Origin of the sequence: Pelovirga terrestris, from assembly GCF_014773365.1 — a bacterium.
GTDB lineage: Bacteria > Desulfobacterota > Desulfuromonadia > Desulfuromonadales > Geopsychrobacteraceae > Pelovirga > Pelovirga terrestris.
The window spans coordinates 57,048-102,726 of record NZ_JACWUN010000013.1 but is presented as its reverse complement, the minus strand read 5'-3'; the positions used below and the strand labels follow the sequence as shown (position 1 = coordinate 102,726).

42 protein-coding genes and 2 tRNA genes are annotated in these 45,679 nt (G+C 51.6%); 8 read left to right on the top strand and 36 right to left on the bottom strand.

Translation table 11 applies throughout. From position 1 onward, the window contains the following. From ICT70_RS11655 to ICT70_RS11550, 22 genes are all read right to left on the bottom strand, one after another. Window positions 1-223: hypothetical protein (locus ICT70_RS11655; protein WP_224747005.1), on the bottom strand; the 223-nt coding region annotated here is incomplete at its 3' end. A 1-nt stretch (window position 224) separates the two neighbouring features. Continuing rightward, window positions 225-476 (bottom strand): DUF2442 domain-containing protein, encoded by a 252-nt coding sequence (locus tag ICT70_RS11650; RefSeq protein ID WP_337906855.1) that lies wholly within the window; start codon window positions 474-476, stop codon window positions 225-227. A gap of 32 nt (window positions 477-508) precedes the next feature. Continuing rightward, the gene (locus ICT70_RS11645) at window positions 509-769 is read right to left on the bottom strand and encodes a DUF4160 domain-containing protein (protein ID WP_191156820.1); all 261 of its coding nucleotides are present in this window, start codon (window positions 767-769) and stop codon (window positions 509-511) included. A gap of 148 nt (window positions 770-917) precedes the next feature. After that, complete coding sequence (locus tag ICT70_RS11640; RefSeq protein WP_191156818.1) at window positions 918-1,199, bottom strand: hypothetical protein; 282 nt, start codon at window positions 1,197-1,199, stop codon at window positions 918-920. A 200-nt stretch (window positions 1,200-1,399) separates the two neighbouring features. Beyond that, the gene (locus tag ICT70_RS11635; RefSeq protein WP_191156815.1) at window positions 1,400-1,678 is read right to left on the bottom strand and encodes a hypothetical protein; all 279 of its coding nucleotides are present in this window, start codon (window positions 1,676-1,678) and stop codon (window positions 1,400-1,402) included. 122 nt (window positions 1,679-1,800) lie between these two features. Next, entirely contained in the window at window positions 1,801-4,461 is a 2,661-nt protein-coding gene (locus ICT70_RS11630; RefSeq protein WP_191156813.1) for a beta strand repeat-containing protein, read from the bottom strand. 249 nt (window positions 4,462-4,710) lie between these two features. Then, complete coding sequence (locus ICT70_RS11625; RefSeq protein ID WP_191156811.1) at window positions 4,711-5,784, bottom strand: acyltransferase family protein; 1,074 nt, start codon at window positions 5,782-5,784, stop codon at window positions 4,711-4,713. A gap of 12 nt (window positions 5,785-5,796) precedes the next feature. Then, window positions 5,797-7,023, bottom strand: coding sequence for a glycosyltransferase family 4 protein (locus ICT70_RS11620; protein WP_191156809.1), 1,227 nt, complete (start codon window positions 7,021-7,023; stop codon window positions 5,797-5,799). A 38-nt stretch (window positions 7,024-7,061) separates the two neighbouring features. Then, on the bottom strand, window positions 7,062-8,051 hold the full coding sequence (locus tag ICT70_RS11615; protein WP_191156807.1) for a glycosyltransferase family protein: 990 nt from the start codon (window positions 8,049-8,051) through the stop codon (window positions 7,062-7,064). Between the two features lie 14 nt (window positions 8,052-8,065). Further along, on the bottom strand, window positions 8,066-9,151 hold the full coding sequence (locus ICT70_RS11610; RefSeq protein WP_191156805.1) for a class I SAM-dependent methyltransferase: 1,086 nt from the start codon (window positions 9,149-9,151) through the stop codon (window positions 8,066-8,068). Beyond that, entirely contained in the window at window positions 9,148-10,584 is a 1,437-nt protein-coding gene (locus tag ICT70_RS11605; protein ID WP_191156803.1) for an ABC transporter ATP-binding protein, read from the bottom strand. Before ICT70_RS11605 ends, ICT70_RS11610 begins: the two co-directional genes overlap by 4 nt. Then, window positions 10,574-11,395, bottom strand: coding sequence for an ABC transporter permease (locus tag ICT70_RS11600; protein WP_191156801.1), 822 nt, complete (start codon window positions 11,393-11,395; stop codon window positions 10,574-10,576). The genes ICT70_RS11605 and ICT70_RS11600 overlap by 11 nt, the downstream gene beginning before the upstream one ends. A gap of 22 nt (window positions 11,396-11,417) precedes the next feature. Further along, window positions 11,418-12,731 (bottom strand): TolC family protein, encoded by a 1,314-nt coding sequence (locus ICT70_RS11595; RefSeq protein WP_191156799.1) that lies wholly within the window; start codon window positions 12,729-12,731, stop codon window positions 11,418-11,420. 9 nt (window positions 12,732-12,740) lie between these two features. Further along, window positions 12,741-14,135 carry an HlyD family type I secretion periplasmic adaptor subunit gene (locus tag ICT70_RS11590; RefSeq protein WP_191156797.1) on the bottom strand — a complete coding sequence of 465 codons (1,395 nt, stop codon included), beginning with the start codon at window positions 14,133-14,135 and terminating at the stop codon, window positions 12,741-12,743. A gap of 58 nt (window positions 14,136-14,193) precedes the next feature. Next, window positions 14,194-15,855: a type I secretion system permease/ATPase gene (locus ICT70_RS11585; protein ID WP_337906854.1), complete on the bottom strand. Its 1,662-nt coding sequence runs from the start codon at window positions 15,853-15,855 to the stop codon at window positions 14,194-14,196. A gap of 153 nt (window positions 15,856-16,008) precedes the next feature. Continuing rightward, complete coding sequence (locus ICT70_RS11580; RefSeq protein WP_224747004.1) at window positions 16,009-16,995, bottom strand: glycosyltransferase; 987 nt, start codon at window positions 16,993-16,995, stop codon at window positions 16,009-16,011. Beyond that, entirely contained in the window at window positions 16,964-17,944 is a 981-nt protein-coding gene (locus ICT70_RS11575) for a glycosyltransferase family 2 protein (RefSeq protein ID WP_191156795.1), read from the bottom strand. Before ICT70_RS11575 ends, ICT70_RS11580 begins: the two co-directional genes overlap by 32 nt. Before the next feature lie 40 nt (window positions 17,945-17,984). After that, window positions 17,985-18,530 carry a dTDP-4-dehydrorhamnose 3,5-epimerase gene (gene rfbC / locus ICT70_RS11570; protein WP_191156793.1) on the bottom strand — a complete coding sequence of 182 codons (546 nt, stop codon included), beginning with the start codon at window positions 18,528-18,530 and terminating at the stop codon, window positions 17,985-17,987. A gap of 19 nt (window positions 18,531-18,549) precedes the next feature. Continuing rightward, complete coding sequence (rfbA, locus tag ICT70_RS11565) at window positions 18,550-19,434, bottom strand: glucose-1-phosphate thymidylyltransferase RfbA (protein ID WP_191156790.1); 885 nt, start codon at window positions 19,432-19,434, stop codon at window positions 18,550-18,552. A gap of 109 nt (window positions 19,435-19,543) precedes the next feature. Then, complete coding sequence (gene rfbD, locus ICT70_RS11560; RefSeq protein WP_191156788.1) at window positions 19,544-20,434, bottom strand: dTDP-4-dehydrorhamnose reductase; 891 nt, start codon at window positions 20,432-20,434, stop codon at window positions 19,544-19,546. Further along, a complete protein-coding gene (gene rfbB, locus ICT70_RS11555; protein ID WP_191156786.1) occupies window positions 20,431-21,504 on the bottom strand; it encodes a dTDP-glucose 4,6-dehydratase in 1,074 nt (357 codons plus the stop codon). The genes rfbD and rfbB overlap by 4 nt, the downstream gene beginning before the upstream one ends. Window positions 21,505-21,627: 123 nt before the next feature. Then, on the bottom strand, window positions 21,628-22,551 hold the full coding sequence (locus ICT70_RS11550; RefSeq protein WP_191156784.1) for a pirin family protein: 924 nt from the start codon (window positions 22,549-22,551) through the stop codon (window positions 21,628-21,630). 434 nt (window positions 22,552-22,985) lie between these two features. Between ICT70_RS11550 and ICT70_RS11545 the strand changes: the two genes are divergently transcribed. Further along, window positions 22,986-23,237: a helix-turn-helix domain-containing protein gene (locus tag ICT70_RS11545; RefSeq protein ID WP_191156782.1), complete on the top strand. Its 252-nt coding sequence runs from the start codon at window positions 22,986-22,988 to the stop codon at window positions 23,235-23,237. Then, window positions 23,238-23,888: a HipA N-terminal domain-containing protein gene (locus tag ICT70_RS11540; RefSeq protein WP_191156779.1), complete on the top strand. Its 651-nt coding sequence runs from the start codon at window positions 23,238-23,240 to the stop codon at window positions 23,886-23,888. Between the two features lie 147 nt (window positions 23,889-24,035). On the opposite strand, the gene ICT70_RS11535 is transcribed toward ICT70_RS11540, so the two are convergent. The 3 genes from ICT70_RS11535 to ICT70_RS11525 form a co-directional block, all read right to left on the bottom strand. Beyond that, window positions 24,036-24,111: transfer RNA gene (locus ICT70_RS11535), tRNA-Asn, on the bottom strand. Between the two features lie 66 nt (window positions 24,112-24,177). Next, window positions 24,178-24,765: a GTP-binding protein gene (locus tag ICT70_RS11530; RefSeq protein ID WP_191156777.1), complete on the bottom strand. Its 588-nt coding sequence runs from the start codon at window positions 24,763-24,765 to the stop codon at window positions 24,178-24,180. Between the two features lie 14 nt (window positions 24,766-24,779). Next, entirely contained in the window at window positions 24,780-25,274 is a 495-nt protein-coding gene (locus ICT70_RS11525; RefSeq protein WP_191156775.1) for a roadblock/LC7 domain-containing protein, read from the bottom strand. Window positions 25,275-25,619: 345 nt separating this feature from the next. On the opposite strand from ICT70_RS11525, the gene ICT70_RS11520 reads away from it, so the two are divergent. From ICT70_RS11520 to ICT70_RS11510, 3 genes are read left to right on the top strand one after another with little or no spacing between them, the layout of a single operon-like run. Next, the gene (locus ICT70_RS11520; RefSeq protein ID WP_191156773.1) at window positions 25,620-26,708 is read left to right on the top strand and encodes a hypothetical protein; all 1,089 of its coding nucleotides are present in this window, start codon (window positions 25,620-25,622) and stop codon (window positions 26,706-26,708) included. Between the two features lie 2 nt (window positions 26,709-26,710). Then, window positions 26,711-27,424: a futalosine hydrolase gene (mqnB, locus tag ICT70_RS11515; RefSeq protein ID WP_191156771.1), complete on the top strand. Its 714-nt coding sequence runs from the start codon at window positions 26,711-26,713 to the stop codon at window positions 27,422-27,424. Between the two features lie 12 nt (window positions 27,425-27,436). After that, the gene (locus tag ICT70_RS11510; RefSeq protein WP_191156769.1) at window positions 27,437-28,267 is read left to right on the top strand and encodes a 1,4-dihydroxy-6-naphtoate synthase; all 831 of its coding nucleotides are present in this window, start codon (window positions 27,437-27,439) and stop codon (window positions 28,265-28,267) included. A 7-nt stretch (window positions 28,268-28,274) separates the two neighbouring features. Here ICT70_RS11510 and serA read toward each other — a convergent pair whose 3' ends face one another. Both serA and ICT70_RS11500 read right to left on the bottom strand, forming a co-directional pair. Then, window positions 28,275-29,870 (bottom strand): phosphoglycerate dehydrogenase, encoded by a 1,596-nt coding sequence (serA, locus tag ICT70_RS11505; protein WP_191156767.1) that lies wholly within the window; start codon window positions 29,868-29,870, stop codon window positions 28,275-28,277. Between the two features lie 85 nt (window positions 29,871-29,955). Next, window positions 29,956-30,915 (bottom strand): VanZ family protein, encoded by a 960-nt coding sequence (locus ICT70_RS11500; protein ID WP_191156765.1) that lies wholly within the window; start codon window positions 30,913-30,915, stop codon window positions 29,956-29,958. Window positions 30,916-31,257: 342 nt separating this feature from the next. On the opposite strand from ICT70_RS11500, the gene ICT70_RS11495 reads away from it, so the two are divergent. Beyond that, a complete protein-coding gene (locus tag ICT70_RS11495) occupies window positions 31,258-31,668 on the top strand; it encodes a PilZ domain-containing protein (protein WP_191156762.1) in 411 nt (136 codons plus the stop codon). Window positions 31,669-31,880: 212 nt separating this feature from the next. Here the strand turns inward: ICT70_RS11495 and serC are convergent, their stop codons facing one another. From serC to aroF, 3 genes are read right to left on the bottom strand one after another with little or no spacing between them, the layout of a single operon-like run. Beyond that, complete coding sequence (serC, locus tag ICT70_RS11490; RefSeq protein ID WP_191156760.1) at window positions 31,881-32,972, bottom strand: 3-phosphoserine/phosphohydroxythreonine transaminase; 1,092 nt, start codon at window positions 32,970-32,972, stop codon at window positions 31,881-31,883. 30 nt (window positions 32,973-33,002) lie between these two features. Then, window positions 33,003-33,269 (bottom strand): hypothetical protein, encoded by a 267-nt coding sequence (locus ICT70_RS11485; RefSeq protein WP_191156758.1) that lies wholly within the window; start codon window positions 33,267-33,269, stop codon window positions 33,003-33,005. A 15-nt stretch (window positions 33,270-33,284) separates the two neighbouring features. Then, on the bottom strand, window positions 33,285-34,310 hold the full coding sequence (aroF, locus tag ICT70_RS11480; RefSeq protein ID WP_191156756.1) for a 3-deoxy-7-phosphoheptulonate synthase: 1,026 nt from the start codon (window positions 34,308-34,310) through the stop codon (window positions 33,285-33,287). Between the two features lie 371 nt (window positions 34,311-34,681). On the opposite strand from aroF, the gene ICT70_RS11475 reads away from it, so the two are divergent. Then, window positions 34,682-34,757 (top strand) — tRNA-Phe (locus ICT70_RS11475). Window positions 34,758-34,771: 14 nt separating this feature from the next. On the opposite strand, the gene ICT70_RS11470 is transcribed toward ICT70_RS11475, so the two are convergent. The 3 genes from ICT70_RS11470 to arfB all read right to left on the bottom strand — a co-directional run bounded on the left by ICT70_RS11470 (window position 34,772) and on the right by arfB (window position 38,329). Continuing rightward, complete coding sequence (locus ICT70_RS11470; protein ID WP_191156753.1) at window positions 34,772-36,796, bottom strand: sensor histidine kinase; 2,025 nt, start codon at window positions 36,794-36,796, stop codon at window positions 34,772-34,774. After that, on the bottom strand, window positions 36,793-37,848 hold the full coding sequence (locus ICT70_RS11465) for a transporter substrate-binding domain-containing protein (RefSeq protein WP_191156751.1): 1,056 nt from the start codon (window positions 37,846-37,848) through the stop codon (window positions 36,793-36,795). The genes ICT70_RS11470 and ICT70_RS11465 overlap by 4 nt, the downstream gene beginning before the upstream one ends. A 61-nt stretch (window positions 37,849-37,909) precedes the next feature. Next, the gene (gene arfB, locus ICT70_RS11460; protein ID WP_191156749.1) at window positions 37,910-38,329 is read right to left on the bottom strand and encodes an alternative ribosome rescue aminoacyl-tRNA hydrolase ArfB; all 420 of its coding nucleotides are present in this window, start codon (window positions 38,327-38,329) and stop codon (window positions 37,910-37,912) included. 262 nt (window positions 38,330-38,591) lie between these two features. On the opposite strand from arfB, the gene ICT70_RS11455 reads away from it, so the two are divergent. Beyond that, window positions 38,592-39,677 (top strand): SLAC1 family transporter, encoded by a 1,086-nt coding sequence (locus ICT70_RS11455; RefSeq protein ID WP_191156747.1) that lies wholly within the window; start codon window positions 38,592-38,594, stop codon window positions 39,675-39,677. 327 nt (window positions 39,678-40,004) lie between these two features. Here the strand turns inward: ICT70_RS11455 and tkt are convergent, their stop codons facing one another. From tkt to ICT70_RS11440, 3 genes are all read right to left on the bottom strand, one after another. Continuing rightward, window positions 40,005-41,996, bottom strand: a complete 1,992-nt coding sequence (gene tkt / locus ICT70_RS11450; protein WP_191156745.1) for a transketolase — start codon at window positions 41,994-41,996, stop codon at window positions 40,005-40,007. Window positions 41,997-42,701: 705 nt separating this feature from the next. Then, on the bottom strand, window positions 42,702-44,078 hold the full coding sequence (locus ICT70_RS11445) for a glutamate--cysteine ligase (protein WP_191156743.1): 1,377 nt from the start codon (window positions 44,076-44,078) through the stop codon (window positions 42,702-42,704). A gap of 27 nt (window positions 44,079-44,105) precedes the next feature. Then, window positions 44,106-45,410, bottom strand: a complete 1,305-nt coding sequence (locus ICT70_RS11440; RefSeq protein ID WP_191156741.1) for a pyridoxal phosphate-dependent aminotransferase — start codon at window positions 45,408-45,410, stop codon at window positions 44,106-44,108. Between the last annotated feature and the right edge of the window lie 269 nt (window positions 45,411-45,679).

The window sequence follows — 45,679 nt, the reverse complement described above, 5'->3', positions numbered from 1 at the left end:
CGATATGATAATGGTTGTGCATCACCGCATAGGCGGCGACATCGATGGTAAAGACTCCAGCCAGCTGCAGAATGCGCTGTTCGATCCAGTCGCGACGGTGTTCAAAGCTCTGGCCGGTGATATGATCCACACCGCACAAAAAGGCGCGGCGCACACAGCGGGAAACAACGTGATACCAGGGGGTTTCACTTAAGGAGACTTGGGCGTAGCGCGGAAGGGCCATACTAATCAAGATTCCATTCACCGACAGCCTTTATCTGATCATACATGGCATCAGGGGCAAGATCCAGGTCACCTGGCCATGTCACTGCACCATAGACGAGGGCGGCTTGAGTAAATCGATCAGGATCACGCAAATCGACAAAAACACCGACTTGATCTGAAAACAAAAATGATTTCATATTGACGTAACCTTCAAGGCCATCCAGAAAGCGCACAAAAAGCCGATAATCCGGCAAGACATCAACCTGCTGCACCCGCCAAGGCATCGCTGGTGTGATGGGTGGCTCTACGAGAGAGGTTCGATTTTCTGCGGTGGTTGCATATGCACACATTGATTCCACGCCTCCATGAGTTCAGCTCGATGCTCATTAGCCCATTCCAGAACCATAACCATTGCCCGCCTTGGCAAATATCCTTTCACAACTTCCAGCGTTTGGATATTAATCAACACTTCGTACTCTGCGTATAATGCATGAAAATGTGGTGGGGGATGTTCCTTCCAAAACATCTGGATGACAATTCCATAAAACATACTGATGGTCGGCATGAACACTCCCTCGGACAAAGCTTAAACTAAATGCAGTATAGCACCCATTCAGAAACACAACAATTTCACTGTCGCATAAATGGCATTACGTCGACCAGGCTCACCACCGGTCAGTACACCGCCACCCTACCCCAAGGCAAAACACAGGTCAAGAATAAAGTGCCTGTTCTATAAATATTAGGAAGATGACTTCGGTGACAAAGATGATGCGTTGGATGGTGCGGTTTTGTAAGATGATGGTGGCGGTTTCTTCGGGGGTTCCCAAGGCTTGAATCTCGGGCAGGTCGTCTTCGGTGGCCACGCGGAACAGCAGGTCGGCTTCTTCATCCTCATACAGGCACACCTGCATATAGCCGTAAATTTCCCGCCAGAGGACGGGGTCTTCTGAGGACAGGTCGAGCAGGTCGTTGATACAGTGATACTCACGCATAGGGGCTCCTTTCTTGTGTTTGTTGGGTTATCCCTGAATGGATTTTGATGAATGATGTTCGGGAAGGTGACATTCAGGAAGGTGTTTTGAGGCGGGGAATAAAAAAACCCAACCAAGATTGGCTGGGCGTGGGGGTTGGGGTCATTCTGGCCCACGGTGGGTTGTGGGGGTTGGGTCTGCGGGGAAACGTCCTTGTCTGTTTAATAAGTACTGCTCAGGTAGCCAAGAAAACGCTGAATGAACAACGTCACTAACGAACCTCCCATCACGCTGGGAATGGCTATCCAGATTTGCTGCATCAGTCGCCGTTCTGATTGGAGAAAGCGCATTACTGCGAGCTCTGCCTCAAGAATTTTAAGCCGTTCGCGACGTTGTGCTTCTTGGTGTTGGTCGTTGCTTCCTCCCAACCAATTTGCTTCCAGTTCCTGCAGTCCACTAAGCACTCTCTTGGCATGCTTAATGCGCTCCCGTCGTTGCATTTACGACACCCTCCTGTTTAAGTAAAAACCCCCGCCCCTCAAGGTTGAAGGACGGGGGATTTTGTTGGTCATACTAGCCCACGGTGAGTTGTGGGGTTAGGGTACACTTTTAGATTATTAGATTAGACGAGAAATGCAGCTGCGTCGATGGTGGTTACACCAGTCAGCATCAGCACACTGTCAGCGACACCATCGTCTAAACCATCGATATACAGTGTACCAGTTGATGAGTCAAGAGCTACGTTGACAGCAACACCTGCTGCAGCACCAGCCGAGTTAGCAAGGAACGTTGTCGCGTCGGATGCATTAGTTAATACTGCAACATTAACTAAAGTTGGATTAAATTCAGTCAAGTCAATCACATCACCGTTGCGAGCCGCAACTGCAGCAGCACCTGCAGTGGTCGCGGCACCGTTAGTACCCTGGCCCACGGTGTTAGCGTTGAAGTCGGTGATGACGTCGCGGGCATTAACCACTGAGTCTGTAGCGGCACCCAATTTATAAATGTCATTACCGCCACCCAAGGTAATAGTATCTGCACCCTCAGAGCTTATAATAGTGTCAGAAGCTGCACCACCAATAATAACATCATCAGTAGCTCCACCTGTGATGACATTCTTGCCAGTTGCAGAACCGATAATCGTCAACGCTGTAGATGTTGAAACGTGAGCAGAAGCATCAATAGTAACTGCAACTCCCTCCGTTGTTGCCTGCAATGCGACAGAAGAGGCATCAATGGTCGCCAGCTCAGTCATGGCAGCATTGCTCGTGAAACTGAAGGCTTGGTTGCCAGTCACATTGAGGGTCACCAGATCGTCGTTGGTGAGACTCAACGTATTGTTGACACCGTCAGCCTTATTTCCGGCAGCTCCCGCAAAAGTTGCACTTGCTTTACCGGTACTTTCAACGTTCAGCGTTTCTACGTTTGAAGCAGTAACATGAGTCGAAACTGGTGTAATGGTAGAAGTACCGTCGTTGTCTTCTGTGTAGTCTTTGTTCAGTTTCAGGTTCAGCACATCATTTTCACCGGTCGCTGCGTCTTTGACTGCAACAACCAAAGTACCGTTGTTGCTTGCATTTCCAGCCAGAGTCACGCTGGAACCAGGGGTTACGCCAGTGATGGTAGCGGAACTGCCCGTAGTAACGCCTGCACCTGCAACAAAGGAGGTGATGCCGGCAACTTTGCCAATGTCGAAGCTGTCGCCTCCTGCAAGAGCGTCGGTGAACTCCAGCACTTCGAAGCCGGTGATCTTGGCGAGGTTCGCTGGGCTAAAGCCTGAAACAGTGGTGTAAGTTGCCTTTGCCACTGCCAACGTATCAGTACCTTCGCCACCAGACAGGGTCACGCCAGCAGTTGGAGCGAAGTTCAGCACCAAGCGGTCATTGCCTGCACCCAAGTCAATTGTTGATGTCGCCGACAAAGCGTTGGTGTTGATGGTCACTGTGTCGTTGCCCGCACCGGTACTGATACTTTTTACCGTTGCACCAGCAGCGGCGATAGTGTCGTTACCGGTTCCTGTTGTGATATTTTGCAGCGAAGTTGTCTCGGCGATCGTAATAGCACCAGTCGAATCGCCAGCGTTCAGAGTGACTGCTGCATCAGTGTTTTTGGCAATCGTTGTTGCAACTGCCGTATCAACGGTCAGCGCAGTTGCTGTACCAGTGCCATTCACATTCAGAGTGAAGGCTGCCGCTGCTTTTTCCCCAACGACGCTAACAGTGGTTGCACCGCTAGTGGTCAGAGTACCCGTCGAGTCATCCAAAGCGATGGTTGCCGCGGTATTGCCCGTAGCTGTCGTGACGGTCTGTGACAGAGCAGCAACATCACGGAAGCCTGCAGCAGTAGAAGCGCCGAGGTTGGTAACGTCTGTAGCAGCACCAATCTGCCACAACTGCTGAACGCCTTGGAACTTGGCGGCATCACCAAAGGCTGCGGCAGTGTTATCGTTGTATACATTGACAATTTCAACGTTTTTCACTGTAGCGAATGCTGGGAAGACTTTGTTTACAGAACCAACGTTATCAGTGAAGATATTCAGCGTGTCAGTGCCTGCGCCGCCGTCGATAGTGTCCTGAGCCGTGAAGGTGCTGCGATCGGATGTACCAGTTGTGTCGATAAACGCGTTAATCGTGTCATTGCCAGCGGTACCGGCAACCGTGTCCACACCTGCAGTGAGCGTGAAGGTCTCGCCAACCATCGGTGTCATCTCACCAGCGTCCACCTGCTCATCAGCAGGAACCGGGGTGATGGTGAGCCCTTCATCTTCACCATAGAGCATGAAATGCTCAATAGCCGTCAGGCCGGCAGCCAGGAAGGCATCCTGAACTTCAGTAGCCGTTTTGTCAGCCCACTCAGCGGCGGTAGCAGGGTCAGCCTGCAGGGCCGCCAGCTTGTCAGCAAAATATTGGGTGGCATCGAAAGCGTTGGACGGGTTGATCGCCTCACCGGCGCCCCACTGGAGGTAATGCTGATAGGGGTCCTGGCCATCCCAAGCCTGCTCGAATGCAGCCAGGGCGCTATTCAATGTCAGATAACTACCGGAATCAAACAGTTGCTGCGCCTTGGCGAGCTTGTATTCTGCAGCACTGAAGTATTGGTTCGGGGCGAGCCCTTCCTGCCAACCATACTGAGCATAGTGTTCTTCGGCGGTCAAGCCGTAGACATTGCTAAGAACGGTTTCAAGAAAATCTGCGTCCTTACCAACCCACTCGGGTTGCGTAGCCTGCAATTCGGCCAGCTTTGCTCCCAGATAATACGCCTTGTCAAATCCTTGTAACGCCATAATATTCTCTCCTAACACGTGTTAATAATTGCGACACCATGTCGCCTCGAGGACTAGCCTTGTTCGTTACGCTTTAAGCCCTACTTTGAATTTATCTTTTTTGGATTCTAGCTTCTATCACTTTTATGCGACTGACAAGCCCCTCCCTTAAGACCGCGGCAGGGCAAAACATTGTGCTCCAATATAGCGACTTGGCACTTTGTGTCAATAGTTTTTGTTCTTTTATTTAAATTTTTAAACCTTTTATGGCTATTTTTGAGCTGAGGCAATACGCTGCTTCATTTGCAACGCTGGTCGTTCGACACCGTACCACGAAATGATCGACACGCCCACAGTCAGAATAGCCGTCCAGATCACCAGGGCTGAACCGCCAAATCCATGACGTGACATGAGGTGCAGCAAGGGGTAGTGCCAAAGGTACAGGGCATAGGAGATGGTACCGAGGCCTACCAACGGCGGCCAACTTAACAGTTGGGTAAGGATTCCGGGCCGCTCGAGCAATCCGAACAGGATGAGTAGCGTTGCCAGCGCAACCAAAAGATACTGCCACTGATACAGGATTGACGTTTGCCAGCGAGCGGTCACCGCCAGGACGCCCAGCGAAGCAGCGGCACTCCAGGTAACGACGGGTGCTGACAGGAGGCGTCGCCAGCATTCGAGGGCACCGGCATTCCAGAGCAGGGCAAGCAGGCAGCCGGCCAGCAACATATCGGCCCGGGTGTCAAAGCCGTTGTAAAGCCGTGCCCACTCAGCACCCTGGGCGAGCAACCAGACGCGCCACCCCCAGGATGCCAGAAACATGGCGCTAACACAAACAATCTGCCCGGCTTTATTCAAGCGCAGCAGGAGCAACAAGATAAGGGGCCAGACAGCATAAAATTGCTCTTCGATGGACAACGACCAGCAATGCCCCAGGTGGTATGGTCGGTCAAGACCAAAGGCGCGGGTCCAGTTGGCAACATAAAAGAGGGACATGGCGGCATCCTGCAGGTGATAAAGGCGGGTGGCGCTATCGGGGGCGACAAGGAACCAGTAGGTCAGATAACAAGCCAACAACACCAGCAGTGCTGGCAATAACCGCAGGACCCGACGCAGATAAAACTTTTTGAGGCTGATCGATCCATTGCGCTGGTGCTCCTGCAACAACAGCACGGTGATCAGGAAGCCGCTAAGGACAAAGAAGATATCTACACCGATGAAGGCACCGGTAAAACCGGGAACCCCAGCGTGAAAGAGAAATACCAAAATGACGGCAATGCCGCGCACACCGTTGAGGGCGGACAAGGTACCAGAGAGGTGTGGGGTTTGTGGGCATATTGTCATAAAAACCAAGCCTTACGCATGATATCCAAGGCGGGCGCGTAGTGCTTTACCGACACGATAAAGCCTGGCCACCAGATCGGCCACGGCAGAAAACCAGCGCTGTTGCTGAAGTTTGCGGCAGAGGAGATCGGCATTGGTAAAGGTCGGCGGTGATTGAAGCACCTCACACTGAATATCTTGTTCCCCGGTACTCATGGCATACAGCGCAGCAATGCTGTTGTTGAGGTTGGCGCTGTAAGGCTGGATTGCCGGGGATGGCACATTGCGGGTGGCGGAATATAGCTCTTCCAAGGTATCAATGGTCTGCTCCCAGCCCCACCGGGCGGCGGTTTCTTGACCTTCAGCCTGCAATTGACGGTACAGCCCGGGATCATCAATCAGTCGCCGCACAGCAGCAGTCGCGGCCGGAATATCAAGAGGATCGACCACCAGGGCATTGCCCCCGTCGACGATGTATTCGTCATAGCCGGTCACACGCCCCACTACGGGCACCCCGCCACAGGCCATCATCTCCATGGGAGGGCCAAAAAACCCCTCCACACGGCTGAGCTTGAGTAATATATCACAGCTGGAGTAAATTTCCCGCATTTGTACCATGGGAACCTGCTCAAAGAAGCGGTGGCATTTCCACTCGGGGCGGGGGCGGCCATAGGAACTGACACACCAGACTTCGACATCAAGAGGCTCAATAGCGGCAAAAGCTTCGGCCATGCCCTTATAAGGCAGGCCGATGGCTCCTTCGAGCAGAACTCGGGGTTTACTTCCCTTTTTTTGCAGAGGTGAACAGGGGAAGAAAAGTTGCGGGTCGATGCCGTTGGGCACCAGAGCAGAGGTTTGCCGAAAATTGGCTTGCAGCCACTGCTGAATCCAGCGTGCTTCGGTGATATAGTGAAAATCAAAACAGTAGGAAACAGCGGTCAGATGACGCCAGATGCTTTCCGCTGGGTGAAAGCGCGTTTCATCGGACTGGACAAAATAAAATTTGCTCTGGGCTTCGAGACGGGCAACCTGAAATGATGTTGACCAACCGGTTGCTACCAGAATATCGACATCTGCGGGGTACTCGGCAAGGGTCAGCACCGGCACCTTCTGGTCAGGGAACCAACTGGTTTCCTTATCGTTCTGCTGGTTTACGAGGAAAACCTCATGCCCCCTGGCTTGCAGACGATTGGCATGCTGCATGACAACAGCAACCCCGCCGGAAACAGTACAGCAAGGAAGGAGATACACTATCTTCATGGATTCAATTTTATCCTTTACCTGGTTAATCGCATTTTTCAAGGGCGCAACAGGGCCTTCAGCAACTGCATTGCCCGCCTCACGGTATGCAACCATTCGCGGAGTGCCGTCACCGGATCGGCGGCAAACCGCGGCAGCTGGCCCTGGGAAAGCTGCTCGACCAGACGGGGGTACACCGCTCGGGCGTCAAGGTGCTCGCAGACCCGGGCACGACCACTGGCGGCAATCCTCTGCCGCTCCTCAGGATGCGCTAAATAGTATTCAACCGCCTCGGACAATTGTTGAGGGGTTGAGATTTCGACATAATCGATGTTGGGGCGTAATACCGAATTGGGGGTAATCTGCTCGCTGATGACAAAAACGCCGACGGCTAAAAGCATCTGCATACGGGGCTCCCAGGAGACTTCGTCTTCGGCGTGAATATTGAGGCAAATTTTGGTCTGACACAGGTACTCAACCAAGGGCGGGCCCCAGATACCATGGGCAATATGGAGGAAGTGATAGCGGTGTTTGAGTGGCCCAAAAAACTGTTCGCGGTGGGTACTGCTGCGCCCGATAAAGAAAAGATCCCAGTTTTTTTCTGCTGTACGGGGGGCATAGGTGCGGGTCGCTACAGGGAAAGGAAAGGCCCCAGACAGCTTGATACCATCTTGCGCCATAAAGGCCAGGGAGCTCTCGTCATAGTGGAAAACATAATCAAAAGGCTTGTGGCGGATATGACGAAAATGATTATAGCGCGACAACGAATCGCGAGTATACACGAGACGCCCGTCGATACAACGGGGAAAGGGTTCGCTGGAGAAATTAACCTTGTTACCGCGCAGCCGGCAGAGTACCTTGTCGGGAAAAAATTCACCGCGAAAAAAGAAATTGTAATCGGCATCAAATTCTTCAAGTGCTGTGAATTCGCTGGCACTCATGTCGAAATGAAAAGGAAATTCTTTGACACAGGCAAAGCTATCAAGGTCGTTTTCATAAGAGAAACGAAAATATTCGGGCTGGCAAATAAACGCAATTTTGAGTTTCATCGGGTTGGCCTGCGTCAGCGGCTGAGCCGTGCAGAAAGAGCGCGCAACGGCTTTGTCAGGCGCCAGGAGCGGGACAGTTCATAGCTTTCACGGAGGCTATTCATCTCAAGCTGGTGCTGTTGCTGCAGATTTTCAGCTTTAGCACTTAGTTCCTCAATCTTCCTGGTTAGCTCGGTTGCATATCGGTGCTGGTCTTCCAGATTTACCTTCTGGGCTTCAATGTATTGTTGCTGGTCTTCCAGATTTACCTTCTGGGCTTCAATGTATTGTTGCTGGTCTTCCAGATTTACCTTCTGGGCTTCAATGTATTGTTGCTGGTCTTCAATTATCGCACGCTGGGCCTGGATATGGCTGCGCTGATCTTCTACATCCTTACGACAATTGGCCAATGACTGGTCCTGGGTAAACCGTCGCCCCAGAGAGGAATAAAACTGGCGGATATTCTGCTGTGTCTGCGTGGGAGTGGCGAGGAGCATTTCAATAGCTACAGGCATCTTGCTGCCAACAAACAGAACCCCCAGACCGTGCCCATGGATAAAGTCAAAACCCGGATACTGGTTGCGCAGTTCCTGCCAGCACTTCCAAACACCAAAATCAGCGATACGTTCACTGGTATCGTGAAAAAGCACGACACCCGCGGAGGACATTTTGGGCAGCCAGGTCTGGAAATCGTGAAGAACAGCATCATAGGTATGAAGGCCGTCTATATGCAGCAGATCAATGGTGGCATTGTCAAATTTCTCGACTGCCTGATCGAAAGTCTGACGCATGAGCTGGGAAAAGGCTCCGTAGCGCGGATCATGATAGGCCCTGAGCTGCTGATAGACCTCCTCTTGATAATAACCGGCGTGTTCATCACCACACCAGGTGTCGACAGCAAAACAGCGGGTTTCCAATGACAGCTGACGAACCGCCTCACAGAAGGCGCAGTAGGAGGCACCGGCATAGGTACCCAGCTCGACAAAAGTTCGGGGACGTAACATTTGAGTCAAGGCGAAGGCAAATGGGACATGTTCGATCCATGCGCTGCTGAAAAACCGTGGGTCATAAGGAGCGAAGCACAGCGAAAAATTCAGCGGGTTGAACTCTTTCTGATTCATGTTTGCCTCAACGTAATATCGAGCATCGGAATCCCGACAAGTCCTGTGGTTATACTGGTCGCATGAGACTTAATCATCAGGGCGTCATGCATCCAATGGTGTTGAATGTGATCATGCTGGCTGCCTTCGGCGACAGCGACACAGAAGGAATAATCGCCGAGGGGAAGAATGGGCATACGGAAAGTAAAGGCTGCGATAAAACCACTACCAGCGGCAATATGAAGAGGCTGATTCAGGTAGGTCAAAAAGGTATTATCGCCAAACAAGACCTGACCAAGGCGATCTTTAAGAAAAAACCCTACGATGGGCCGATAAATTTCGTCGCTGCAAAGAACAACGACTCGCAAGGTCACTAGTTCGCCGCCGACCACCCACAGAAGTCGCCGCCCTTGGTCGTCCACCAGGAGGACATCCTTAATCCGAGCTGAACGGATACCGAAAGCAGCAGAATCCTCATTAAAAGTAAATATTTCCAGATCGTTGCGCAAGTTGCTTGCATTGAGAAAATCAAGGCGCTGATCGCGGGTTAGAGTGGTGGCGACATCATCGTCGCTAGTCGACGACGATTGAACAGCTTCCACAGCGGGCAGAGTTGGGGCCTCGTAATGGTCTGAAGGAGGAAGAACTTCGAGCTGGCCTGGTTGATCGTCATAAAAAGATGCCAAGTAAGCTTCGCTGATCTCTTTGGCGGTCCCGACACAACGGGCATAACCTTCACTAAGCCACAGGGCATGATCGCAGAGATTAATTACAGCGCTGGTATCATGGCTAACAAAAAGAATTGTTCCTTTCTCTCGAAAACGCCTTAAAAATCGCATACATTTTTGGGTAAAAAAAGCATCTCCAACAGCCAGAGCCTCATCAATAACAAGGATGTCCGCATCGACATTTGCCACAACCGCGAAGGCAAGACGAACATACATGCCACTGGAATAGGTTTTTACCGGTTGTTCGATAAATTCACCGATATCGGCAAAGGCGACGATATCATCATATCGCCGATCAATTTCTTCGCGATCAAGACCCAGAACAGAGGCGTTCATATAGATATTTTCACGACCGGTAAATTCAGGATTAAACCCGGAACCGAGTTCAAGCAGGGCAGCGATGCGCCCATTAGTTGTGACGTCTCCAGTAGTCGGAGTGAGAGTACCGCAAATCATTTGTAGCAGGGTTGACTTACCTGAACCATTACGTCCAACAATTCCGACTGTTTCACCGCGCTTTACTTCAAAGGATATTTCACGCAAGGCCCAGAACTCTTTGTAGTAAGCGGTGACGGGTGACGAGTGACGAGTGACGAGTTGCCTAAGAGGGGCAACGGCACGTTTGAACCTGGGCATCACAAACTGCTTCAGCCGATCACGGGGAGTGTCGTAGATATGATAGCATTTGCCTAAGTTCTCTACCTTGATAGCAACGTCAGAGGACATCGGCGAATCCTTTGCGTGTTTTCTGAAACCAAAGCAACCCTAAGCAAAAAACACCGGTACTGAAAGCCAGATATACCAGTAAAGCAGACCAATGCGGAAGGTGTCCCCAGAGCAACACACCCCTGGCTTGCTCAATAATTAATGCCAATGGGTTGAGAAACAAATAGGGACGAAATGACTCCGGCAGGGCAGACAAGGGAAAGAAAATCGGGCTTAGAAACAGCAAAGCTGTAGTAAGAATGGTTATTGTCTGGCTGACATCACGCAGAAAAACACCAACAGATGCCAGAAACCATGAGCAGCCAAGAATAAATACCAAAAGGGGAAAAACGACAATTGGCAGCAGGAAAATCGTCCAAGCAAACGACTGATTGACAAGCACATTAAACAAAAGCAAAACCAAAAGGCTCACCAATGCATGAAACAGGGCGGAACCAAGTACGACAACCGGCAAGATCTCTAATGGAAAAACAACCTTTTTAACATAGTTGACGTGGCTCAATATCAGCCCAGGTGAACGGTTGATCACTTCTGAGAAAAGATTAAAGACAATCAGCCCGGCAAAAAGAATTACCGCAAATTCAACCTTGCTGCCACTATCACTTTCTCCCCATTTGGCCTGAAATACTACACTGAAAACAAAGGTGTAGATCATCAGCATGAAGACCGGATTGAAGAAAGACCAGAAAAGCCCCAACATGGAGCCACGATAACGTCCTACAACCTCACGTTTGGTCATCTGCCAGAGCAACTGCCGATGAAGACGAAGATTCTTAAATAAAATAAAGGGGCTTGGCGAATGCAATTGCATTGAAAATAAAAACCTTTCCTGCTCAATAAGTGACTAGACCCAGCGCATGCTCAAAACGGATCAAGGCCAGTTGCTGCTGATAGCGCGCATCGAGAAGATCAAGCTCAGCGCGAGTCAGACGCAGCTCCGCATTGAGAAGGGTATCCAGGGACGCGGCGCCCAGGCGCGAGGCTTCTTCGGCAAAGGCATAGGCTTCTTGCGCGGCAGCAATCCCCTGGGCAGCAGCATCCAGACGACTGCGCCCTTCCTGTAAACGCTCATAGAGTGCAGTCACCTCAGCAACAATGGCACTATGGTAATAACGCTGAACCTCACCGAGACGGCGGATCTGCAGGTCCTGACGGCGATCGGCATAATAGACGGCGCCTCCCTGAAAGGGGCGCAGAGTGATGTTGACGCCAACCGTGTAGTAATTACGGTCGTCGCTGGGCACCCCTCCGGTACGATAGTCACGCTCAAAATCGACCCAGCTGCCCTCAAGGTTGACTTCAGGCAGTTTGCGGGCACGAATAATCCGGCGTTCCTGCTGTGCCAGGGAAATATCAGTTGCTGTTAACTTGAGTTCAGGACGGTATTGTAAGGCCTGTTCAATGTAATCAATCAGCTTGCCTGGTATGGGGTCAACGCCACTGGTTAACTCCCCAATCAGAAACAGCTCAATGTCAGCAGGGATCATGAGCCAGGCACGTAGATCTGCAGCTGCAGTGGCAAGATCAGCTTGAGCACCAACCTGCTGCTGCAAAGCATGGGCCAGCTCGGTTTCAAGCTCAAGCAAACGCAAACGCGGGGCAAAGTCTTCAGCTACCCAGGCAGATACCAGTTCTATCTGACGTTTGAGACGGCCAACGGATTCTTCCCATCGCACCAGGCGCTGCTGCGCCCACAAATAATCGGCAAAATTTTGTTTTACTTCGAGAACCAAACGACGCTGCAGATCGTTAAGCTGATAATGTCGATAATCTCGCGTCAGCTCAGCCTTGCGATAGCCGGCAACCGAGGAAAAACCCTTGAAAAGGGGCTGGGTCAAGCGGGACTGGAACGTTTGGCTGCGCTGACTTAAGAAATCGGTATCGCGTTCGCCATTGGTATTATTATAGAGGCGACGATAACTGTAATCAACGCTTAAGGTCGGCAAAAAAGCACTGCGGGACTGATTTATCCCCTCTTCTGCTTCAGCAACAGCTAGGTGGCTCCCTTTGACCTGGGGATTTTGCTCCAGCCCTCGCAGGATCGCTTCATCCACGGTTAAATGCAGTGAAGTTGCAGCGACCGGCGATGCCATTGCCAATAGACAAAGAAAAATGCCAGGAATTCTCAGATAATTGCTTAATGCCATAGGGTTCTCTTAATTTTCCCTCAAGGCCCGATCAAAGTTGTCGAGCAGAGGCTCCAAAGCGTAATCAAGTACGGTACGCGGATTGGTGCGAATGAATACAGAAGCCGGCATACCGGCGGTAAGATAAAGATTGTTACTCTCCAATTGCTTTTTATCCAGCGCAACGTGAACAATATAGGTTGGCTGTTCCCCGTAGGGGGTACGCTGCAGCAGGCGGTCGGCAGAAATATAGACAACCTCGGCAGAAATTTTGGGCGTAGTTCGCACCGGAAAGGCCAGTAGTTGCACGTCGGCCTGCTGACCTCGGTAGATGTGGGTAATATCCTGCACGCGGATGTGACTTTCGACAATCAGGGGCGTGTCTTCGGGGACAATATCGAGGATCGGCTCACCGGGACGAACCACGCCCCCCTCTGACTGCACCTGCATGGCCACGACTTCGCCGGCTACCGACGCGACGACCTCAAGTCGGCGACGGGCATCCTGCAGGGGAAGCAGCTGTTGACGCAGATCGAAAATGCGCTGCTGCAATTCAACCAGGCGAGTAATGGCGTTTTGGCGGTATTCGGATTCGAGTGAGTCGATGCGCAATTCAAATTCAGCTAAGCGCTCAAACAGTTCGGCGCGTGAACCCCGCAAGCGAGCAATATTGCTGCGCCGATCGGAGATAGCCCGACGCAGTTCAAGGATCTGGGTGCGATCGATAAACTGACGCGCAAACAAGACTTCTTTGGCCGCGAGTTCCTCTTCCAATGACGCTACAACCTGATCTTCTGCTACAAGTTGCTCGTCGATACTCTCAGCCTGGGCATGGAGCTGCCGCAACTGGCGCTGAAGCAGATCAGTTTGATTGCGCAGGGCACCGCGGTTGGCAACAAAAGCTTTGGCTGAAGACAATTGCAGGTCCTCCCAGGTTGCGGTCACGACAGCAGCATCCGGCACTGGCCAGCGGGGCTCAGGTGAAAGATCACGCTCAGCCTGCAAGCGTGCTTCTTCGATGGCTGCGGCGGCCAGCTGGATCTGCAGTTGATCGACGGCAGCTCCCACCCGGGCGCTCTCGAGAATTAACAGGATTTGCCCTTTTTCAACCTTGTCGCCATTACGAACAAGAACACGGTGGACGATCCCCCCTTCAAGATGTTCGACGGTCTTACGCTCGGTGTCGACGCGTACTTCCCCTTGCGCAATGACCGCACCGGAGATCTGGGCGAAGGAGATCCAGATACCACCAATACCGAAGAACAGGGCGATAACAATGAGTCCGGCGACAATAATGTGGCGACTTTCAGCAAAACGGATATTCAGTTCAGGAGGCGTAGTATGTTCATCCTGAATAGCTAAAATGGCATCCTGCCGCCCGTTCTTGCTTCCTTGGTCGGGCGTTGCAGGTGTAGTGGTTGTCATATTTTTTCCATCGTGTCAGTAGGGCAGGAGGTCAGGCAACAAATCGGGCGCTGAGTACTCATGCCTGTTTATTCTGCATTTCGAGAAGTTTTTTGAAAACGGCATCACGCGGCCCGAACAGGGCAACTTGCCCATTTTTCAACATCAGGATCTTGTCGACTCCGGCCAGTAGCGAGGGTTTGTGAGTAACGATAATCAGGGTGCTACCGGCCGCTCGCAAGTGGCTGAACGATTCAAGCAGGGCCTTTTCGCCTTCTTCATCCAGGTTGGAGTTGGGTTCATCGAGGATCACCAGCCGCGGCAGACAATAGATGGCCCGGGCCAAACCGATTCGCTGGCGCTGACCACCGGAAAGCACCACTCCTCCCTCACCGATATTGGTGTCGTAGCCTTTGGGCAGGGCCAGAATCAGTTCATGGACACCGGCACGTTTGGCGGCTGCGACCACTTCTTCGGAGTTGACTTCACCAAGACGGGCAATATTATCAGCAACGCTACCGGCAAAGAGTTCGACATCCTGAGGCAGATAGCCAATGAAGGACCCCAGACGGGATTGATCCCAATCATAAACATTGGCGCCGTCAAGGCGCACAACACCACCGCTGGCCGGCCAGATGCCCAAGAGCAGGCGACAGAGGGTTGACTTGCCGGCGCCGGACGGACCGATAAGGCCGACGGACTCCCCCGACTGCAAAGAAAAATTGATATCGCGCAGGATAAAGCTGTTATTCAGGGCAAAGGTGACATGTTCTGCCGCCAGTTCGCCTTTGGGGTCGGGCAATTCCATGGAATCTTTCTGTTCCAATCCGCCCAGAGTTGCTTTCAGTCGCTGCCAGGCACCACGAGCTTCGATCATACTTTTCCAGGAGCCGATCCCCATCTGGACCGGGGCCAGGGCACGTCCCATAATGATGGATGAGGCGATCATAATCCCGGGGGTTGCCTGGCCATCGAGGGTTAACCAGGCACCAACACCAAAAATGGCAACCTGCATGACCTGGCGAATCCAGCCGGAAAGGGCCTGAACCCCCCCGGAACGGCGACTGGCCTGGGTCTGCAGTTTCATGACATTATCGTTAAAGCCCTGCCAGCGACGGGTCACACCGCCTAGCATGCCCATACTGTTGACCGCCTGGGCATTGCGGCGCGAGGCCTCGACAAATTTCATTGAGTAGTTATTGAGGGTATTGGCATCATCTAACGGCTTGCGACTAAGCTTTTCGTTGACCAGGGCGAGAATAATGAGCAGCACCGCACCGCCGGTGGCAACCGTGCCCATCAGCGGGTGCAGAAAAAAGATCACGGCCAGAAACATGGGGGTCCAGGGGATATCAAACAGGGTAAAAATGGCGTTACCACCAAAGAAATTGCGCACCAGATTAACGTCACGCAAACCTGCCTGATTGGCTTGAACGGCGCCGGGCAATGCCGCTTTTTTGATGAGTTGGTCGAGGACATCGCGGCTAAGCGCCTGATCAATGGCAACCCCGCACCGCACCAGCAAGCGCGAGCGGATAAACTCCAGGGTTGACATGACAATCAGGGCGACAACCGCTGCGACAGTAATAACATACAGGGTCGGTAAGCTGTAACTGGAGAGGACCCGATCATAGATCTGCAGCATATAAATGGGGAAGGTCAACTGCAGGATATTAATGAACATACTGAAAAAAGCGCCATAGGCAATATAGGGGCGCCAATTTTTAAATATACTTTTCACTCGCTATAAACCCTTTTCCATAAAGGAATACTGACTCTTTGAACCACAGACGAAATCCAATCGAGAAGAATCACAGGTTTATTGTGTGGGGTCAAGAGAAAAACAGAGAAAAAATCAGGGTTGATCGAAACACAACTGGTCATTTTTAACCAACTAATGGCCCTGACCAAAGGTTTTTTTCATACGGAAAACGATGGACAACCAAAAACACAGGAGAGCCATGATGGCCTGGTCACTAAATTTTCTGCGGCAGTGGGGCGCAGCGACTGCCAACTTAAGCAAAGCGCGGGAATCAAATACAATCCATCTGGAGACAAATGGATGATCAATGGACAACAACTGGCATAGAGACCGAATTTTATTGAAAAAGGCACCGTTTGCTATCAGCTTATAGCGAAGTCGGTAGGCACTGACTCCCTGATTGATACCCAATTGGTTTTTCTCGTGTTGGCGGTACAACATTGTTGCATTCCCATCAATATACCACTTGTAGCCTTTTGACCTGGTAAAAGCGTATATCAGCCAGTCATGGAAACCAACTTCGTTAGCTTGAAGCCAGTTGACTGTCAAGAAATCTTTAAAGGCCTGGGCAAGGGACTGAGTTAACACATAAGTACAGCCTGGGCCAGCCGCTTCAAACAAAAAATCCCATTGCTTTTGCGGATGGTTTTTAACGATAAGTTTTTTTTTTCTATCCGGCCAGAGAGCAATAACATTACTCGAATAAGCTGCTACCCCCTGTTCTAGGATAGTTGAGCAACTACGAGATAATTTGTCGGAAAACCAGAGGTCGTCCTGATCTGCCAGGGCAATATAATCATATGGAGACAGATCAACATTGCGGATCAGCCAAAGAAAATTACCGGCGGCGCCATTTGGTTCTGCCCGCATAGGTAATAGTTTGATGGCCTGATATTGGGATGCCATTTTTTGACAAAGGGCCAACGTATCATCGGTTGAAGGATCTACGCTGATGAATATTTCGACCTGGACGTTTCGCTGATGAAGAATTGATAAAAGTTGCTCTTCAATCCACTCAGCACCATTGCAAGCAGCAAAGAGGACGACTATCCGGGACATATCTGATGATTCACTCTGGGAAGAAACATCAGTTGCTATTTTGCCTGGTGGCTTTTCCAATCTCAACTCCAATCAAAAGAATCAACAACAATCCACAGTTGCGCATCAGACCGGTTTTGAAAAACCTATTATTCAACCAAAGCGCCAAACGCTTTAATCGATGCCCCTTCAGCAAAGAACCATAGCTATCAATAGTGTTTAAGTCTTCAGGTGATAGTACAGATGCGTTCATTTTCCGCAAGGTTTCAGCCTGAGCGATTGTTGCAGCCAGCCTGCTACGAACTGAATCCAGATCTGCCAACTTCACAAACAAACCTGTCATCCCTGCACCATGAGCACCAATGGTATTGGCACCATGTTGGCGATAACTGACCAACGGTCGCTCTATAGTCACTACCTTCCCAAATAAACAGGCATTTAAGGCCAGCCACCAGTCATGCATTATTGCTTCAGGCGGAAATGGTAGCGATTTTTCAACAAGAGCCTTATTGACCATGATGGTCGCACCGGTAACTACATTTTGTAGCAATAGACGATTCAAGCGTGCAGCATTGTGTCCGTTTAATTTTTGAAATCTCCAGAAAGATGATGAAATAATTTTTAGCGATTCATTGACAACTTCCAAGTCACTATGAATCAAAATAGGCGCATTTCTCCCATGTGTTTTTTCCGCATCCAACATGTGAGACCAGCTGATACTAACTTTTTCGGGATGCCAAAAATCATCCTGATCACATAAAAAAATATAATCGTGTTGAACCGTTGCCAAAGAAAGAAGCTCATTAAAGCTGGCAATTACACCTATATTTTTGCCAAATATGAGTCTTATGTTCGGATTTGCTTTTTGAATCTTACTAAGCAGGTCAACTGTTTTATCTGCTGAGCCATCGTCACGGACAATGATAGAGATGTTAGGATAGTCCTGTTGAAGAAGGCTTAAAATCTGCTCTTCAATATATTTCTGTCCATTGAATGTTGAGACAACTATAGCTATTGGTGGGTATCTCATTTATTCAGCTGCAAAATTATGCATTACCATCGATACCAAATTAATCAAAAATCTCTACATCAACAAGGCGGCTCCCCGCACTATCCTTTTGTGACAACTGTGGATTTGATACCAGCCAATCAATTTTCAAATCAGGATCGTTCCAAACAATGCCCCGATCATAGTCAGGAGCATAGTAATTGGTTGTTTTATAGAGAAACTCCGCCACGTCGGACAATACCAGAAAGCCATGAGCAAAGCCTTCGGGAATCCAGAGTTGGCGCTTATTTTCCGCCGACAAATGGACACCTACCCATTCACCAAAGGTCGCTGAGCTTTTACGAATATCGACTGCCACATCGAACACCTCTCCTACTACGCAGCGTACCAACTTGCCCTGGGCCATGGGTGGCAACTGATAATGCAGACCGCGCAGCACACCTTTGACCGAACGAGAGTGGTTGTCCTGGACGAATTGAATATCCCGACCAATTACTTCAAGAAAAACGCGTTCGTTGTAGCTTTCGTAGAAAAAGCCCCGATCGTCGCCGAAGACTTTAGGTTCGAGGATGAGGACGTCGGGGATTGCCGTTGCAACAACATTCATTGGTTACTTAACTTCCCGTTCATTGTGGTTGATGACCAGCCAAGACCAGCTCAAGATAGTCACGGTAACTTGATGGTGGCGTTTGAGAAATAACATTGTGAAACTTGGCTGAATCTATAAAGCCTTTTTTCAACGCAACCTCTTCAAGACAGGCAATTTTTAGCCCCTGACGGGCTTCGAGGGTGCCGATAAAATGACTCGCTTCAAGCAGGCTCATATGGGTGCCGGTATCAAGCCAGGCGATGCCGCGCTCCAGTCTTTCGACATTCAATTCGCCACGCTTTAAATACTCAACATTAACAGCCGTAATTTCCAGCTCACCACGGGCAGAAGGTTGAAGCCCCTTGGTGATGTCAATCACCTGATTATCATAGAGGTAAAGACCGGGAACAGCATAGTTCGATTTAGGCTTAGCCGGCTTCTCTTCAATGCCGACGGCCTTGCCGTTTTGATCAAACTCAACGACACCATAGCGCTCAGGATCGGTGACAGGGTAACCAAACACCTTGGCACCGCTGGTAAACTCGGAAAATATCTTAGTCAGCCCCATTTTTCCATAAAAAATATTATCTCCGAGAATCAGACTGACCGCGTCGTTACCGATAAAATCCTCCCCGACGAGAAAGGCCTGTGCGATCCCCTTAGGTTCGGGTTGAACGGCGTACGAGAGGTTAATTCCGAACCGTGAACCATCACCAAGTAACGCCTCGAATCGGGGCGTATCCTGGGGAGTGGAAATGATCAAAATATCGCGCACACCTGCCCTCATAATAGTGGACAGGGGATAATAAATCAGTGGTTTGTCGTAAACCGGTTGTAGCTGTTTGCTGGCAATCAGGGTTAAAGGATACAATCGCGTTCCGGCACCCCCGGCGAGAACAATTCCTTTTTTTATTCCACTCATAAAATTCTCCCGTTAAAAATCATTCTACAGGGATGAAAAGGATTAACGGGATCATGTTTAAAACTCAAAAAAAGACCTTGATTTCACCCTGTTCATCCCTGTTATACGTCTATGCCCTGTTATCAAAATAGGTCTGCAAGCTCTCTTTCCACTCAGGCACTTCAGCCCCTGTAGCTTCCATATATTTCTTCTTCGACAGAACCGAATACTGCGGGCGTCTGGCCGGCACAGGATAATCCTCTGTAGCAATTGGTATTATTCGTTTTGCTTTGACAGCACAACCTTTTTTCTGTAGTTGATCAACAATTTCACAAGCAAACTCGTGCCAGGTGCATTCACCCTGATTAGAGTAGTGATAGAGGCCGTAAGGCGGCAAAGGCAAGTCAGTGACAAGGGGAGAGAGACGAGGGAAGAGCCTCATAATTGCCTCGGCAAGATCGCCAGTATAAGTAGGGGTGCCGCGCTGGTCGGCAACGATGCCCAGATCTTCTCTCTCACAAGCGAGGCGGGCAATGGTTTCGACGAAATTCGGCCCGCCCGGGCCGTAAAGCCAGCTGGTACGGATGATGTAGTAGTGCTCCAGGGGGCTATTGATAATAGCCTCCTCCCCTTTTAATTTAGAGCACCCGTATATAGACAAAGGGGCAGCAGGATCCTCTTCGCTGTAGGGTGACTTTTTGTCGCCGGCGAAAACAAAATCTGTTGAAATATGGACCAGCACAGCGCCGACCTGATGCGCTGCATTGGCTAGGAGTCCGGGCCCAACTCCGTTTACCATCGCTGCAGCTTCCTGCTTTGTTTCGCACAAGTCGACCTTGGTGAAAGCTGCGCAGTTAATAATAATATCAGGATGCAGCGCACCAATCACCGTGTTCACCTGTTCACTGTTGGTAATATCGAAATCAGGCAAGTCAAACTCATGCACCCGGTACGATGCAGGAATCTTTTGCTTCAACATGGAAGCCAACATGCCGTTAGAGCCAATGAGGGCGATATTCATAACCCCAATCTCTCCCGCTGATAACTCCCATCCTGCACCCGCCGACACCAGTCGCTGTTTTCAAGGTACCACTGCACCGTCTTGCGCATGCCGGTCTCGAAGGTTTCTTCAGGGAGCCACCCTAACTCTCGCTGAATTTTTCCGGCATCTATGGCGTAGCGCATATCATGGCCGGGTCGATCCTTGACATAGGTAATCAAGGACGCATGAGGCCGATGGGGCGATTTGGGCACCAGTTCATCCAGAAGAGTGCAGATCGTGTGGACAACCTCAATATTCTGCTTCTCGTTGTGTCCACCAACATTATAGGTTTCTCCAACAACACCCCCTGTCGCAACCTTGTAGAGTGCACGCGCATGGTCATCGACATAAAGCCAGTCACGAATCTGATTTCCCTTACCGTACACCGGCAAGGGCTTACCTTCGATCCCATTGAGAATCATCAGTGGAATAAGCTTTTCCGGAAACTGATAGGGCCCATAGTTATTGGAACAATTAGTAATCAGGGTCGGCAAGCCATAGGTCCGCCGCCAGGCTCGCACAAGGTGATCAGAACTGGCTTTACTGGCGCTATAAGGGGAACTGGGTGCGTAAGAAGTCGTTTCTGTGAATAGCGACGCTTTGGCGTTGGAATCTTCTTCCGGATGCGGCAGATCGCCATAAACTTCATCGGTAGAAATATGGTGAAAGCGAAAAACCTTTTTGCGGCTATATTCAAGTTCTTGCCAGTAACTGCGTGTAGCCTCCAGCAAGGTGTACGTACCAACGATGTTGGTTTCGATGAAATCGGCGGGGCCATCGATGGAGCGATCAACATGACTTTCGGCCGCCAAATGCATAACAATATCAGGCTGGTAAGCAGAAAAAACCTGATCTAACGCTGAACGGTCACAGATATCCACCTGCTCAAAAGCGTAACAATCACTGTTACTGACATCGACCAGTGAATCCAGATTGCCGGCATAAGTGAGCTTGTCAATGTTAACAACAGAGTCCGTTGTACTGTTAATAATGTGACGAATAACAGCAGAACCAATAAATCCAGCGCCACCGGTTATCAGAAATTTCATCAGAACTTACTCCCCCGTATCTGCCCCTTAGGCATATTCATTCAAGCTGACCAAAACTGGCAGCACCTTCCAAAAATCGTTTATTATTTCATATCCTGACAAAGTGTCAACCTTAAAAACTCGCTAAGTTCCAGGCACCGGAATTTTTTCAGTTTCGTCCGGCACCTGGGGGAAACGGCCACTGCGCCAATCGTCCTTGGCCTGTTCAATCAACTCCTTGCGGGAAGATACCAGATTCCACCAGACGGTGCGTTTACCCAAAGGCTTCCCGCCAATAACAATCAGTCGACCTTCTGTCGTTGCCGTCACTTCAAGCCCTTGAGTAGCATTAAGTAAGGTCAGACAGTGCTGCGGGATTGTCACGCCCTGAACCTGGAGTTCACCTGCGACTACGTATACAGCGCGCTCACCCACTTCGTCCGGCAGTTCCAATGTCGCTCCCTGGCTTATCTGAACATCAGCATAGAGGGTTGGGGAGGCGGCCCTGACCGGCGATCTCACCCCCCAGGCTTCACCGACAATCAGCCGCAGACTTACGCCTTGATGGTGGATGAGGGGAATCTGCTCAGCAGCATAATGGACAAAATCCGCCTCGACCTGCTCTAAATTTTCCGGCAGTGCGACCCACAACTGCAGGCCGTGCAAAGAGTGGCCGGTCTCACGCAACGCTGGTGGGGTGCGCTCCGAGTGGGAGATGCCACGACCGGCGGTCATCCAGTTAACCTCGGCGGGACGAATTGACTGAACATTCCCCAGGCTGTCACGATGAAGAATCTCGCCGGCAAACAGATAGGTGATGGTCGCCAGGCCGATATGGGGATGGGGACGCACATCCATGCCCTGACCTGGGGCAAACCGGGCGGGGCCAAAATGATCAAAAAAAATCACCGGACCTACTGATTTGAGCTCTGTTGCCGGCAGTAGACGCCGAACGCTGAAGCCGCCCAGATCTTTTTCTGCGGGGTGCAGAACCATGCGAACAACCTCACAGGGTAAAACTGGGTCCTCTTGACGCCGATTATTATCCTTCTTCAGCAAATCACTCATCACAACACCTCCAGCATTTCAAAAAAATGTCACTCTTCGAGTTTACAAAAATTCGACCCGCTTGCGCACAAAAAAACAGAGACTCACAGCGTTATGCCGTAAGCCCCTGGAATATTTGGCTCCCACACCTGAAGAAACGGGCGCCGGGAAGATACTATTAAAAAATAGTATCGAATTCAGCACCGGATCGGGGATCCTACGCCAAGGGACACTTTTCGTCATCCATGACCGCTTTTTGTCGCCGTCCATGGCGACAAACACCCCCCCGACCCAACGCAATGACAGTGCAGAATTAGTACAAAAAAAATCAGTATTAAACTCAATTGACAATAAATTTATAGCGCATAAGCTATAGATCGTTCTTATACGATATGCGCTATATTTTTAATTTATATCTCTATAGCTATATCCAAAGACAATGATCGGAGCCCCCAATGATTCGCAAAGCCATATCTCCTGAAAACCTAGGGTCAGTCTTACGGGAAGCGCGTAAGCAAAAAGGATTAAACCAAACAGCCACGGGAAAACTGGTTGGTATAGATCAGCCCACCGTGTCGAAGGTTGAGCAAGGTAGCGGAGGGACGCAGCTTGGCACCTTGTTTCGCCTGTTGGCCGCATTGGAACTGGAGATGGTCATACAGCCTCGGAGCAAAACCGATGTCAAAAACGATGGAGACAAATGGTAAATGGGCCGCAAACCTCAAAAGGCAGAGTTATTCGCCTACATGAATGAGGAGAGGGTCGGTACCTTGACCCGTGCAGCAAATGGCAGACTGGAATTCAGCTATGCCCAATCCTGGATTGCAAGCAGCGCAGGTCGCGCACTGTCTCTCTCGATGCCCTTAGCCGAACAGGTTTACACCGGCGACAGGGTCGAGAACTATTTCGACAACTTACTCCCCGATAGCCTGCCGATCAGAAACCGCATTCAAAAAAGCTTCCGAGCAGGGTCAAACAAAGGTTTTGATCTGCTGTGGCATATTGGCAGAGACTGTGTCGGCGCATTGCAACTCCTCCCTGCGGCCCTCAAAGCCGATGTCCAAAAAATAGAGGCGGAACCCTTAAGCGATACCGAGATCGCCGCAACCCTGAGAAACTACCGAACCATGCCTCTGGGCATGAGTGATGATAAGGGTTTTCGCATTTCAGTCGCCGGGGCCCAGGAAAAAACCGCGCTGCTTAACCTTTCAGGGAAATGGCATCTGCCACTGGGAACCACGCCGACCAGCCATATTGTCAAGTTGCCGATCGGACAGATTGAACACAGCGGCATGGACCTCTCCGATAGTGTGGAAAATGAGTGGCTTTGCCATATGATCCTGAAAGGGATAAATTAATTCGAACGAGGGGATCGGCAGCCCGGTAAAATGAACGAAGATGGTTCCTATGGCAAAACATTGCTATGGATCTGGGACAACACCGGGAGAATAACCATAAAAATCAAAAGCCCCTTGCAGCAATTTGCTGCAAGGGGCTGATTTTATTGGCTCCCTCTGCTGGGGTCGAACCAGCGACAATCTGATTAACAGTCAGATGCTCTGCCAACTGAGCTAAGAGGGAATAGTTGGTGCGGTTCCGGAATATAGGAGATACTTATCTCCATGTCAAGCGATTTTCTGGCGCTCTTTATCCTCCCTTTTTAAGATCATTCAGTACCAACTTGGCCACCGCCTTGAGGGTTTCAAACACCCCTTCACCGGTTGGCGCGCAGGCTTCAAACTCGGGAACCCTACGGGGATTGAGAGCTTTGCTCAGTTCTTCCAGATCACAGGCGTTGGGCAGGTCGCGCTTGTTGTACTGGATAACAAAGGGAATTTTTTCAATATCAAAACCCTGTTCCTCGAGATTGTCGCGTAAATTTTCAAGGCTCTCAATATTGGCGTCAAAACGTTCTTCCTGCGAATCAGCAACAAAAACAACCCCGTCAACCCCTTTAAGAATCAATTTGCGCGATGCATCGTAAAAAACCTGGCCGGGAACGGTATAAAGATGGAAACGGGTCTTGAATCCGCGAATTTCACCCAGGGCCAGGGGCAAAAAATCAAAAAACAGGGTTCGCTCGGTTTCTGTCGCCAGGGAAATCATCTTCCCCTTGGAACCTTCAGCCGTTTTATTGTAAATATACTGCAGATTGGTTGTCTTACCACACAAGCCCGGGCCGTAATAGACAATCTTGCAGTTAATTTCTCGTGACGCGTAGTTGATGAAGGACATCTGGCGAATTCCGATCAGTTAAAAAGGTTGTCGATATCATCGTCAGTAATTTCAGAAAACGGACTCGCCTGAAACTCGGAGTGCTGATCTTGTGTCTTGCGTACCAGATCCTCGAGAATCACTGCCAGTTCGTTACTGGCTTTTTTTACCCGCAAACGTACCAGCCCCAGAGAACTGCGCTGATCGAAAATAACCACCAGGATAACCCGCCCACCGACGATGGAAAGGTGGATATTATCCTTCTCCCCTTCATGAAACAGAATCGAAAATTCTTTTTCACCAATCAGCTTGGCCAGGCCTCCGGTCGCCGCAATATTCCCTGCCGTCAGGGACGCCAGACTGGTGGTATCAAGGTTTTCCGTTTCGCCGGTAGCAGCGATCAACTGGCCATCCTTATCAACCAGAAAAATGACCTTGGCATTAGATTCCCGCAGCAGACGTTCAATCAGTATCATAATCTTCTGGTATTCTTCGTCGTACATGACCAGAGATGACTGTGAGCTGAGCATGTGGTACTCCTTGGCTAGTATTCTCTTTGATGGCGTCGCAAAACGCACCAACTGCTGCGTTGCTGCCATTGTTTCACTGCTTCGAGGTACGTAAGTACGCCTCATTGCTTAACAATGACGCGCCTTACATTTGGTGCTTTTTGCTTATCCAGCGAAATTGATCCTTTTTGCGAAAGCATTCTCTTTGATGAAGGCATTTATATATCATTTAAAAAGTCTCATATCAAGGAACTAATCATCAGAAAAGAAATTAGCCAAGCACCAGGTCAGGCGGTTATGATATAAATTTGTTATGGCGAAAAACAACTGAGCTCTCAAAAACCCCGGACAACAACAGGATCTCCATTGGCAACAGAATACCTGCACCCGGCCGGTCTGCAACCTGCTAAAAATCATCGAATGACAGCATCGATCCGCGAAGGTTACGATTTTTCACTGCTTGACGATTGTGACAATGCCTATCGTTTTACCGCCCTGGTCTCAGCCCCCCGGCTTGCCGAAATCTTTGTTCAATTCAGCCGCTTTTTAACCGAAGAATCCTTTTTTATTCTGGAATTCTATCCTGAACAGGCAACAATCCGGCGTTCAAGCGCCGAAGAATCTCGACCGGAACCGGCAGTTTATTATTCCCCCTACCTGCCGACCAATCTGATCCTGCAAACCGTTGCCCCCTACTTAAGTCGCTTGATCCACGATGGTTTTGTCGGTTTTGGCCTTGCCAATAACCGTAAGGGTCTGGAATTTTTCTGCTCGGAAGAAAAGGTCTTGAGTTTTTTTACCGACAACCACCTGCGTCTGTGCAATTTTCTGGTTCGCCACCAGATTCCTTATCGTGACGACCTGATTCTGCCCACAGACTACGACCACCACCACCTCTCGCTGCTTGGACTGCCGCGTGAGTTCCTGCCACCGGAGCTTAAAAAGCTTGGCACCGCAGAACTTGATGCATCTCTTTACTGTGATGAAATAACCGAACTGCTTGATATGTACGAGGTCGAAGAAGGCCTGTCTTTTTTTCTGACCCGTAAAGAGCAGGAACAAATTGCTGACTTGATCAGCAGCAAACTGATGCAGCATGAGTTTGCCGATGTCGAATTCGGTTCGCTGTTATTGGACTGGAGTGATTTCGTCACCGAGTGCGAATACGTTTTTGATGGAGATTTATGGGAATATCGCCAGGGGTTGAAAATTCGCGACATGATTGCAACGGTCATTGAACTGCTCGATGAGCCCCTGGCGGAAAAAATCAGGGCGATCATCAGCGAGCCCGATGCGATCTTTCGCAAGAACCTGGTGGATGGTTCCAAACGTCTCGATACCCCGGACAACCCGTTGGTCAGTCAGGAGTGTTTCTGGTACCAGGGGGTGGTGCGCAATCAGGGGAGTGAATTGCGGCGCGACCTGATCCGCCACGGCTGGTTTAAGAGGCCGTAATCATGGTGCTGGTTCTCGCGGCAACCCCGGCTGAAACCGCTCTTTTGCGCCGACAAGTGATCTCCAGCGCAACCGTGCAGTGTGGCGGCAGGGAATTATTACGCGGAAACCTGTGTGGTACAGCGGTTGTGGTCGGCCATGCCGGCATCGGTGCCATGCTGATGGCGATGCAACTTACCCGCATGTTAACTGAGTTACGACCTGCAGCGGTGATCCTCTGTGGCTGTGGTGGCAGCTATCCCGACCGCGGCCCGGGCATCGGTGATCTGGCCCTGGCCAGCAGCGAGATCTACGGCGACTGCGGGGTAACGACGGACAGTGGCTTTATCCCGCTGGAACAGCTGAAAATACCCCAGCAAAGCCACCTTGCTCCGCTCTTTCAACAATCTTACAAACTTGACACGCCACTGTACCACCAAGCTGTCCAGTTACTTCCGCAGGCGTACTGCGGTCCCTTTGTGACCGTCAACAACTGTTCCGGCACCCCGGAGTTAAGCCGGCAACTCCAGCGACTGACCACCGGGATCTGTGAAAACATGGAGGGCGCGGCAGCGGCGCAGGTCTGCGCTGAATTTGCCTGCCCACTTTTAGAAGTACGCGGGATCTCCAACCCGACCGGCACCCGTGCCGATGAACAGTGGGACATTCCCCTGGGCATGAGAGTGGCGCAAGAGGCGGTTCTGACCCTGCTGCAGCGTGGCCTGCTGAACCCCTGAAGGACTATTACCATGACAAGCTTAAGCCTCGGCTATTCTCCCTGCCCGAACGACACCTACATCTTTCACGCGCTGGTTCATGGCTTGGTGCCCTGTGGGGATCTGGCCTTTGTTGAACGCCTTGAAGATGTCGAAACCCTCAACCAGTTAGCACTGAAGGGGGCTTTGGATCTGACCAAGATTTCCTTTCATGCCTTCGGCCACCTGCGCAATCGCTACGTCCTGTTACGCAGTGGTGCCGCCCTGGGGCGCGGTTGTGGACCACTGATTGTTGCCGACGAAAGCCTTTCTTTTGAACAATTGCGGAGCAAAACCATTGCCATTCCAGGACGGCTAACCACCGCCAATTTGTTGTTGCAACTCTATGTTGGCGGGACGGACAATCTGCTGGTTCTCCCCTTCGATCAGATTATCCCGGCCGTGTGCCAGGGGCGCGCCGCCGCCGGGGTGATAATACACGAATCACGTTTTACCTATCAGCAGTACGGGCTCGAGCAGTTACTTGATTTGGGGCAGTGGTGGGAAGAGGTAACCGGGCATCCGATTCCCCTCGGGGGAATTCTGGCAAAAAGAAGCCTGGGTGAAGAGCGCATCAGGCTGGTAGATCAGGCGTTGCGCCACAGCATCGAATACGCCCGCAGTCACCCGCAGCAGGCAACCAGTTATATCCGTCAGCATGCCCAGGAACTTGACGATAGCGTGATCAATCAGCATATCGATCTGTATGTTAATGATTACTCTATCGATTTAGGCGAAGACGGGTTGGCAGCGATTTCCTGTCTGCTGGAAAAAGCAGAACAGGTCGGTATTATTGCTACAACCGACCTGCCCCTGACCATCTGATACCTTATTATCTTACTCCCAGTCGCACCGCCTTGATAAATCGCGCTTCAACTGCCGCACCGACTTTGGCCAGAGTCTCCGGTTCAACTTGTGAGTCGACAGAAAAAACCACCATCGCTTCTCCGGCTTTTTCTAAACGTCCGAGACTCATATTACCGATGTTCACCTGATGTTCCCCCAAGATGGTGCCGATCTTGCCGATCAACCCCGGGCGATCCTGATAATTGATAACCAGCATATGTTCTTCAGGACGGAAATCGATCGGGAAATTGCGCAGCTTGACAATTTTCGGGGTACCTTCAAACAGGGTTCCGGCAATCCGCCGCTTGCCTTCCGGACTTTCCAGATCAATAGTAATGAGACTGGAAAAGGAATCCGTTTCGGTGGAACGGATTGACTCGACCGCTATGCCGCGGGTTTTAGCCACCAGACCGGCATTGACCATATTAACATCCTGCTCGGTACTGAAATTGAGCATTGCGGCGAGACCACAAATGGTCAGGGGGTCACAGTCAAAACGGGCAATCTTGCCGTTGTAGGTAAAGGAAATCTTGCTGGGATTGGCGGGTGCCAGCTGGGACATAAACTCACCGAGAATCGTCACCAGTTCCATAAAGGGCTTCATTTGATCCATCAGGTCCGGATCAAAGCGGGGAATATTGACCGCGTTGCTTAAGGGACGACCGTCGATGTAGTTGACAATTTCCTTGCTGACGTCGACGGCCACGTTCTTTTGTGCCTCAAAGGTGTTGGCTCCCAGGTGCGGGGTGACCAGCATATTGGGGTGAGCGATCAACTTCTTCAGCACCTCACTGCGTGGGGGCTCCTCGCTGAACACATCGAAAGCGGCACCCGCACACTTACCCGACTCCAAAGCAGACAACATCGCCGCTTCGTTGATGATCCCGCCACGGGCGCAATTGACGATAAAGACACCATCCTGCATGCCGGCAAAGTGTTCGGCATTGATTATATCTCGGGTCTCGTCGTTGAGGGGGGTGTGCACGCTGATAATATCAGAAAAGCGAATCACATCCTCAAGCGAAGTCAACTTGACCCCAAAATCTTCGGCCCGCTTTTCCGAAATATAGGGGTCGTAAGTCAGCACGTCAGCTTCAAAAGCGCGGCAGCGCAGAGCGACCCGCCCGCCAACTTTTCCCAGGCCGATAATCCCGACGGTTTTGCCTTTGAGTTCATGCCCGGTAAAGGGTGCGCGTTTCCATTCGCCATTTTTCAGACTGATATTAGCAATCCCCACATTGCGGCATTTTGCCAGCAGAATCGCCATCGTATGTTCGGCGGCCGAATTCACATTGCCGTACGGGGCATTGACGACAATAATCCCGCGACGACTGGCCGCATCGACATCAACATTGTCAATCCCGACGCCGGCACGGGCAACGATCTTCAAGCGCTGGGCATGGCTCAACAACGCCTCGTCAACCAGGGTGCCACTGCGGGTAATAATCGCATCATAGCCACCGATACACCGGTGCAACTCATCAATCTCCAGACCGATTTTTTTATCGACAGTAATACGCGGATCATTGGTCAACGGCAGCAGGCCGCTGTCGGAAATCTCATCAGTAATCAGAACCTTCATGGATCAACCTCTCTCGTAGCTGCCTGCAGCAGCATACTTATCATCTGTGGGAAAATCACGATTCTATGTTCCCCACTACCTCATGTCAATCGCTCAAAAGCAGTTCTTCATAACCGAGCAATCTGACCTCATCAATGGCGATCATTTGCGGTGCTTCAAGCGACACAGCAAAGAGCCCGACACCGGCTACCCGGCGCAAATCCAGCTCGCGCTCACGCGGGGCTTTCGCGACCTCAGCAAGCGCCACCCGAATACGATTCCAGCCCTGATTAAGAACTACAGGGGCGTTGAATCGGTCGCTGTGCAGATTATCAGCAACGCGATGATGCCGATCGTGAATCCGCAGATGCAACTCCAGCGGTTCCGGCAAGGGATGATGAACATACATCTGCAGTGCCGCATAGCCCCGCCAGTCGGCTGGAAAAAAATTGAGGAAAACCCCCGGATACCAGCCGGCAACCAGCTCAACCTGCAGCGCCTTACGGCCCTGATAAACAGTTTCCTCGTCGATATAACGCCGCGACTTGCCGCCCCAACGGGTCTGTTCAAAGGGAGTTTCAAAACCGGACAAGAGGGGAAACTGATGACGACTGATGAGGTCGTCGGCCAGTGCCCGGGAAAAAGGAATGAGGCTCCAGACCACGACCAGCAACAACACAAACTGTGCTACATGGCGCAACGGAGCGACAAGCTGGTGTCGCCCAGGGGCAAAAAAGAGGACCGCCAGCAGACCTCCCAGTACATCGTTGAAAACATCCCGCCAACTCGGCTCGCGCCCGACCAGGGACTGGAGAAGCTCGGTCATACCACCCACCAGAAAACTCAGCAGCACCACTTCAACCAGCAACCGACGAATCGGCAGGTTGCCCCTCCAGCTCAAATACAGGGAGCCCCACAGGGCAAAGCACACCAGGTGTCCGCTCACCCAGGCATGGCGAACCGACCGTAACGAATCCGGCCCGGGGCCGCCGACAAACAGCAGCACCGCACTGATCAGAGCCGGCGGCAGAAGTAAAAAGGTCTGGCAGCGGGACAAGCCGAACATATAAGGGCACCTGTAAAGAATTTCGACAAAGCTATCAGGTTGAGACAATGTTCAGATCCAGACTATATCTGATACAGGAAGTTTCGGCGATTATTTTAACAAACAGATAGCCATAGTGGGTGAAATCAGGAGTGAAAAGGTCCCTTGGAGCCAGGCTCGGCAGAGCCGGGAAGTGGGTCGGGGAATAATTATTGCATAAAGATATTCAATCATTATGTTATTTTTTGCACTCGTTGCAACCAGGATAAAAAAATGAGAGAATACACTGGCTCATGTGATAAACAGTTCAACTCAAAACCCCTTTCCATGGCCGATAAGCGCTCGGCCAAAAAAGAGATGACAATGGAAAGTCGCTACCAATACAGCCCCGTCAGAGAGAACCAGCGCTTTCAGGCCGTGAACCGGGCTCTGGTTCTGATTGATCGGGGCCCCGAGTCTCTCCCCTTCCACATCATGGATATCAGTGAGGGTGGACTGTCTTTTCGCTATCTGGGGCAGAAACTCAGACGCTCAGACATCAAGGAGCTCAGCCTTTATCACAATCATGAACTGATCGTAGAGAAGCTGCCGGTCAAATCGGTGTCGGATTATCGTTTGCGCGACAACCTCGTACCCGTCAGGCGTGGCAGTGTCCACTTTGCCCCTCTATCAGATGAACAATTGCAGAAACTGCGGACCTTTATCCGTTTTTATACCGAAGCGCCCCTGCCTATCGCTAACAACCTGAAGGAAGTATTCCATGAGGACAGGTGAGAATCTATTCCTTGCCTCAGTCTTCTCTCTATCTAAAAAATGGACGTCACTATTCAGCTCTATCCTTGCCACAGGATCCAAAGGCCCGGTGCTGAACAGAGACAAATGGACTCATGACCTAAAAACCCCCCCTTGTCGGTTTTTTTTACACAAAAGGGCCGATCAGCAATGCCAATCGGCCCTTTTGTGTAAACTATTTCGACAACCATTCCTCATCCGTGCCGGGCGGCAAACTCCTCCATAAAGGTTGCCAGTTTCTCTACTCCGACCATCGGCATCGGGTTGTAGATAGAGGCCCGCACCCCACCGACACTGCGGTAGCCCTTCAGGGCGTAAAGGCCACGATCTTCGGCCTGTTGCAGGAATTTAGCTGTCAGTCCATCACCATTGAGCAGAAAAGACACGTTCATAATCGAACGATGGTCTTTCCTGGCGATACCACGATAAAAATCACCATCATCAATCACCTGGTAGAGTCGCGCCGCCTTGGCTTCGTTGATTTCCTCCATGGCAGCAACACCGCCCTGCTCTTGCAGCCATTCCAGCACCAGCTTGATCACATAAACGGCAAAGGTATTGGTGGTGTTGGTCAGGGAGTTGTCCTTGTCGGCCTGGGTAAAATCAAGCAGGGTCGGCGTCACGGCATCAGCAAACCCGAGCAGATCATCCCGGATAATCACCATCGCCATACCGGAAGGGCCAAGGTTTTTCTGTAAACCGGCATAGACAGCACCAAAGCGCCGGTAGTCGATGCGCCGTGACAACAGCTCAGAAGTCATATCGGCGATCAGCGGTACCTTGCCGGTTTCAGGGAAGGTGTTCCAGCGGGTACCAAAGATGGTGTTGTTGCCGGTGATATGCAGGTAGGCGGCATCCTGATCGATCAACTCCAGCGGCAGCTCGGGGATATGATCGTAACCGCCTGCGGCACTGCTGATGACCGTTTTAACCTGGCAGAACTTCTGCGCCTCCTGGGCCGCCACCTTGGCAAAGTTACCGGTTTCGGCATACAGACACTTACGCGTTGCACAGCGCCCGGCGAGATTCAGCGGCAGCGCCGAAAACACCATCCGCGCGCCACCGTGCATAAACAGAATCCGGTAGTTATCAGGTAGGTCAGTCAATTCACGGAACAGGGCTTTGGCTTCTTCAAGGACCTCGATAAACGCGTCAGCGCGATGGCTGATTTCGATAATCGACACCCCCATGCCCCGATAGTTGAGCCATTCTTCCTGAATTTTGCGCATCACCGGCTCGGGCAGCATCGCCGGCCCGGCACCAAAATTATACACTCTGTCAGTCATAGATCACCGTCCACCATAATGTCCAACGCCTCACTTGACCACCCGCAAGCCACCTTTTCCCGGCGGATCCGGTTCGTCTTCCGGGGCCTTTGTTTCTGCTGCCTCAGACTCCTCCCCCAGCATCGGCAGGGTGCCCTGCTGCAGCATCTGCTCGACCGAGGCAGCAACCGCCAAACATTGCTTCATACACACCCGATAGGCCGGACACATGGTACAATCGGCTTGCCCACCAGCCGCCTTAAGACAATGAATCAATAATTCAACACTTGCAAGCTGAGACAGGGGAACCAGATACATATTTTTTCTCTCTTTTTAGCCGGCCATGGTGCGTTCGCAGACGTCAACGAACCTACGTAGCTTGTTCATCATTGCGGCAAAATCATCCGGGCGCAAGGATTGCGGCCCATCACTGGTAGCATTTTCCGGACAGGGATGAACCTCGACCAGCAATCCGTCAGCGCCGGCCGCCGCCGCCGCATAACACATGGCCGGCACCAGTGCTGAATGACCGGTCCCATGGGACGGGTCAATAACAACAGGCAGATGGGTCTGCTGCTTGAGTACCGGAATCGCCGACAGATCGAGGGTGTTGCGGGTGGCGGTTTCAAAAGTGCGAATTCCGCGCTCACACAGGATGACCCGGCGATTGCCTTCGGACAGAATATACTCGGCACTCATCAGAAACTCCTGAATGGTGGTCGCCATTCCTCGCTTCAGCAGAATCGGCTTGTCAAGCTGGCCGAGCATTTTCAACAGGGCAAAGTTCTGGGTATTGCGCGCTCCCACCTGCATGACGTCAGCATAACGGGCGACCAGTTCGACGTCACGCGGATTAACCACCTCGGTCACAATCGGCAAGCCGGTCAGTTCACGCGCTTCGGCCAGCAACTTCAACCCTTCCTCTTCCATCCCCTGGAAAGAATAGGGGCTGGTGCGTGGCTTAAAAGCCCCACCCCGCAACATCCGCGCACCCGCCGCTTTAACGGCGACGGCGGTTTCACAGATCTGTTCGCGGGTCTCTACCGCACAGGGACCGGCGCCGACGATAAACTCCTTGCCGCCGATTGTCAGGCCGGGGACGATCTCAATGGTGCTCGGCTCCTGCTGTACCTCCAGGCTCGCCAGCTTATAGGGTTTAAGGATAGGAACCACATTGTCCACCCCCGCCATCGACTGCAGAATCTGCAATTTCTCTTTGCCGCGTTCCTCGCCGACAGCACCAATCACGTTGCGGGTCTCCCCGTAAATCACATGAGGCTGATAACCCAGCTCAGAGATCTTGGCTTCCACCGCTGCCAACTGTTCTTTGTCCGCACTTTTTTTCATAACGATAATCATTGTTGCGCTCCTTTTGTCGCTAGCGACGTTTGAAGGCAAAAAGGCCACCAGATCTCCCGGCGGCCCTTACATCTACAAAGTAAAAAACCCATGGGAGAACGCTGTAAGCCATTCTGCCATGGGTTGCATATACTGGTGAGCTTTACCCGCACCCTTCCACGGCAGACGGCCTGAAAAAGCCGAAAAACCAGAAAAAGAAAAAGTTGCGATAAAGACCGAAGGTTGTCATAACCATCCTCTCACGTGATTTCGCGTAGACTACACAAGCCCGCCGCCACAAGCAAGTGAAAAATCAGCGCCTGCGGCAACGTAAAACCCCGCATTTTCTCTTGACAGCCCTGCGCCCTTTGGTTATAAACGGGCTTCATTTCGCCCAGATAGCTCAGTCGGTAGAGCAGAGGACTGAAAATCCTCGTGTCGGCAGTTCGATTCTGTCTCTGGGCACCAGCAAAATCAAAGGGTTACGGCTTTTCGCTGTAACCCTTTATTGCTCCGGGCAGGGTAAACTTGAAGCAACTCCCTTTATCCTTGCCCGCCGATTCAACCCAGATGCGCCCCTGGTAGATGGTGACGATTTTTTTTACCAGAGCTAACCCCAGGCCGCTGCCGTCACTGGCCGGATTAAGCTGGGAAAACAGGTTGAAGATGCGTTCACCGTCTTCAGGTCCAATCCCCATGCCATTGTCGCGCACATAGAAAACCACATCTTGCCCTTCTTGAGTTGCTCCAATCTCAATCTGGGGGTGAACCTGGTTGCCCCGATACTTGACGGCATTTTCAATCAGGTTCTGCCAGATCTGCCCAAAGTGCATGGGATCACCATACAGCGGCTGGGGCAGTTTGCCGGTAGAGACCTGGATCAGATGCTGATGTAAAATACCGGCCAGTGAATCCAGACAACCTTGAACCGATTGTTCAGCGGTCAGGGTTTGCGCCGGAGTATCCGCCGTGCCGATGCGTGAGAATTGCAACAGGGCACCCAGGAGTTGCTGCATCTTGTCGGTGGCTTTTTCGATATAGCCCAGATCGTCGTAAATATCCTGCTGATTACCCTCCTGCAGATCCTGTCGCAGCATATTTACAAAGGATTGCACCGTGATGAGAGGGCTTTTCAGGTCATGGGAAACGATGTAAACAAAATGTTCCATCTCCTGATTTTTTTGTTCCAGAGCTAACTGGGCCTGTTTGCGATCAGTGATGTTTCTGCTGATACGGTAAAACCCGGTGACATCCCCCTGGTCGTTACGTTCGGGGGTTGAGAGAATTTCAGCCCAGATCAGCGAACCATCCTTACAGCGATGCTGGACCTCGATGGGTTCCGAATTAACGCTTTGAAAAAAGGTTTGGGTGTCGTCTGCCGTCATAAATTCCGTCAACAGGTGACCAATAGCGTCCTCAGGACGATAGCCTGTAACCCGGGTGAAGGCAGGATTAAGCGAAATAATCTTGGCCTCCACATCCGTGATCAGGGTGGCCTCGGTGCTCGCATCGAAGACGGTGGCATTGATGCGCTGGAGACGTTCGTACTCAGCCTGCCGGGCAAGAAAATGGAGCTGACGGCGATAAAACACGATGGTAAGCAGGATAACGGCCAGCAAGGCAGGGACAACAACCCCCAGGAGTGTTTGTGCCTGGGTCGTCCAGTGCCTCAGGACATAATCGCGATTGATGTTGGTGACAACCACAAAGGGGTAAAGACGTGATGCCCGAAAGGCGGTCAACACGTGCCGTCCATCTTCCAGCTCCCGTTTGAACTCACCGAACTCCTCTTCAGACAGCTGTAGCTCGCGGGTCACATACTCACGCAGCGCGCCGGGCTGTTCGTCCGGATCGGTACTCATCAGCAAAATCCCGTCGTAGCGCACGATCTCGACGGTACCTTCCTCCATAGCGATTTGCTGTGCCATGTGGTTGATAAAATAATCCGGGTTCAGATTGATGAGCAGGGTTGACGCCTGGCCACCTTCTATCAGCGTGCGGACCAATGGGATGAATCTCGAGAACTGATCGCCTCCGGCATTGGGTTGGCCATCAGCAAAATCACGCCCGCTCCAGGGGATGCCAATGCGTAACATTTCCAGTTTTTCTGTTGCGGGCGGCAAGTAATGATCCAGAGCCACATCAATGCCAATGTTGGCGACATTAGAGCTGGCAATGATCGATGCGCGGTCGTCGATCATTGATATCGAGCGAAGAAAGGGCGTGTGGCGCAACACCCTGAAGAGATTTGTTGCTGCCGCGTCCGGATCGGAGAATTGGCCTTCCAGCCCGACAATGTTGGCGCCGACAAGCTCTGTAACATGCAGGCTTTGGGTGATAAAATCTTCAAAACTGCGCGAATACATTGATGACATGCCGATGCCATTGAGAATGGCATCATTGCGCGCCCGCCACAGGGAGTAGGTGGTAAGAGCCACTGTGCCAGTGACAAAGAGCAGCAGGGCGACAATAAAATATGTTCGTAACTGTTTTGCCCGTTCCGTCATGGCGCAACAACAATGGGTCCAAGCTTATGCCGTTCAGCGGCAGCCCTAAGGCGGCCATCCCTTTTGACATCACTGACGAACTGTTCCATGCGCGCATGCCAAACGTCATCGTCCAATTTCATCGCATAGGCATAAGGAGTCACGTGATAGGTCTCCGGTGGCGACACCAGGCGCGCCCAGTCAGCGTTTGCCAGAAATCGTTGGCTATAGGGGAAATCCGTCATGAAAACATCAGCACGTCCCGATTGGACTTCCTGCTCGCGGGCAAAGGGCGTGTCAAGAACGAGGAGCTGCGCTTTTTTGAGTTTTTCCTTCATGACCGGTACATGGAGCGTACCTTTGGCGACCGCAACCATTGAGCCGGCACTGTCAATATCTCCCCACTCCTTGATACGGCGGTTGGTTTTAGTCGTTATTCCGTAGATATCGCTGGCAAGATGACTGCGGGTAAAGCGAAGTTTTTCTGCCCGTGCAGGGGTGATCCCTATGGCGAACATGGCAACGTCACAGCGGTCCTGACTTACATCATCGATCAGCGTAGCAAATGAGCTGTCAACAAACGCGACCGCGACATCCAAATCCCTCCCAAGCTCTTTCGCCATGTCGATGTCGATCCCGGACAGCTCCAGGGTTTTCGGGTTCCGGTAGGTGATGCTGTAATAGTCTGGCCAGATACAGATACGCACGACATTGGCCTGTTTGACACGGTCGAGGCGGTTTGCAGGCGTGTCTGTAGCAGCTGCCGGCAATGGGAGAGCACTGCTGATTATAAACATGATGAGAAGGAGAAGCTTGCGCATGGAGAACCACCTTTCTGGTCGGTTGCAAAATCCATTCAACAAAAAATCGATAGCAGCAAAAATTTCGTGGCGCTGCTCCGATGCAGACATCACCTTTTTCCCCAGATCAGTCAGCGGATAAGCGGCAAGCTCAGGGGTTGACATCATTACCTCAACCCCCTGGACAGAAAAGACCGGGCACAGCCTGGAGATCACCGGCTGCGGTGAGGTGATGGCAACCAAGGGGACAAAGGTGCGCAAATATTTGCGCACAGAGTATGCACATTGCATCATCAGGTCAAGTTGATGGATCACCTCTATTTTGTGCTGTTTTTCAGTGCTCTACTTTTTGCCGCAGAGTTTTGACCTGTCCACGCAGTTTTTTGCGCTTGATGCGCTTGGCCGCGGCGGCGGCACCGGGTCTGGTTTTTTTTCGTGGTCGGCGCTTGACAAGCACTGACTGGATAAGTTGCTGCAATGCGATCACGGCCAGTTGGCGATTTTGTAGCTGACTGCGCGACTGCTGGACCTTGAGCACTATCAGTCCCTCGCTGGTGATGCGCTGATCATTGCGGCTCAAAAGCTTCTGCTTCACCTCTTCGGGCAGAGACGATTGATGGATATCAAAGCGTAAATGGATGGCGCTGGCAACCTTGTTGACGTTCTGACCACCGGCACCCTGAGAGCGCACCGCGATCAAATCAATCTCCTGTTCTGGAATACTGATATCCGTCGCGATAAAAAGATCTGCCATGACAGGGCTCCCATCAGGAAAAACGAGCTTGTTTAGAGTTGTTAACCAACCTTGCTGCCTCCCCCCTTGTCAAAACGCCAAATCTTACTAGCCTTTCACCAGCTGACCGAAGTCATCTTTATCAGTATAGCCGGGGCAACATCAAAGGGAATGTTTTAATCCTTTCCGGCAGCATAAAGGCATTGACTAAAACCATAAAACCATATATATGTTTTTCTATATATAGAAGAACTTTTCACAACGTCATGATCGGAGGACATTCATGTCCGAGTCGTTCCAAGCCACTCCGGCAACCATTACCGAACATTTCAGCCCGGCCTGGTTTGCGGCCATCATGGGTACGGCGGTTATTCCCCTGGCTATCTCATTCATCGATGCGGCCTGGGTGACACCTCTGGCAACCTTTTTTATCCTGTTGTCGGTGGTCCTTTTTGTCCTCTTGATGATTCCCTGGACCATCAAGTTTTTTGCCTATCCGGCCAACATCCGCAAGGATCTCAATCACCCCGTCGCGGCAAATTTTTTCCCGACCATGCCGATCACCCTGATTCTGTTTGCCCTCAACCTGAAAAAATACCCGACCCTGTTTTTCAGTCAGGAGATATCTTTGCAGTTGGGCTATTACCTCTGGCTGATTGGCACTACCGGCATCTATATCATGGGGTTTATTATTCTGATCCACATTTTCCGGCATCAAGAGATCAAGCTTCAGCACGCAAATTTTGGCTGGTATATCCCTCCGGTTTCCAAACTGTTGATCCCGGTTTCGGGTTATGAACTTGCCGCCCACTTTCCAGATAGGGCAGAGTTTATTATTGCGGTATCAACAGCCAGTTTTGGTATCGGCCTGTTTCTGTTTATTTTTGTCGGTGCCGCCGTGTATCACCGCTATATTTACCATGAACTCCCCATGAGTCGTTTTGCTGCGACCTTTTTTATCGGTATCGCTCCCCCTGCGATTATCGCCGTGATTCTATTCAAAATCATCCATCTGTTTTCCGATCACTCCTACATGAATCTCGACCCTACTGTCATTGTTACTTTGTGTAACTTCGGCATCATGATGACCTGGGGATTTGCTGCCTGGTGGCACATCATGGCAGTGATCGTCACTTGCTACTACCTCACCCGCATTGAACTGCCCTACGCTCTGTCGTGGTGGGCCTTCACCTTCCCTTCCGGGGCGTTGGCGGTAGCATCGGGGATCGCCTGGCAGGTCAGTGGCTTCGCCATCATGGAAATCTTTTACTATTACTCCGTTACCTTTTTACTGTTGGTCTGGGGCCTGGTGCTGGTGCGAACCACTAAGGGCGTACTCTCCGGCAAGATTTTTGCGCCGACCCATTAGTTGTTGAAAGGTCCTATATCCCAATCGCTATCGGGATCGGGATCGAAAAGACCTGGAACTTCGACACGAGAAGCTTGAAACTTTTACCTCCTCGCGATCGGCTACCTCGTCCGGGTTGACGGGGGTTATTTGACTTGAGGGGATCAGGCACACTTCGAAAAACAGCAAAGCCGATAGCGATTTCGATCCCGATTTCGATTTCGACTGAATCAAGATGTCTTTATTTACAGCAACGGGCGGCCTCTTTTGAGGTCACCCGTTGCTGCTTTTATTGTTCTATGTCCAAATCGAAATCGCTATCGGGATCGAAATCGTCCTTGCCGTTGTTTAACCCAGCAGCTCTTTGGCTACCGCAACAAAATTCTCCGCGGTAAACCCAAAATGCTTCATCAGGGCACCGGCCGGGGCACTGGCACCAAAGGTCGTCATCCCGATAACGCGTCCCTGCATCCCGACATAGCGTTCCCAACCAAAGCTGCTACCGGCTTCCATCGCCACCCGAGCAACACAGGCTGCGGGCAGCACCTCTTCGCGATACGCTGCGTCCTGCGCTTCGAACAGTTCAAAACTGGGCAGAGAGACAACCCGGGTGCCGATCCCTTCAGCTTTGAGAGTCTCCTGAGCTGCCAGGGCGTGCTGAACCTCGGAGCCACTGGCAATCAGAATCAGCTGAAGATCGCCCTGTTCCGGCGCCAGCACATAACCTCCGCGCTGCACCCCTGCCGCTGCGCCATAACGGCTGCGATCCAGGGTCGGCAGTCCCTGGCGGGTCAACACCAGCATGGTCGGGCCACGGCGATTGATGATCGCCGCCTTCCAGGCTTCAACCGTCTCATTGGCGTCAGCCGGACGAATCAGGGTCAGGTTGGGCATCGCCCGTAATGAGGCCAGATGCTCGACCGGCTGATGGGTCGGGCCATCCTCACCCAGGCCGATGGAGTCATGGGTCATGACATAGATAGGATCAAGCCCCATCAGAGCCGCCAGGCGAATTGCCGGTCGCATATAGTCGGCAAAGACAAAAAAGGTGCCGGCAAAAGGACGCAGACCGGGGGTATGACACAGACCATTGAGAATGGCCCCCATCGCATGTTCACGAATACCATAGTGGATATTACGATCACTGCGACCGGGAATCCACGAACCGGCTTTCTTGATTTCGGTATTGTTGGATGGTGCCAGATCCGCTGAACCGCCGATCAGAAACGGCAGTTTTGCCGCCAGGGCATTGATCACCGCACCACTGGCCTGGCGGGTCGCTTTGGCCCCATCGCCGGGCGCAAAGCTCGGCAGCTCGGCATCCCAGCCGTTTGGCAGTTTGCCCTGTGCCGCCTGCTGCCAGGCGCTGACCATCGGCTGATCTTGTTTGCTGTCAAACAGGCGCTGCCATTGTTGCTCCAGGGCGGCCCCACGCTCACGGCAGGAACCCATATGCTGTGCTACCGCTGGGGGCACCACAAAGGTGGCTTGCGGATCTCGTCCGTAGGCCTGCTTGGTCAACGCCAGTTCCTCTGCACCCAGGGGTGCGCCATGGGCATCGGCTGTATTCTGCTTGTTGGGGGCACCGATGCCGATGTGGGTACGGGCGACAATCAATGATGGACGGTTATCCTGCCATGCACGGGCCATAGCGGCATCGATTTCGGCCAGGTTTTCGCCATCCACCCGTTCAACGTGCCAGCCATAAGCCAGATAACGGGCACCGACATCTTCACTAAAGGCAAGTTCGGTTGCGCCTTCAATGGTGATCTTGTTATCGAGGTAGATATAGTTCAGCTTCCCCAGCTTTAAGTGACCGGCTAACGATGCGGCCTCGGCGGAAATCCCTTCCATCAGATCTCCATCGGAACACAATACCCAGGTCCGGTAGTCGAACAATTCCGCGTCGACCTGCTCACCAAGGAACTGCCCACCCATGGCCATACCAACAGCAACCGACACCCCCTGCCCCAACGGCCCGGTGGTGGTTTCAACCCCCGGCGTATGGGCAAATTCAGGGTGACCGGCGGTTCGGCTACCAAACTGGCGGAAGGCTTTTATATCGTCCAGCGACAGGTCATAGCCGGTCAGATGCAGCATGCTGTAGATCAGGGCTGAGGCATGACCACAGGACAGGATGAAACGATCGCGTCCGGCCCAGTGAGGATTGCCGGGATTATGACGCAGATATTTCATGTACAGCAGATAGGCAATGGGAGCAGCCTCCATCGGCGTTCCCGGATGGCCGGATTGGGCTTTTTCGACGGCATCTGCGGCCAGCAGACGGATGGTATCAATGGATTCACGGACGATTGGGTCATTCAGTTGAACATGGGACATGAGCGGCTCCTTTGGCGGTTTTTTAAGGCACCGTATTCAACCAGTTTTAGCCACGACAAATCAAGTAAAAGTCTTCAAGAAAGAGATATTTAACCGCTCGCAGTAAAAGACACCATCAATCAACCACCAAGACTCCAAGTCCACCAAGAGAATAAAAAATCTGGTGTTTATGATTATTGCGAAAGGCCTCAGACTGTTTTTCTTGGAGACCTTGGTGCCTTGGTGGCCTGCAAGCTGTTTTAGCGGTTATGCGGGAGGTGGAAAACAAAAAAAATGGGCCAGGGTCGGAGGAGGTGTTCCGACACTGGCCCGGTACTGGAAAGGAGGTATGTTACGTTCTCCATCAACAGAATGACTGCCACACCACGCTGTTGATGGTTCCGATATTAACCAACGACGTGCCGCAACACCACGTGCCTTTTCGTATTTTGACGATCCAGAAGCAGCAGAAAACGACTGTGGCAATGCACAGTTGGAGCGCAGAAATAATTTTTTTTGGTTATCCACTTCGCTCCAGCATAACAGTTAGAAGATCGCGACCGATGCGACTTGCTAATAATCTGGATCCTGCGACTTCGCGCAGGATGACACAGAAGGACGTTGATGAAAAAAACGGGCGTCATTCTGCGCGGAGCGAGGCGTAGTCGCAGAATCCATATCCTGTTTTCTGATTTACTGGAGTCAAATAGATAACCAGATAATTTTTTATTTTGCCCGGTAACCGCAATGGTCAATCAGCAGCTGCAATTGTTCTGCCCTGGTTGCGGGCCAACGCTTGAGCAGGCGCTCCGCCAGGGTTTCCTGATGTGCGACCAGTTCCTGCAGAGGATCGAGAAAATGACTCTCATCGGCTCCACTGTAAGCTGCGGCAAATTGCTGCTGCAGACTGGTTTGCGCCAGCTTGAGCAATGCAGCAATAATTTCGCCCAGGGTTCCGCCTGAATACCGGGCTGCGAAACCATCCCGCCAAGAGCGTCGGTAAAGACTGACAACGTCCTCACGCGACAGAGCCATCAGCAGCGCCTCAGCTCCCTGCAAGGCATCTTCGCTATAGAGCAACCCTTTATACAGGGCGGCTACGGCAGGGATAAAACGTGGCGGCAGACTGTCAGCACTGCGCACCTCAATCTGTGGGCGCAGCCGCACCTCGGGAAACAGGGTCGACAGGTGTAAATTCCAGTCTTTCAGGGTAGCGCCCTCGCCGTTCCAGCCACTCTCAATAAACTGACGAAAGGTAAAACGACTGGTGGTCATATCAACATACTGCTGGTTGCGCTCAATAAAATAGAGGGGGACATCAAGGGCATAGGCAACGAAATCATTGAGTCCGGCAGCGGGGCTCAGCAATTCCTCAATCAAGCCGCAACGATCGTTATCCGTACGTGACCAGATCTCCCCGCGGGTCGACAGAAACCCGCTCGGTTCTCCATCGAGCAACGGCGAGTTGGCAAACAGCGCGTAGGCTACCGCACTTAAGCGCTGGGACAAACGCAATTTACGGGCGAGATCAGCAGCATCGGAGAAATCCAGATTGACCTGGGTCCCGGCGGTCTGCTTCATCATCCGCTGTCCCATATCTCCAGTCTTGAGCATATACTGGGACATAATTCTGTAGCGCCCCTTGGGCAGCCAGGAGATCGCATCAAGGCGGGTAAAAGGATGGGTCCCCAGGCCTAGAAACAGCAGTCCCAACTCCTCTCCAACCGCAACAATATGCTGGCGATAGCGATTCAGATCACGCCAGCTGCAGTGAATATCGCAGCAGAATTTCCCTGAAAGCTCGAGCTGCCCGCCAGGTTCCAGGGTCACCGATGAGCGCTTACCCTGCAAACCGATCAGGTTGTCCCCTTCATAAACCCCCTGCCAGCCACCAATCCCGTCAAGACGTGCCAGCAGTTCGCGGATGCGCTCATAGGGTACCGCTTCACCGGTAGTCCGATCGACCACCAGCTTTTCGGTTTCCAGACCGATCCCCCACTCATCGCGCGGACGCGCTCCGCGCAGAATAAAATCGACCAACTGCGCTGGACGCTCGATATAATCGCTGGCGCCAACCACTGCCTGATCCTTCTGTTGACTCATTCTGCCCGGCCTTTCAAAAACACGCCATCAAGATTCAAGATAGGTATTGATCGCTTCAGCAAGGGTCGTGAATATCTGGGTAAATTCCTTTTCATCACGCTCCAGCAGGGTCACCCGAAACCCCCGCTCGTCGGTGCAGAAAGAAGAAATCGGCACGACACAGATCCCGGTAGCGCCAAGCAGATAATAGACGAAGCGCTTATCGGTCTGGGTTCCCGGTGCGGCGACCAGTTGTTCGACCAGCGACCTGACTTCCGGACTCTTGATCGGCAGGGTCTGGGTACTGGTCAACCGATTACTCTCAAACACCACACTCATATAGAAAGCGCCATTGGTGCGGTTGACCTTCAGACCAGGCACCCCGTTAAGCATATCATAGGCGATATTGGAATAGTGCTCATAGCGATCCCGCCGCTCCGCCAGATAGACCGGGTACTCAGGATGGCTCAGGATCTTTGGGATCGCCTTCTGCGGCAGGGTGGTGGAACAAACTTCAACCATCTTTGAGTTGATAATGCTGTCGATATAACGCTTGAAGGTTTCATCCTTGTCAGCATTATACACTTCAATCCAGCCACAACGCGAGCCGGGCCAGGGCAGCTCCTTGCTGATTCCCTTCATGGCAATAGCCGGCAGATCGCCAATCAGATCGGAAATCGGCCGCGTATTCATGCCGTTATAACAGAGGTTATGATAAATCTCGTCACAGATCAAAAACAGGTCATACTCTTTACACAGGGCGATGATTTCCTTGAGAATTCGCTCGGGGTAAACGGCTCCGGTGGGGTTGTCAGGATTAATAATCAATACGCCGGAAACCGATTGATTGTATTTGATCGATTGACGCAGATCGTCCATGTTGGGGTACCAGTGATTATCGGGATCCAGACGATAGGTCACCGGCTTGAGTCCGGCATGGGCACCTTCTGCCGAGGAGTGAGTGGAATAGGTTGGTGACGGCCCGATCACCCGGGCTTCGCGCTTAAGTAGCCCGTAGACCTTCTGAATAGCATCGCCAAGGCCGTTGAAAAAGATGATATCCTCAACACAGATCTGGGCATAGCCGCGCTTGTTGGTCATATCGGCCAGGAACTGGCGGGTTTCCAGCAACCCCTTGGTGGCACAATAACCGTAGGAACAGTCCTGCATCGCCAGGTCAGCAACAATCTCCTTCATCCATAGGGGAATCTTCTCCCCTTTGGCAATCGGGTCACCGATATTTTCCATGTTGGTCTTAATGCCGAGTTTCTGCATTTTTTCGGCAATAGTGACAATCGCGCGAATTTCGTAGCTCAGCTCACCGGCGCCGATATGCACTATGTTATTACGCATTTTTTTCTCCCTGAAATCACAAGAAAAAAAGCCACGGACGATCTGTCCATGGCCTCGGGTTGATTCTTGTCATACCTGCGCGGCGACACCCGTTCAAGGGTGATGGACAGACTGTCGGCGGATTATTGCCGCCACCAACGCTCGTGCCGCCGCTGCAGATGGATGGTTCATGGGGTGTCCCTCGTTGGAAAAAGCTGGAGCCTGATTATCACAGCACCATAGTGAAGTCAAGCACTGATTCCTCCTGCAAAAAACTCAGGCCCCCGGCA

Bases quoted from the DNA above. Each gene is read 5' to 3' on its own strand.
- ICT70_RS11645 (WP_191156820.1), bottom strand. From the start codon at position 769: ATGCCGACCATCAGTATGTTTTATGGAATTGTCATCCAGATGTTTTGG.
- ICT70_RS11640 (WP_191156818.1), bottom strand. From the start codon at position 1,199: ATGCGTGAGTATCACTGTATCAACGACCTGCTCGACCTGTCCTCAGAA.
- ICT70_RS11635 (WP_191156815.1), bottom strand. From the start codon at position 1,678: ATGCAACGACGGGAGCGCATTAAGCATGCCAAGAGAGTGCTTAGTGGA.
- ICT70_RS11630 (WP_191156813.1), bottom strand. From the start codon at position 4,461: ATGGCGTTACAAGGATTTGACAAGGCGTATTATCTGGGAGCAAAGCTG.
- ICT70_RS11625 (WP_191156811.1), bottom strand. From the start codon at position 5,784: ATGACAATATGCCCACAAACCCCACACCTCTCTGGTACCTTGTCCGCC.
- ICT70_RS11620 (WP_191156809.1), bottom strand. From the start codon at position 7,023: ATGAAGATAGTGTATCTCCTTCCTTGCTGTACTGTTTCCGGCGGGGTT.
- ICT70_RS11615 (WP_191156807.1), bottom strand. From the start codon at position 8,051: ATGAAACTCAAAATTGCGTTTATTTGCCAGCCCGAATATTTTCGTTTC.
- ICT70_RS11610 (WP_191156805.1), bottom strand. From the start codon at position 9,151: ATGAATCAGAAAGAGTTCAACCCGCTGAATTTTTCGCTGTGCTTCGCT.
- ICT70_RS11605 (WP_191156803.1), bottom strand. From the start codon at position 10,584: ATGTCCTCTGACGTTGCTATCAAGGTAGAGAACTTAGGCAAATGCTAT.
- ICT70_RS11600 (WP_191156801.1), bottom strand. From the start codon at position 11,395: ATGCAATTGCATTCGCCAAGCCCCTTTATTTTATTTAAGAATCTTCGT.
- ICT70_RS11595 (WP_191156799.1), bottom strand. From the start codon at position 12,731: ATGGCATTAAGCAATTATCTGAGAATTCCTGGCATTTTTCTTTGTCTA.
- ICT70_RS11590 (WP_191156797.1), bottom strand. From the start codon at position 14,135: ATGACAACCACTACACCTGCAACGCCCGACCAAGGAAGCAAGAACGGG.
- ICT70_RS11575 (WP_191156795.1), bottom strand. From the start codon at position 17,944: ATGAGATACCCACCAATAGCTATAGTTGTCTCAACATTCAATGGACAG.
- rfbC (WP_191156793.1), bottom strand. From the start codon at position 18,530: ATGAATGTTGTTGCAACGGCAATCCCCGACGTCCTCATCCTCGAACCT.
- rfbA (WP_191156790.1), bottom strand. From the start codon at position 19,434: ATGAGTGGAATAAAAAAAGGAATTGTTCTCGCCGGGGGTGCCGGAACG.
- rfbD (WP_191156788.1), bottom strand. From the start codon at position 20,434: ATGAATATCGCCCTCATTGGCTCTAACGGCATGTTGGCTTCCATGTTG.
- rfbB (WP_191156786.1), bottom strand. From the start codon at position 21,504: ATGAAATTTCTGATAACCGGTGGCGCTGGATTTATTGGTTCTGCTGTT.
- ICT70_RS11550 (WP_191156784.1), bottom strand. From the start codon at position 22,551: ATGAGTGATTTGCTGAAGAAGGATAATAATCGGCGTCAAGAGGACCCA.
- ICT70_RS11545 (WP_191156782.1), top strand. From the start codon at position 22,986: ATGATTCGCAAAGCCATATCTCCTGAAAACCTAGGGTCAGTCTTACGG.
- ICT70_RS11540 (WP_191156779.1), top strand. From the start codon at position 23,238: ATGGGCCGCAAACCTCAAAAGGCAGAGTTATTCGCCTACATGAATGAG.
- ICT70_RS11530 (WP_191156777.1), bottom strand. From the start codon at position 24,765: ATGTCCTTCATCAACTACGCGTCACGAGAAATTAACTGCAAGATTGTC.
- ICT70_RS11525 (WP_191156775.1), bottom strand. From the start codon at position 25,274: ATGCTCAGCTCACAGTCATCTCTGGTCATGTACGACGAAGAATACCAG.
- mqnB (WP_191156771.1), top strand. From the start codon at position 26,711: ATGGTGCTGGTTCTCGCGGCAACCCCGGCTGAAACCGCTCTTTTGCGC.
- ICT70_RS11510 (WP_191156769.1), top strand. From the start codon at position 27,437: ATGACAAGCTTAAGCCTCGGCTATTCTCCCTGCCCGAACGACACCTAC.
- serA (WP_191156767.1), bottom strand. From the start codon at position 29,870: ATGAAGGTTCTGATTACTGATGAGATTTCCGACAGCGGCCTGCTGCCG.
- ICT70_RS11500 (WP_191156765.1), bottom strand. From the start codon at position 30,915: ATGTTCGGCTTGTCCCGCTGCCAGACCTTTTTACTTCTGCCGCCGGCT.
- ICT70_RS11495 (WP_191156762.1), top strand. From the start codon at position 31,258: ATGGAAAGTCGCTACCAATACAGCCCCGTCAGAGAGAACCAGCGCTTT.
- serC (WP_191156760.1), bottom strand. From the start codon at position 32,972: ATGACTGACAGAGTGTATAATTTTGGTGCCGGGCCGGCGATGCTGCCC.
- ICT70_RS11485 (WP_191156758.1), bottom strand. From the start codon at position 33,269: ATGTATCTGGTTCCCCTGTCTCAGCTTGCAAGTGTTGAATTATTGATT.
- aroF (WP_191156756.1), bottom strand. From the start codon at position 34,310: ATGATTATCGTTATGAAAAAAAGTGCGGACAAAGAACAGTTGGCAGCG.
- ICT70_RS11470 (WP_191156753.1), bottom strand. From the start codon at position 36,796: ATGACGGAACGGGCAAAACAGTTACGAACATATTTTATTGTCGCCCTG.
- arfB (WP_191156749.1), bottom strand. From the start codon at position 38,329: ATGGCAGATCTTTTTATCGCGACGGATATCAGTATTCCAGAACAGGAG.
- ICT70_RS11455 (WP_191156747.1), top strand. From the start codon at position 38,592: ATGTCCGAGTCGTTCCAAGCCACTCCGGCAACCATTACCGAACATTTC.
- tkt (WP_191156745.1), bottom strand. From the start codon at position 41,996: ATGTCCCATGTTCAACTGAATGACCCAATCGTCCGTGAATCCATTGAT.
- ICT70_RS11445 (WP_191156743.1), bottom strand. From the start codon at position 44,078: ATGAGTCAACAGAAGGATCAGGCAGTGGTTGGCGCCAGCGATTATATC.
- ICT70_RS11440 (WP_191156741.1), bottom strand. From the start codon at position 45,410: ATGCGTAATAACATAGTGCATATCGGCGCCGGTGAGCTGAGCTACGAA.